A 57,671-nucleotide genomic window follows, 5' to 3' on the forward strand; every position below is an offset into this window, starting at 1 on the left:
CGGCTCTGTCTTCATGCGAATGAGTGGCAAATACCGCAATAAGTGGAAGACTATGTCTTTTCTGAATGGTATCCATCAAACTTTGATATTGGGTTTTCTGCCATGGAACATCAAATAAAACAACTCCTTTTTTGGTCACCAGATAAACGGCATTGGTAGAGTATTCTTTCCCTCCGAATACTCCGAAAGTTTTGTAAATATAAAAATTGGGCTGAATCTGAGGCTCAATGACAAAATCTCTTACCTGAGTATTCTGAGCGCTTGCCAATGGGCTTAACAGCATCGAAATAATAAAAAACGGAATGCTTTTTTTCATAATTTTTTTTGAGTAATAATTAATGTTTGTACTTGTCAGAAATGACAAAGTCTGCAGATTGTTTTGCAAACCTAACTAAAAATAAATCTCCGGGATTTATAGAAATAGAGTTTAACCGTTTTTTAACAGTTTAAGGAATAGGGTAAATAAAGATTGGTATGAATATCCAACCTAACAGGTTTTTAAAACCTGTTAGGTTTAAAAGTTTCGCTATAGCTTAAAATCAGAATGATTTATCTTAACTATACTTTATTTCTTAAATCTTCCTTAATGGTTTAAATTTTTTGATGAATTAAAGCAAACCTCACAGGTCTCAAAAGCCTGTAGGTTTATTTTTTCAGTTGTAATGATTTATTTCTTTACGAGTATTTTCTCAGCTGCTTTTTTGCTTAAAATTTCTGTCTTTCCCTCAATTTCTATCGTCATTGATTTATCAAAACTTTCTATTTTTACAATTTTCACCTTGGTGTTGAGCAGTAATTTTCTGTCATTCAGATAGGTAAGGAAAGCATCGTCGGAAAGGGTAACAGAAGCAAAAGTTACCGTTTCTCCTGGCTCACAAATGCTTAATTTTTGTAAATCCTGGGCGATAATATTACCATCTTTATCAGGAATAGGTTCTCCATGAGGATCGAATTTAGGATGATCCAGAATTTCATCCATTTTATCAAAAAAGATTTGAGAATGTACATGCTCAAGCTGTTCTGCAATCTCATGAACGTTTTCCCATCCGAAATTCATCTTTTTAACCAGAAACATTTCGGTAAGCCTGTGTTTACGAACCACCAGCGCAGCTTCACGTCTTCCGCTTTCTGTAACGATCAAGGGTTTGTAGGTCTCATAGACCACCCATTTTTTCTCGGCAAATTTCTTCATCATGTTATTGACGCTCGGCATTTTTACATTCAAAAATTTGCTGAGTTCATTAATCGTAACCTTTCCTTCATTGTCAACTAAATGAAACAAAGCTTTCAGGTAATTCTCTTCTGTTAGGGTTGTTCTCAAAATGTTAGATGATTTTCATTACAAATCTAACAAAATAAAATGAAAAGTTCGCTCTTGTTATTTTAACTTTTTTTACTTTTACTCTATGAAATTTTCATTCAAAAACGACTATTCTGAGGGTTGTCACCCTAATATCTTACAGGCACTTTTACAGCATAACCTTGTTCAGCAGGCCGGCTATGGCGAAGATGAATTTTCACTGAAGGCCAAAGCTTTGATTAAGGAAAAAATCAATAATCAGCATTCGGATATTTATTTTGTTTCCGGAGGAACACAGGCTAACTTAATTGTTATTTCTGCTGTTTTAAAACCTTATCAATGTGTTATTTCTGCCTCTTCAGGCCATATCCTGAATAACGAGACCGGAGCTATCGAAGCCACAGGTCATAAAGTACTGAGTATCGAAACGGCAGACGGAAAAATAAAACCATCAGATATTATTCCAATTTTAGAGGGACACAGTAATGTACCGCATCAGGTGGTGCCTAAACTGGTTTATATTTCCAATTCTACAGAGCTGGGAACAATCTATCAGGCAAAAGAACTGGAAGAGCTTTCTGTATTTTGTAAGGAAAATAAATTATACCTGTTTATGGATGGGGCAAGGCTTGGTCATGGACTGACTGCAGAAATCAGTGATCTTACCCTGGAAAAAGTAGCTGCTCTTACCGATATTTTTTATCTTGGAGGAACGAAAAACGGAGCATTAATAGGTGAGGCAATTGTAATCAATAATCCTTTGCTACAGGAAGATTTTGCTTTTAATATCAAACAGAAAGGAGCATTACTGGCAAAAGGAAGATTGTTGGGAATCCAGTTTTCAGAGCTGATGAAAGATAACCTGTATTTTGAGCTGGCACAACATGCCAATCAGCAGGCCATGAAGATTAAGAAAGCTTTGCAAAAAAAAGGAACTGCATTTCTTTCAGATACTTATACCAACCAAATTTTTCCTATTCTCAGTAACCAGCTTATAGAGATATTATCTGAAAAATTTGAATTCTATGTCTGGAAGAAAGTAGATGAAAATTTTTCAGCCATTCGTCTTATTACTTCGTGGAGTACAGGAGATGAAGCTGTGAACCGTTTTATTGAAATGATTGAACAGAATTAAGATAGAATGAAAAGGCTGTCTCAAAAGTCCACTAGTGGATTTTTGTCATTCTGACGAAGGAAGAATCTCTATGACAAACAACTCCATGAGATTCTTCACTAATTTATGAACTTCGTTCGCAGACTTTCAGTCTGTGTTCAGAATGACACTTTTGAGACAGCCTTTTTTTATTTTATAATGAATTATTTTTTCAAAGCTTCATTGACTACTTTACAGTCTGCAGGCGTTAGCTTCTGTCCGTCTTTATAACTGATTTTTTTCTCGTCAGCATATTTGGTTTGTCCGTCCTCTTCCTTATGATCACCAATACCCTCCGTTAAAATATTATCTTTCTGCAGGAAATAAATATCTCTTTTGCTCTTTTTCCCTTCAGAGCTGAATTCATAGGTTAGTTTCAGGGTGTCTCCCGATTTGAAACCTGTTACATCTCCTTTTGAGCTGTCTTTTTCACTGTTTTTATAGGATAATTTTCCGGTGATTGTTCCTAAATTGTCATCAATAGAAGCAAAAACACTGTCTTTTCCTGTAACCCCGATATAACAGAACGATTTTGGCCCAAGGGTATCAATTACCGGTTCTTCCACAGCAATGGTATCTGCTTCCACTTTGGGAGCCGGAGCTTCAGTTTTCTTATTACAGTTGATTAAAAAAGCTGATACAGCGCCCAATAAGATTAATTTTTTCATATCCTTCATTGTTAAAAATCAAATTTCTATTCTGCTAAAATAATAATAGTATTTGTATATTAAAAATAGGATATGAAGAGATAATGATTTTTTGGTTAAAATTAATATTTCATAAAATGGATTTTAAGGAAAAATATTAATTAAAAAAATACATTGAAATTACCAATACTTATGGCATGAATTGTTTTTAGGCACGGAAAATGATTTACTTTTTTAAATTGATTGTAATGAAAAAGATTACTAAAGTGCTGAGCTTGGGATTATTTATTTTAGGTATATGTTTTGTCGGGGGACAGGCTCCTAAGAATTATATTTACACTTCCTCGGGAGATCTGCAGGGAATTGAAAAAATGATTACCCGTAAAGATATCGGCGGTGTACAGATTGTCTACAACTGGAAGGCTTTGGAAACATCAAAAGATGTCTATGATTTTTCGGTTATTGAGAAAGATCTGAATTATCTGACGAACCTTAACAAAAAACTGTTTATTCAGCTTCAGGACAGATTTTTTGAGCCACAGGCGCGATATGTTCCTGATTATATATTGAAAGATAAAGAATATAACGGGGGATTGGTACCTCAATATGATAATCCGGGAGAGAATAAACCTGTTGGAAACGGCTGGGTTGCCCAGCAATGGAATCCGGCTGTCCGGATGAGATTTCAGAAGCTGATAGGAGAACTCGCAAAGAAATTTGACGGAAAAATCCAGGGGATTAATCTTCCGGAAACATCGATCGATATTGATATGAAGAAAGATAAGACAGGTTTCAGCTGCGACCGTTATTTTCAGGCCGAATTGGAAAATCTAAAGTTTGCAAGAAATGCTTTCCGTGAATCCTATGTTTTGCAGTATGTTAATTTCTTTCCGTGCGAATGGGAAAATGATCACCAGTATATGTCAAGACTTTTCGATTTTGCTTACCAAAATAATATAGGACTGGGCGGACCGGATATTGTTCCGGATAAGAAAGCCCAAATGAAAAATTCCTATCCTTTTTTTAATCAGTACAAAGGAAAACTTTCTCTGGTAGCAATGGCCGTTCAGGAGCCGACTTTGACGTATACAAATCCCAAAACTAAAAAGCCTTTCACCAAAGAAGAATTTACAGAATATGCCGAAAACTATCTTGGTGTAAAAATTATATTCTGGAGTGTGGAATCTCCCTGGTTGAGAGATCCCAGCTAAGAATTCTCCTTTATACTTTTAATAAACCTCGAAAGCCTCTTGCGGCATAATAAGAATCTGCACCATTGTGATACGTAAATACGGTATTGTATCGTCTGTCGCAGAAAACAGCACCTCCAAGTTCACGGATCTGTGGTGGTGTTTTGATCCAGCTTGAAGTCTTTTGGTCAAATTTTCCCAATTCCTGAAGATGACGGTATTGTTCTTCTGTCAAAAGTTCAATTCCCATTTCAGAAGCGGTATCGATGACATTGCTTTCCGGTTTGTTGGCTTTTCTGGCATCCCAGGCTTGATAATCATAACATAAGCTTCGGCGTTTTGGGCTTTCGGGAGAGCAGTCAACGAAAGAGTATTCGTTTGTTTTTTTATTATAATCTACCACGTCGGGTTCGCCATCTGTGGTTTCCATTTCATATAAAGAGCGGATTTTTTCGGGATGGGCTTCCAGTTTTTGCTGGATTTTTTCCCATTTCAGGTCTTTATGACGGTTCATATTCTTTTCGAAACGGGTTTTTAGTGTTTTTAAAAGCTCGTTGGTTTGTTCCGGGGTTAGTTTCTTTTTCATGTCAAATTTTGTTTTGTTGTGTTGTATTGTTGGAAATCGCAAAGGCGCAAGTTTTGTTATTGAGGAGTGTTTAAGGCGCAAGGATTTTATCTTCGATAAAATTTCTTTCTTTTTTAATCTTAAATGATTTTAATAAAAACTGTTTAAACCTATCAAAGAATGTTCAGTATATATTGAACCATTAAAAAGGATTTAATTGATAAATATTAAGATGAATTATTCTGACTTTAAGCTTAAAGCGAAGCTCATCTTAATATTCTAAATAGCTTAATACAATCTTAATGTTTCAAAATAAAAGTTTAAACAATTTTAATATCAAAATGATTAATCAATGATAGTAATTTTTCTTTCTGCAGGTCTGAAATACCAGGAAATAATGACCAATACCAATAATAATACTGCCGGAAAAGTCCTGCCGGCTGTATCGCCAACGATAAGGTGGGAAATAACAGCGCCTGACATCACAAAGAAAAATCCTGCGTAAGCCCATTCTTTTAAAAGTAAACGCTTAGGAATTAAAATAGCAATAACGCCAAGAATTTTACATACTCCGATGATCGTCATCAGATAAGATGGGTAGCCGAGATGGGTAAAATTGGCCAGTTCATCTTTGTTTTTCATCAGTTGGACAATAGCTGTTGAAACCATGCCCAGAGCCATCCATAGGGTGAATATCCAATAGATGATTTTTGTTCTTTTTTGTGAAGGTTGTGGTGTGTTCATGATCTGTTTTTTTTATGGTTAGTCATTTAATCCTATTCCGCCCATGATTTGTGGAATGCATTTTTCAATGCGGGCTTCACGGGTTTTAGACTGTTTGGCAGAAGAAAAGTGGAGCAAGTAAGCTCTTTGTCTTCCGGGGGTTAATGCTTTGAAAGCTTCCTGTAATGCAGGATTTTGATCCAGCTTCTCCTGAAACTCTTCAGCCATTTCAAACTCTTTTGTTTTCTTCATTTCCACTTTTGCGCCCGATTCTTCAATTTCAACGGCTTCAAACATATAAGCACGAAGAACATCTTCCAGATCATTGATTTGCCCTACCTCTGTAAAGCGGATCTGTCTGGCCGCCTGTACATTTTTAGACTGCTGAATCAGGATATGGTCCGGGTCTTTCATTAAAGCTCCTTTAAAAAAGAGAAGTGCGCAATATTCCTTAAAACCGTGGATCAGGAAAATATTTTTTCCTTCATAAGTATAACAGGGACAGCCCCATTTTAAATCTTCTGTAAGTTCTGTACTAAGAGCAATCGTTCTTAATTTCTCAAATTCTTCCTGCCATTGTCCGGCATTTTCGAAGAAAAAATTAACTTTTGGATTCATAGTTCTGGGTTTTTGGGTTAGAGGGTTTGAGAGTGGGAGAGTTTCGGGTTTCGGGATGCGAGATGTGGGTTGTTGTGGTTTGTGATTCGGGTTATTTATGTCGGAGGGTTTGAGAGTATTAGAGTGTGAGAGTATAAGGGTTCAAGGTTTAATGTTTAAAGTTGCTATCCTTCACTGATCATTGACGATTCACTTGCAAAGCAAAATTCACTATTGACATTGATGTTCACAATTTGAGCCGTGTTGCCCATTGTCTATCATCTCTTCGTCTATTATCTATTATCTATTATCTATTATCTATTATCTGCTACCTGCTACCTAATATCTCCTGCAAACGGTTGTGAGCCATATTAATGCCCTGTGCAAATGGCATTTTCAGGTGCTGATCTCTGAAGTCTACAGATTTATAAATGGTTTGGATGGAAATCTTGCTGGTGGCATCCGTTAATTTTTCAAATGTTAAAAACTCGATCTGAGCAGGAAAAGGCGTGTTCTCCATCTGAAAAGTTCTTATAATTTTCTCATTCTGAACAATATCATGAATGGTTCCGTTGGCACTGAAGACCACATCGCCCTGAGGATTTAAAGTTTCGAAGCGATAACTTCCGTGCGGTTTGTTTTCGAATTTGGTGACTTTCGTTCCCATCCATTGCTCGAAAAGTTCAGCTTCTGTATATGCCTTGAAAAGCAGTTCTACATGAAGGTCAAATTCTCTGATGATGAAGATTTCCTGTTTGCCGTCTTCTGCGTGGATTTTTGTTTTAAGTTCCATATTTTGAGTTGGGTGTTTAAGTTTGAGGGTTTGAGAGTGTTAGAGTGGGAGAGTATTAGAGGAAAGAGTTCAAGGTTTGCTGTTTAAAGTTCAAGGTTGTCATTCTTTCACTGGTGATTGACGATTCACTTGCGAAGCAAAATTGACTATTGACATTCGAGTTTAAGGTTTGAAGTTTAAAGTTCAAGGTTGTCATTCTTTCACTGGTGATTGACGATTCACTTGCGAAGCAAAATTGACTATTGACATCCACCAGTTAAATTTTGATGCCCTTGTCTATTATCTATCCGTCTATCATCTTTTATGTCTTATTATTCACATTCTGGTACGCTTTCATCACACTTTCCAGCTTGTTGAACTTCTCATCCCACATTTTGCGGAAAGGTTCTATAAAATCGGCTATTTCTTTCATTTTATTGGGATTTAGGTGATAGATAATTTCTCTGCCGTTTTGTTCAGATCTCAGCAGTTCGCATTCTGTAAGGATCTGGAGATGCTTTGAAACGGTAGGCCTTGCCGTATCAAAATTGGAAGCGATAGCTCCCGCCGTCATCGACTGTGCCGCCACCAACATCAATATAGACCGTCTCGTAGGATCCGCTATCGCCTGAAATACATCTCTTCTTAAATTCATTGTGTAGTTATTTGACTACAAATATATGTGTAGTTATTTAGCTACGCAAGTTTTTTTTTGAAAAAAAATGATTAAATAATTAAAAACCTTATTATTAAAAGAAAAATGGAGAACTTAATGCTCTCCATTTTAATAATTAATAAAATCTTATAAATTTATACTTTGATGATTTAAAGAACTATCTGAACTTTAGTAAACTCATAAATAATATTTTTTACTGATCATCAATTGGTAGCGTAACTACTTCGTTATCTATGTAAAGCTCACTTAAAAATTTTGATTTAATTCTGAATTGACTTCTTTTTTTGATTTTTGGTCTTGTTGAAACATTTTCCATTTTAATACCAGGATCATAATAAATGTTTCCTACTGCCATTTGTTGTAAAAATAATTGGAAATCTGTACCTGTGCCCAAAATAATCTTATTTCCATATTTATACTTTCTTTCATTTATTTTTTCTGAGAGCGAAGGTACATAACATGCTTGATTATGTTTTCTATTCCAATGCAAAAGCATTGACGAAAAACTCCATGAAGCAGCTTCATTTCCATCAATATCAACTAAGGCAATTCTCCCATTAGAATTTCGGATTTTTCCACTTTCAACATCAAAACCAATTAATTGCATTTCAAGATTTGTAGATGTATGACGTAATCCAGTTTTATGTATTCCTCCAAAATTTATACGATCTTCTCGGCCGGTTCTATCAGCATATCCATATTTTATTAAAAACTCTTCAGTTCCTTGCGTTTTATAAATTCCATCTGTCGGCTCAGGAGTCATTAAAGTGATAACTGAAGAATTAATACGCTCAAAATTTGAAACTCCAAATTGTTTTACTTCCCAACCTAAAAAATCAGGTTCAGAATAACCGTTTGGAGTAATTCCTAATTCAGCTTCTAATGTATAACCTCCACAATTTGAAGAAGTACAGGGTAAAATATTTCCGCTTCTGTCTAGTCGTTTTGAAATAATCCAATTAAGTTGATGGATACGATATAATTCATCAAGAAGTCGGGCTTTATTGTTTACTATTCGAGGTAAATTGATAACTTTAAAAATTCCAATTTCATTGTCTGGTTGTAATGCATTAAATTCAGTTGCAAGCTCTGAAGTTGGTGAAGTTACATACCCTAAAATTTTACCTTTATCTGAAATACTTAAAAACAAAAGTCTATCTGCCAATCTTTGGGTCATTAACTCGGAAGGTGGGTTTTCACATTTCTTTAAAAACCCAGAAAACCTCACCTCAGGATATTTTGGATATAAGATAAGTTGAGAATTTGGAGCTGGGTATATATTACCATCATCACCAATCCATGAAAAATTGATAGAAGCTTTAAATCGCTCCATGTTCCAATCTCCAGCTTCTTCTGTCTTTATTTCAGAAAGTGGAAAAATATTTAATATCTCAAAACTTCCTCCTAAATAAACCTGATTTTTCGAATTATCATTTGGTGAAAGTTTTTTTACATATAGTTTTTGACAGCCATTATCAATGAACAGCTTTTTGAGATTTTGCAGATTCATTGTTAGCTAATAAAGATTTTACTAATTGTTTTCCTACCGCTTGAATTAATGGTACAGTAACTGAGTTTCCAAATTGTCTGTATGCCTGATTATCTGAAACAGGAATTAAAAAATTATCAGGAAAACCTTGTAGTCTTGCACATTCCCTTGGAGTTAGTCTTCGGGGATTTATTCCGTTTTGAGGTATCAATATTTCTGATCCATCTTTATAATATCTTGCCGAAATTGTTCTCGATATTCCATTCAAGTCAGTTAAACCAAATCCAAATCCATTTCCTTTTGCCTTGTGTTTTTCCGCATAATTTTGGAGATAACTCCAGAGTTTGTCAGATAAGGTATATTTTGGGTCAATGTCTTCTTCCAGAATTTCTTTAATTTTTGAATTTGGTTCAGGAAGTTTTGGGAAACTGAAATTTTCGCTATGATTGAAAACATCATTTCTAAAGCCAACTATTAAAATCCGCTCACGATTTTGAGGTACGAAATGTTTACCATTCAATACTTGAAAATGTATTGAATATCCTAATTCTTCCAAAGTTTTCTTTATCACTTTAAAAGTGTTTCCTTTATCATGAGAAACAAGATTTTTAACATTTTCCAACATAAAAGCTTTTGGCTTTTTATATGCTATAATTCGTGCAATATCAAAAAATAAAGTTCCTTGTGTTTCATCTAAAAATCCATGTTTTCTTCCTAATGCATTTTTTTTTGAAACTCCAGCAATAGAAAATGGCTGACATGGAAAGCCTCCTAAAAGTATATCATGATCAGGAATTAATTTTTCATCAATTTGGGTTATATCCCCAAATGGAACTTCTCCAAAATTAGCTTCGTATGTTTTTTTTGCAAAATTGTTCCATTCACTTGAAAATACACATTTTCCTCCAAGATTTTGATATGCCAATCTAATCCCTCCAATTCCAGCAAATAAATCTATAAACTTAAATTTTGGTTTTGTATTTGGTGGGAATGGTATATCATATGCAAATGGTATATAAAGTTGTTCAGGTTCTTTAATTACAGATAAAATTTCGTTTTGCAAATATTCTTTTGCATGAGACTTAAAGTACTGAGAAACACCATTTTTGTGATTTTGCCAATAATGTGTTAAATGAGCAAAACCATCGTTTAAGTGCTTGTCAATCTTTATGTTTAATTGTTCTTTTATATCGCTGTAGGTTGTCATTACAGATGTCTTGTATCTTTTATTTCTAATCATCCAAAGTTACAAAATTGATTTGACTTGATTGCTTTTAATATACACTTGGATTTTAGAAAAAACTCTTATGAATACATTGTTTAAGATATTTACTGCTTAATTTCTTGTATTAATTGAAGAAATGTATTTTCTACCTTTGTTTTCTTTAATTGACATTCCCAGATCGTTAATACTTTCCAGCCATCGTTTTGTAATGCAATATCTGCTTTCTGATCATTTTCAATATTATGATTGATCTTATTCAACCACCATTCTGTTCTCGTTTTGGGAACTACGAAATACTTACATCCTTCGTGTCCATGCCAGAAACAACCGTGTACAAATATTACTGTTTTATATTTTGGCAGAACAATGTCAGGTTTACCTGGTAATTTTTTATCATGAAGACGATAGCGAAATCCATTGGCAAAAAGAAATTTACGCACGAGCATTTCAGGCCTGGTATTTTTGCCTTTTATTTTGCTCATATTGTAGCTTCTGGTTTCTTTACTATGGACGTCAGCCATTTTTTATTTTTTTTCTATTAACTTTTCCAACTTCTCAATCATCTCCCTCTGCTGCTCCAGCATACGCTCATAAAGCTCCACCATTTTATCAATAGGATTAAAAGTAGGTTGATAACTGTACAATGAATTACCTGTAGCATTATCATTGTTATTAACTGTATTCGAAATAATATTCACGGCTTGTTCCTCATCAAAATTCTCAATCGCTTCCGCAGGCACTTTCAAAATCTTTGCAACCTGCGCCAGAATATCAGATTCTACGGTTTCTTTTTGTTCCAGAAGGGAGATTTTCTTTTGGTTCCAGTCGTCGCCCAGCTCAAAAGCCAGAGCTTCCTGTTTGATGCCCAGCATTTCGCGGAAACGCTTTATATTTCTACCCTGATGTATTTTTTTATTTTGCATATCTGTGTAACTCATAATAACAAATATAAAGCTTTAGAACAAAAAAATAATGCTCTGTTTTAAAATAAATACTATTCTAAAATATCCGTCTTTAAGAATAAAATATCCTTTATCCGGATGGTTTATTCTTCTTATTATCCCTTCATTTGTTGAAAAATAACAAAGATGAAAAGAAAAAGAAGAATGAACAGCAGCAAATATAATGAACTGCATAATCGTAACCTTACGGTTTTCCTCAAATCGTTTTCAAGGGCGTATGGCAGAATCGTGTACTTTCCCGAAATAAGAATTACAGGAAAATGGGTACAGCAATGTGGCTTTCAGGCAGGAGATAAGATATTGGTTACCGTAAGCAGGAACCAGATTATTTTAGAAAGGGAAGTGAGCTATGAGTGAAAGTATTGGTTTTAAACCATCAGGAGGCTTAAATTTTTAAAATTAAAGTTTTTTTATTTTGAACCATTAAGATTGTAGGAAGAGGTTAAGAGAATTAAGATTCGTTTCAGCTTTCAATGAGAATGCTTTTGAAGAGAGCGGTAAGGCTTCATGAATGCCTTTGTGTTCTCTTCATATTCTTAACAGCTTACCGCTTTCTTAATGGTTTTTAAATTAAGTATAGTTTTATCTCATCAATTGTGTTATTTAGCTCTTATGAGCGGCATATATTCTTTTACAAAAATGCCGATATATTTTCCATTATATTCTACAACACAAGTGCTGATATTCATTCGGTTGCAAAAATCCTGATACGCGGAATTGTCTCCGATATCATCACTGATAAACACTCCGCCAGGTCTAAGCTTTTTATAGATCTGATGATACGCCCACATTCTTCCGTGGTAACTTTTATCGGAATCATAGTGGAAAACATCAAATGAGGTAGCCTGTTTGAAAATTTTAGGCAGAGATTCTCTATCGGCAAAACGGAATAACTTCCAGTATTTTTTAAGATGATCAGGAACAACACATCCTGCATACTGATCTCCATTCTGGGCAAGAAAAGGCATATCTGAACTATAAAGTGTGCCGTTTCTTTTTTGAAGCGAAAGCAATATCGCCAGTGAAGACCATCCATAAGCTACTCCGGTTTCAAGAACGTTTTGTGCTTTGGTGAATTCACATGCATAATAAATAAGCTCCAAGGCACCATGTTCACCCATTTTGACAGGGCATTCTTTTTCTTTTACACTGGCTTTTTGCAGGATATCGGCATAAGCAGATCTGAAATGATCAGCATTGCTGGAGAAAAGTCTGGAGATCACCTCTTCCTGAGAAACGGCTATGGATGCAGCCCAGAAATTTGCTCTGGCTTTTCCTTTGGATGGACTTCTTCTGTTGAATGTGTTTTTGATAATTTTCCTGCCCAGTTCAGGATAAAGAGGGGGCCTTTTAAGATAAGCTACAAATGTTTTGAGGACTGTTGACATTTCACAGATGTTGTATTATAGTTTCAAGGCAAATGTACTTTTTTTAAAGGCCATATTGCATTGAGACAACATTAATTTTAACATTAAATCTGTTAAGGTTTTGTAATAAATACAGTCCGGAAATTATCGGTGAGATCTCTTCTTGTTTTTAATTGAATAGATCAGTTTGGCTTTCAGTTTATTAAAGTAGAAATCGTTTTTTTATACGTGAGGAAGAATTTTTGTTTTTTCCTTTACAAAAATGCCTTTCCAAAAATATATGGAGTACGGTCATCAAAACGGTGATACTTTTCTGCTTTTTCACTGGGGTAGGTATTTTATTTAACACACTAAAAAGTGTGTTGTATGCAAATGTATAAAATAAATGGAAAAAATCAAAAGAAAATAAGACGAAATCATCCTGATCATATGGAATGGTCTGCTGCTGTAGAAAGTTATACTCAGAAAATTGCTTTATCTTTGGGGTCTCTATGTTTGCAGGCATTAAATAATAATATTTTAAGATGAAGTTTTTATTAGACCTTTTGTTTCGTATGATCCAGCTTTTTACAGAGCCTTATTTCTTAGTATTTCTCGCAGTGGTTATCATTGTACTTTTAAGAAGAAAAAACAAGCGTAAAAACCTACGGATAGGAATTGGCATTGTTGCCGTTTTAATGATCATTTTTATAGGGAACGGTTTTCTCGGAAAGTTCACCGCAGAATATCTGCAGAAAAGTTATGTGAATACTATTGCGAATAAAAACAGGACTTCTCAGAATCCTGTTATCGTTGTATTGGGTGGCGGCGTTGTAGATTTTAACCATACAGAAAAGCTGCATACTTTGTCTTACTCCAGACTGGTGACGGCTTATCAGCTGTATCATGAATACAGGAAAAATAATCTGCCTTGTAAAATAGTCATTTCAGGAAAGGGGAGAGGGCATACAAGTGAAGCAGAACTCTTCATCGAAAATTTTAAAAACATGGGGGTTCCGGATGCTGATATCATCAAAGAAGACAAAAGTATGAATACCTATGAAAATGCAAAATATTCCAGCAAGATCCTTAAACAGATGGCTCCTTCTGATGTCTACCTGGTGACTTCCGGGTTTCATATGAAAAGGTCTGTGGCTTTGTTTCAGACATTTGGAGTAAAACCTGTTCCGCAAGCTTCAGATTTTATAGATACGGAAATTACCTGGTTTCCTAACAGCTATAACGCAGCATTTACTTTTGTGATGCTTAAAGAACTACTGGGAATATGGCAGGTGCAGCTGTATAACAGTTTGGGATTGAACGGGTAATACATAAACTTATGATATAAACCGGACACTTAAAATTACTTAAGTGTCCGGTTTTGTTTTTATAGTAAACGTATGTAAGATGTACAAAAAACACAAAGTCATAAAAGCTATCATTTTTAAACACTTGAGTTCAGAAGTTTAAAATAAAACTTAAACCTTTAAATCATACAAAGTGTTAATTATTAGTCAATTATACAAAAAGCGATACAGCTACCCAAATAAGCCGTATTTATCAAGTCAGTAACTATGCTATCTGACTGAAAACAGAGGAGATATACGGGCAAATTGCATTTCAGCCTGATTATTTGGTTTTTGTAAGGGGTTACATAAAAAATACATTAAATTTATGTCCATCCGGATCTGCAAATACAAAACCGTAGTAATTGTCTCCAAAAGTCTCAGGCTCTGAAACAATGGTTCCGCCAGCTTTTTTAACTTCTTCAGCCCAATTGTCTACCTGAGTTTTATTTTCTGCAGAAAGGGTAAATATGATTTCGTTGGAGTGGTGGGGATCTCCAAACTTCATACTTTTCAGGTTGTTTTCAATAACAGTTTGTAAGAAAAAGTGAATAATAAATTCATTTCCAGCCATAAAAAAACTTACCAGTTCATTGGATGTATGTGGATTATTGGGCCTAAAACCCAGTTCAGTATAGAATTTCTGTGTGCGTTCAAGGTCGGTTACGGCCAGATTGGCCCAGATCATTTTAGGTTTCATATCGGTGATATTTTGGTTAGGATAAAGGTATTTTGTTTTTACAGAATAAAAACTGCCATGTGACAAGATTTCGTATTTTTAAGGGGTAAATGAACATTATGGAAACTTTACTTCAGGAATAAGATTCAAATATTAAGAGCGTAAGGGCTGACTTTTATGATGGGTTTCCTTCTAAATTTCCTGTTGGGTAATTTAACATAATATAAAAGGAGTTAAGTTATAATTAATGATCGAAGACCCCTTAAAGACCCTTGTCAAGGTTCAAAACCTTGACAAGGGTTGCGCTCTCTACAACTAATTTTTTCAAATAATTGAACCAGGAAAATTTTTCCTTTATCAATCAGAGAAAAAAGATTTAGGGGAAGTTGTAAAAAGTTCTGAAATAGAATTTTTCGTTTTGTTTTATCCTTACCAAAATTTCAAAGAATTGGATGACGATAAGCCGGAGATTTTCCGGATAGGTTTACGACAGAGAAGAGTTCCGAGAATTCGTTAAAAGCTATTGGGTAGAAAAAGTTTAAGAATACCGGATTCTCAGACAGTTAGTGCTCTATTTCTTTTTTATAATAAAAATCCTATAATTTATATTATGTTAAATTGTATATTATTCTGGTTTCAAAGATTCACAGAACATCTTAGGTTTCATTACTTTGCTCTCTTGGTTATTGTATCGGGTTTTTCAAGTAATACTCAACTCTATTCAAGGTTGTAATAATTAGAAATGGCGGATTAAAGAATTTTAACACCCTTAATCCGCCATATTATAAACTGCTGTGATCAGAAGTTTTTTCTATTGATTTAATTCTTTTTATTTAATTTTTCTAATTCAGGTAAATCTTTTTTGTACTTTTCAACGTCCCAAGCTAAATTCCAGTTTTTAACGTAGTCAGAGATTGAACCCAGGCCAACTTCTGTTCTTCTTTTATCTACATTATCCGGATCCAGTAAAGGTAAAACATAGTAAGTATTATTACTTTGATTGATTCCTATCTGGCTTCCGTATATTTGTTTTCTGCCTTCCCGGATTTCTATTCTATCAATTAACAACGCTAAAGAACCGGCACTGGCATTTCCTTTTGTGACAGCTTCTTTCATCATGGGCAAATATTTTTTCTGCGTTTCCAGATCTGAATGCTGAATCACAAGAAATAAGGCACTATTGGCCTGTGCGCCTACTTTGTCTTTACCCACCCAGCCTTTTTCATCTAATATTTTTTTTACTTTTAACAGGTTAAGAGAGTCTTTCTGCATTGTTATTTTCCAAAGGTCATTCATTTCCTTAGATTGCGGACCAAATTTTTTCTGGGTTTCATCCATTTGCATCCTGTATTTTTGGTCTTCCTCAAGAATTGCCAATAATTCAGCCTGCAATGGTTTGTCATAATGGGCTTCTATGACCGCTATTTTCTTTTCTAGCTTTTCAATTGTTTTTCCCCATTCTTTTTTTGAATGTAGATTATCCAAATCAGTATCAGATTTTAAGTGCTTGAGATTGGTCCAGCCTTTATCTATGGACAGGTTCAGCCATTTGAATGCTTGTTTTGTATTTCCTGCCAAGGAAGATGAACATGCGCCATTATATAAGTGACTTGGATTTTCGCTTTCGATTTTAAAAGCTTTACCATATACATCCGTAGACATTTTATAATCTTTTGCCCTATATAATTGATCAGCTTCAATGATTAATTTTGAGTATTCCTGAGCATTAGCGCCTGTGAATAAAAATAATAACAACAAAGCATAAATAGTGTTTCTCATTTTTTCTGTATTTAATTCTTAGATTTTAGATGGTTACGTTCGTTTACAGGCTCAGTTTAATTGATATAATTTTCCTAAAGCCATTTATGCTACGAATATAAAGTTTATTTTGATGATGGGATTGTTAAGAAATCACAAAAAAATCATCCTATGTTTTTTACTCTCTCAGATATTACATCGAATTTTTTAACCAATAATAGCTTAAAGAATTCTGTTACTTCGTTCCAGTCAATTGAATATCCGATATAATAAAAGTTGTATCGGATTCGTCAATAGTATCTTTCTTCGATTTCACCAATAAAAAGCTCCAAAATCTGCAGATTTTGGAGCAGGGTTTAAATAGCTAACCTTTCGGCTGTTCTACTATTGCTTGGTGATTTTATGGAAAAAAGTATCACCTTTAAAGATATAGTCTCCTGAAGGATATTCAGTCAGATCGATGGTATTTTTCCCTTTTCTGAACAATATATTTTTAATGAGGTTACCGTTATTGTCATATAAATACACATTTTCGTCTACTGAGGATTCTACGTTGACCACTCCTGTCGTCGGATTAGGATAAGCGGAAGTTTTTGTTTTTGGGGAAGCTTCTCTTGTTGACAGAAAACAACCTGAAATATAGGAATCTCCGATAATATTAAACCCTTTGCTGATCAGCTGGGCTCTGGCCAGCATCGCTTGCGGTGTAGAATAAACCAATCCTGTTGCATCTATAGTTCCGGACGTTATTGTGGAGTTTGCCCAGGTAGGATTATTATTCAGAGCGATGAGAAAATTGCTGTAATTCGTACAAGATAAGCCGGCATTTTTAAATCCGAAATAGATTGTATTCCAGTTGAAGTTTTGAAGCTTGATATTCCACGAAGAAATATCCTGGTCAAAATGTGAAGCACCAGCAAACATATTTAATCCGGCGAAATAATCCGCCTTACTTACATCCCAGTTTCCGATGGGCTGATTGAATGATACTGCATTTTCAAACATATGCTCAAAATCTGTCACTTTACCTGTATTCCAGTTATCAAGGGGCTGATTAAATGCTGCCGCATTATAGAATGTATAGCGGAAATTAGTCGCATTTTCTGTATTCCATGAATTTAATGGCTGGTTGAAAGCTGTTGCATCTGCAAACATGGAGGAAAAATCAGTTCCGGATACCGTATTCCAGCCAGAAATATCCTGATTGAAAGAAGATGCAGAAGAAAACATGCTGCTGAAATTCGTTACTTTTGCCGTATCCCAGTTTCCGATATTCTGATTAAACAGCGTCGCTCCGCTGAACATACCGCTCATGTCCGTAATACGGAATGGATTCCAGTAAGAAAATGAAGTATGGCCTGTCAAAGATGAACAGTTAAGGAACATTTGTGATAAACTGGTTATCTGTGTCAAATCAGGAGTATCTGCAGCTGTTACGTTAAGATTGGGACAGTTGGCGAATGCTCTGTCGAATTGCTGAAGCCATGTCGTATTTCCCCACTGGCTGAGTTCTATAAGTTCCTGATTTCCACCCGGAGGAATGATTTCGGTATTGGCCCTGAATCCGTAAAATGATCCGTTACCGCTGGATACTTTTAATTCGTAAGTGGCCTGCAGAGGATCTGGATGGAATGATGGCCCAAAATATATAAGTAAAGGCTCATTGCTGCTAGAGTTTACATTATCAAACATCCCGTTATGCTCAGGATATCCTACTTCGTGCCAGTAAATGGTGTAATCGGTTCCTGTGCCGCCGAATCTTATTGAATGATCAATGACGCCGTTTGCATTGGGTTTCCAGATGGTAGTGAATTCATTCTGCGCATAGGAAATGCAAAATAAAAGGAGAAAAATGATTATTAGTTGTTTTTTACACATAATTTAAAAAAGTTGTTTTAAGGTTAAAATTGGGTTGGGTAAGACAATTAATTTCCCGGGATTCTTTATCTTATCTCTGATACAAAAGTACTGGCGCACAGCGACAAAACTCGTCGTATTAAAATTTTTTCCTTCTTTTTTTTCTTTTTTTTTGATTAATTTTTGTATAAATAAACAGGGTAAAAACCACCAGAAATATTCTGCATCCTAAAAGGTGGTTTTACATGGATTACCTAAAAAAATCTGCAGCTATTAAGTAATAATAACTGCAGAAAACAGATTGATTTATATAGTGATTTTCACACCGGCGGAAATAGTAATTCCGGGAAGCGGACTGAGGAATTTTAACTGAGAGTTCTGAAGTCTGGCTTCAGCATTCAGCAGATTGTTTCCTATGATATAATATTCGAGATCACCTAAACCCAGACTACTGTCCTTATAGGAAATACGGGCATTCAGCAGTGAAAATGCAGGCATCGGAAGTTCAGGATTAATATTTTTACCTAAATATTTTTGCCGTAAGTAATGGTCTAAGCTGAGATTCACGCTGAAGTTGTGCAGGGTTCCTTCCAGATTGAATCCGAAACGGCTGGTAGGCATGTTGGGCATATAATCGCCATCACTCCATTTTCTTATGGAACTGTCGGCAACGCTTATATTTCTTACCAGATCATAATATCCGCCTATCTCCCACTTTCCTGCTTTTCCGAGATCTGCTTTATAAGCGGCTTCCGCTTCAATTCCATTGATTTCCGTATCATCGGAGCGCCATTCTTTTACCAGAAAAACCTCTCTGGAAATTCCGGTGTGGGCAAGATAAATATAGTTTTTATAAGAGGTATGGTACCAGCTGGCAGATACCCGCAGGTTCTTCAGATTAACTCCGGTCCCGATTTCAACGGTATTGGCTGTTTCCTTATCCAGTGTATCATCACCATTTTCTTCTGTCAGGATCGCAAAATGATTGTTTCCTGAATAAAGCTCATTCACCTCCGGTGCTCTTTCTGAATGGTTGTACTGTACTTTCAGATACCCTTTTTTAAAGAGAGTCCATTGTGCGGAACTATGAAATTGGTGAAGCGTGAAATCTCTGTCACTGAGTTTTCCTCCGGAAAGTCCGCGGCTTCTGACATATTTATTATCTGCTTCTGCCCTGCGTTGTACATGATCGTTTCTGTACCCAAGATCCAGTTGAAGAAAATTAAAATCAAGGTGCTGCATGGTAAAGATTCCAATTTCACGGCTTATATTATTGGGTAAGTATCTTTGGCCTCCGGTGCCTTCCATATCTCTGTATTGTATTTCAAGCCCCGTAGTTCCGGTAAGAAATTGTAATTTCTGCTGGTTGATTTCCAGGCGTCCATTGTGTTGATTCACAGCAAACTGATTGGCGCGGTACCGATCCAGAAGTTCAGCATTTTTTGAAAATACACCCATGTAATTCAGTTTGATGCTTGAAAACGGAGAATGGGTAAACTTGTAACCGGATTCAAACATGGCTTTATGAGATAGGCTTCTGATGTTGATGGGACTATATTCTATTTTGGGTTGTGGTTTTCCATGGCTATGTTTGGGGATTTTAGGGATTGCATATCCCGGGACCCCAAAATAGGAGTAAGAATTCTGATACGCGCCTCCTGCATACAATGATTTTCCGATATAACTGGTGCCTACATAAAATGAATTGCTTTCCGAATGACTGTTGGGGATCTCACCATCTTTTGTTTCCACATAATCTTTGATTCCGTTTACTTCACTTTTATATCGGTCTTTCACGGCATCCTGACCAGGAACGTACAAATCGTTTTTCGGGTTGGGATAATATTTACCGTCAGCAGGATTGTAATACGTGGAACTGAATGTATAAAGATCATCCTCAGACAGTTCATACTCTATCATATGATCTTTGGCAAACTGGCTGATATAAGGAAAAAGGCTCTTGTTCAGGACACGTCTCGAATCTACATTGATCTGGCAAAGTGACTGTAAAATACTGTTGAAACCTACAAGCTCAGGATCATAACATCTGTCGTCTTTTGATTTTCCCGGAATTCTGACTATTTCCTGCTTCTGATTGGATGCTCCAACCGTCCAGACCCAGTTTTTAGCAATAATTCCTCTGGCTGAAAAAGCCTGTTTCTGACCACTGTTACTGCCTCCTTCAAGGAGTCCTTTGAAATTTATCTTTTTTTCAGGAAGCTGTCTGGCAATATACTCTGTTTCAATATCTACAGCTCCTCCAATAGCTTTTCCACCATACAAAACCGATGCAGAATTTTTGTAAACAGTGATATTCTGAACACTGTTCATTTCGATATCCGTATTAAAATCCGGGCTTATTCCCGAAAGGTCATTCACGGCCATTCCGTTTTCCAGTATTTTTACCCGGTTTCCGCTTAAGCTTCTGATAACGGGAGCTCCGGAATTCGGTCCATATCCCGAATTTTGAATTCCGGGGATTTTACTCAATGTTTCTCCCAGTGTATTGGATTGAATGAAATCCAGTTTTTTTCTTGAAATATTGGCAGCGTTATAATTTGTTTTTCCCTGTACCTGAATGGACTCTATGTCTTTTACCGTTCTTTTTTCGGGGATAGTTTTCTGCGCTTTCAGAAGTGATGACGAACAAATAAGTGAACTGCCTGCCAAAAAATAAAAGGTCCTTTTCATATGCATATACTTTAATGATCCGGCAAAGCTAGAAAATTAAATTTATTAATGCAACATTGTTGCTTTATTGCGGTTTGTCAAAAGCCATTTAATAAATCTAAGTCACTGAAAAGGAATGATATGATAAGAAAAAAACCGCCCTGAAAAGAGCGGTCTGTTTTTTACATGTAATGCTTTCTGACTAGCAAGTTGATCCGCACTCAAGTAATTTGATGTGGATTACACCATTAACAACACATTGTGTCTGGCATAAAGCGTTAGTTACAACAGTGCTTACACCGCCAACTACTCCACCTACTGTAGATCCTACGCCTGTAACTACGCCACCAACGATAGTACCTACACCGCCTACTACTCCACCAACTACTCCTCCTAGTCCACCTAGAAGTCCGCCGATTGGATCTAGTAATCCGTTACCTGAAATAGCTTTTAATTCGTTTCTGTCCAATTTTTTTAAGTTTTTCATAACTATAATTTTATATGATTATTACATCACGAATATATGAATAATAATAATAAAATTGCAAATTATTTTAAATAAATTAATTATATGTTTATATTATTTAATATTTCATTAATATAAATACAAATAATTGATAATATTATTTTCACTTATATGTGATTGATTTTCTAAAAGTTAAAAAGCATAACTCAATTTGTGGAATTTAGAGTTATTATTTTTGCATTAAATGTTAATTATTGATATTTATTTTTCAATGTAACTAAAACAGTTTCCAATGGTGCTGTAACAGGTAAAATGGATGATCTGAAATACCTGGATTTCCTAATTTTAGATAAAAAATAAAAAAACATCAATGAAATTTGTATTCTTATCGGGTAAAACCCACTTGGATTGATTGATAAAGGAATCAAATTTTGTATTTTTGCTGACATACTTATATCAATGTCAGTTTTTTCAAATAATATACGCTTTTTAAGAGCCAGGAGAAAGCTCTCCCAGCAAAATGTAGCCGATGAACTCATGATTTCAAGAGTCCGGTATTCAAAATATGAAAACGGAATTTCGGAGCCTCCTATCGAACTGCTGGTAAAAATTTCAAAATATTTCCATGTGAGTATTGATCTTATGCTTTCTGTAGATATTGAAAAGCATCCGATAGATGAAATGCTAAAGCTTCCGGATAACAGAATCGTTCTTCCGGTAGCAGTGGATACTCATGGAAATGATACCATAGAAATTATTCCTCAGAAGGCATCAATGGGATATCTGGAAGGTTATAGCGATATAGAATACATTGAAAGTCTTCAGCGTATTGCTCTTCCTTTTCTTACCAATGGTAAATACAGGGCTTTTCCTGCGGATGGTGATTCTATGCCTCCTTTCAGAAGCGGATCTTATATTGTAGGAAAATATGTAGAAGGAATTAATGAACTGAAACCAGGCAAAACCTATGTTTTTGTTACTTTAAATGATGGAATTACCTACAAGCGTTTTAAAGAAAGAAAGGAAAATGCAATTTGCGTAAGTGCTGATAATTCATTTTATGAGCCTTATGATATCCCTTTTGAAGAAGTAGTGGAAATCTGGCAGTATGCTTCAGGAATTTTCCCGGAAGATTTCGAGCCGGGTGATTATGAAAGCTACAATTTTAAAGAGATGTTCCGTGAACTGAGACAGGATATCAGGGATCTTGACAAAAAGGTTTCAGGCCGCCGCCGCAAGCAATCTTAATAGTTAAAATAGATATCATATAAAGACTCCTGGTTTTATACCGGGAGTTTTTTATATATGGACTCTTCAGTTATCAGGGATGATCCGAAAGTTCAATCCAAACCGGAGCGTGATCGCTGCTTTTTTCCCAACCCCGTACATGTGTGTCTACTCCACCGGATGATAATCTCGGCTGAAGATAAGGACTTAATAAAATATGATCCAGCCTCATTCCTGCATTGCGGTCGTAGGCTTTGTATAAATAATCCCAGAATGTATAGATTTTCTCATCAGGATAAAGACTTCGCAGAGAATCCAGCCAGCCTTTTTTCTGAAGTTCTTTAAATGCTTTTCTTACTTCTGTTCTGTATAAGGCATCATTTTCCCAGCGCTCAGGTTTATAAACGTCGACAGGTTCCGGAATAATGTTGAAATCGCCGATAAGGATGGCGGGAAGTTCCATTTTGATGAGCTGGTTGGTTCGTCTCTTAAAACGTTTGAGCCAGGACAATTTATAATCAAATTTAGGTCCCGGATAAGGATTTCCATTGGGAAGATACAGGCAGCAGATGACCATTTGATCAATAATAGCTTCTATATATCGGCTTTGAACATCTTCTGCGTCACCAGGCAAAGATCTTTGTACTTCAGTTATTTCTTTATTTTTGGCAAGTATGGCTACTCCGTTCCAGCTTTTCTGGCCGTTCCAGATCGCCTCGTATCCTGCGTTATTGATATCCTGTAAAGGAAAACGTTCCTGAGGAGCTTTTAATTCCTGAAGACAGACAATATCCGGTGAAGCTTCCTTCAGCCATTTCAGTAAAACAGGAAGCCGGCCATTGATTCCGTTAACATTATAGGTTGCTATTTTCATGATAAAGGTTTTTAGAAAATCAATTATTTTCAATTACGACAATAATTATTCCATCATAAATATCTGTTATTTGATATTTTGTGGAAGAATAATCTTAAAAAGATAAGTTTTGGTGAATAATCTCTGGGCAGAGAGATAAAAGTTCAATATATTTGTGATAAAGATGTAGCTCATTAATAATAAACTTCGATGAAAAGATATCCGACCTTTTTATTAGCATTACTTTTTCCCATTACCATGTATAGCCAGCAGAATCTTACTGCTGATGAACTGTTTGTTAAAGCCCGCACCACCGCTTTTGAACAGAAAGATTATACTACATCTATTACCCTGGCAAAAGAGGCGTTGGCAAAAGCTCCCAATTATACCGATATTTCTGTTTTTTTGGGAAGGTTATATACCTGGAATAAAGATATTGAAGCGGCAAGAGCTGTGTTTGAAGATCTCGGAAAAAGAGAGGTTCAGGATGAAGATTATTTTCTGGCGTATGCTTCATTGGAATACTGGAATGATCAGAATACAAAAGCAATTGAAATTATAGATAAAGGACTTTCCTATCATTCAAAATCTGAGGCATTACTGCTGCTAAAGGCAAAAGTATATTTTGGAATGGATCATTATGAAGAAGCTGACAAAGCGGTAACCACTCTATTATCTATTAATCCCAAAAATACAGAAGCGAGGGCTCTTGCAGTAAGAATCAAGGATCTGTCTTCTAAAAATGCTATTGGAATTATTTACAACTATTCCCATTTTGACAAGCAGTTTGATGATGACTGGCATATTGTGGGAGTAAGTTACAAAAGAATTACATCTATTGGTTCTGTAATCCTTCGTGGCAATTATGCCAATAAGTTTGCACAAGGCGGAACACAGATTGAACTGGAAGCGTATCCAAGACTTTCCAAAATGTTCTATTTATATGTTGGCGGAGGATATTCTGATGATGTAGGTCTGTTTCCGAAATACCGTACCGGAGTTTCCCTGAATGCCAATCTTCCTCATAGTTTTGAGGCAGAGCTGGGTTACCGTCAGCTTCATTTCAGCAACAATATCTGGATGTATACTGCGGCTGTAGGAAAATATTATAAAAATTTCTGGTTCAACCTTCGTACTTATATCACACCTGACAGTAAAAATATTTCACATTCTTATACCGGAACGGTGAGATATTACACAAAAGGCGCTCAGGATTATGTTGCTTTTCAGATCGGAACCGGGATAAGCCCGGAAGAATACCGAAATAACCTTCTGGAAAATGAAACCTTTAAGCTTAAAACCTTTAAAATAGGTGCTGAGTATAATTTCTCTTACCGTTCTGTCAATCTTTTTTCTTTAGGAACCATGTATTATAACCAGGAATTCCGTCCTGGTGAGAAAGGAAATCAGTTTGACATTACTTTAGGCTACACCCGGAAGTTTTAAAACTTTGACCTTGCTTTTTTCTTAAAATTAACCATTACTGAATCCGGCATCAGTTTCTTTGTGGAATAAATCCGGGCATTCATGCTTTTATACTGATTGAACCGGGTATTGATCTTGTTCAGGGATGCTGCATCATTTGAAGTATCTTCCTCCATGTTCTTAAGGGTGAAAAGCTGCCCGTCATGGATATAATATTTCTCAGAAACAAAATCGATAAGCTGGTTTTTACTTTGCATCATAGGGATTCCGGCCTTGCTGATTTCAGAATCTGCAGAAAAGCCACGTCCTACCCATGTAACGGTAGAAGGTGTTTTGATTTGATAATTATTTCTGTAGTAAGCCAGAATCGAAGGCGCAATATCAAAATGACTTACCGTTTTATAGAATCGCTTTGATTCTTTTAATAACGGAGAATAGATTAATAATGGCACATGGAATCTGTCAATTTTAGACTGCAATGTAATTTCAGGCATACTGTGATCTCCTGTAATGATGAAAATGGTGTTTTTGAAGTCCGGTCGTTTGCTGTAACTTTCAAAAAAAACTTTAATAGCATCATCTGCATTCAATACCGAAATGAGCTGATTTTTGTGGGCAGATGCCCATTTTTTCTGTTCAGGAGTCAAAATTCCTGAATTAAGCCTTTGATTGTACAGCTTTTCATAATAATCTTTATTGTTGATTAAAAAAGGATTATGTGTGGAAAGTGTAAGAATCATATTGAAATAAGGCTGATTCTGGGGTTTTTGTTGCTGCAGCATTTTACTTAAAACAGCCTGGTCTTCATATCCCCAGCTCTCTCCGTTGTTGGCAGGAAGCTTACGGTAAGGGCTGCTGAAGGAAGCCTGGTCTATAATATGATCTGCACCGCTGTACTCAAGAAACTCACGGTAGCGGTCAAATGATGCATGACCTCCGTAATAAAATCCTGTTTCAAAACCGTTTGCTTTAAGGATATTATAAAGATTGAAATTCTCCGGTGTTTTTTCTATTTCAAGAAAGCCGTTCTTTCCGAAAGGAAGAGACCCTGTTAATGACGGTAATGCTCCGAATGTTCTTCCTGCTGAGCTTAAACTGTTTTCCCAATACAATCCTTTATGGGACAGTGAATCAAGATAAGGAGTGAAGTTTCCGATATATCCTTTTGGGGAAGTATACGCATGTCCGAAACCTTCCATCACAAGAAAAACAAGATTGGGAACTTTCTCAGATCGATTAAAGTAAGAACCTAAAAAATCCGGTGTGTTTTCTTTTCTCCAGAACGGATAGTTTTTATCAATCATTTCTGCATTGGCAGTAAAATCTTCATTTTCACCCAGCAATTCAGTGAGTTCCGGATGGTCGCTGATAAAATTGTCTTTATTGGATTTAAAAAAATAAGCCCATTTACTTTTTGCTGCATTTTGATTAAACTCACTTTCGGAACTCAAAATCTTTGCTCCCACTACATTGGAAGGAATAAAAAATGCTGTTAACCCGAAAATCAATAGTATTATTCCCGGATAGATTGATTTTAAAGCTCCTTTTCCTGCAATCCACAAAGGAATCAAGGATCCCACGATTAAAATTCCCAGCAATGCAAAGTTTTTGAAGTTCAGCATTCCGCTTGCCTGCAAAATCTGCTTCATCTCTTCTTTGCTGTAGTATAAAAGGTCGGCACCCAAAACATTGCGGGTTTCAGAAAAATACAGGAACAAAATATATTGAGTAACTGCTACAATAACCAGGGTGATTATTCCCAGAATTTTTGCCCATCCTTCTTTAACAAAATTAATAATCAGATATATAATTCCGACACAAAATGTCAGTTGAAGCGCAAATAAAATGTTTTCTAAGAAAAGATGACCAATAATGGCTGATGTTTCAAATTTTGGAAAAGTATATTTGTACCACAGTGATTCTGCGGTTATTCCTAATAAAAATAAGGCAAAGAAAGCCAATGCCAGCATTCCCCATTTTTTAAGTCCTGCCTGAAGAATGGCATATATCCTTTCTTTCAGCGGTAAATGCTGTGTGCTTTGATTGAAGCCCTGTCTTGTCATTTCACCCCAGCCATGGGATTTTTTGAAATAATCTATAAATCCGTTAACGCCTGCTTTTACGACAATAGGATGAAAATAAAAAGGTTCGGAAAAAGCGGTAAAAATTAGTCTAAGGAAGTCTTTCCTTTTGGTATAAACCTGATGGCTGACAAGATCCACCAATATCGCATAGATGGAATAGAGGAATCCCATTGAGATGACGAGGGCAAACAAGATCAGAAAGAAGGGCCAGTTGATAATCCCAAGCAATAAAAAGATGATAAAGATAATATACCCTGAAAATTCGATGAGCGGCCCCAGAAATTCAAAGAAGAACCAGTAAGGAAGACTGATCATTCCTAATTTTTTATATTTCGGATTGAACATGAGTTTTCTGTGTTTCCACAGAGTTTCCATGGTTCCGCGCATCCATCGGTTTCGTTGTTTTCTGAGAATATCTTTAGATTCCGGAACTTCTGTCCAGCATAGCGGATCCGGAATGGTAAGTACTTCGTAAGGCTCATTCTTTTCCTCCATATACTTTCTCATTCTTACCACCAGCTCCATGTCCTCTCCCACTGTGTTTTTATCATAGCCACCGCAGGCCAGTACAATTTTCCGGTCAAAGACTCCAAAAGCCCCGGAGATCAGGATCAGTCCTGATGCTCTGGACCATGCCATACGTCCCAGTACAAAAGCCCGGATATATTCCAATGCCTGTGTTCTTCCCAGTAGGGTTTTCGGCATATTGACACTTACTACTTTTCCGTTTTCAATGACACAGTTGTTGGCCAGACGAATCACTCCACCGCAGGCAATAAACTTTTTATCAGTCTGCTCCAGCATTGGTTTTGCGAGTTTTAAAATCGAATCCTGCTCGAGAATACAGTCAACATCAATACAGACCAGATAGTCTCCGGAAGAAATATTGACTCCAACATTTAAGGCATCGGCTTTTCCTCCGTTTTCTTTATCAACAACAATCAGTTTTTTGAAGGCCGGATTTTTACTTTTATAAACTCCTCTTACCGCATTGGTTTCAATTTTTCCCTGAATAAAATAAGCTACAGACTCAAGTTCGTAAGCCTCAATCAGCTTTTGCATGGAATCATCTTTACTTCCGTCATTTACAATGATAATTTCCAGATTATGATAGTAAAGGGATAACAGTGAACGTACATTTTCTACAATGGTCATTCCTTCATTATATGCCGGAGCTATAACGCTGAATACCGGAGCATTGGGATTGGCCGCAATAATGCTGTAGTCTGTAAATGTATTTTCTTTTTTATAACGTAATACAGCGCCAAGCGCATAAATTCCTATCCAGCCATAGATAAGGGCTACTGCTGTTCCGTAAATCAGAAACAGCCAGATAACAACTTCATAGATGATGTGTGAGAATTCTAACATGCTTTTTCCTGTAATGCGTATTTAATAATTTGAATGAGTTCTTCAGAAGAGGTTTCCTTTTGGGATATCTCTTTAAGGAATTCCTGTTTCTCCAATGCACATAAAGCTTCTGCTGCATATACTTTTATCCCTGAATCCGGATTTTCCAATAACTGATCTTTCAGAAAATCCGTACTGTACTGGTCTTTTGACTTTTTCATGACTTTGAGAATCTCTTTCTGTACTTCAGCTGGCTGATGGGGATAGATTTCCATAAGATCAGCGATTGTTGAAGAATTTTCCAGCGATAATAAAGTTTGCACTGCCTGAACCCGTACATCAGCAGATGGATGATTCAACAAATCAGTAACTGTTGGATAAAGTGATAATATCTGAAATTTTCTTAAGAGTTTAAGGGTAAAAATAACTACGGATTCATTAGAGCTTTCCATCCAGCTTTTAATGCTGTCTCGGGAATTCTCCGGAATATGTGTTACGGAAATAAGCAGACGAAGCTGCTGCCATTCTGATATTTTGGAGGAAATGCTGTTCAGGAAATGAAGACCTTCAAACCCCTTAAAGTTAACCATTGCATATTGCGCCTCCTGATACACCTGAGCTGAAGGATGGGTTAAAAATGTAGAAATTTTTGGCAACGCTTCCTGTACGTGCATGGCGGTAAGTTCCTGTATTCCTCCTGCAATAATATGTTCCTTCTTTTGATTGAGTTTTTTCAATGCTTCTTCCTGAAGGCCATATTCATGAAATAAATCTTTAAGTTTATTCTGTGCTGCTCCGGAAAATTTTTTCTCGGATTCTGCCAGTTTCTGAAGAAACAGATTTCTGAATGAAGGAGTACCAGATGCTGTTAAAAAATTAGTGTCTGCAGCCAATTCTTCTTCACCATATACAATCACTTCTGAGATCTTTTTATTGATCACCTCAGACCATCTGAAAACCCGGATAGATTCTCTGTACTGATAAAAGCTGTAGATCAGTACAACGATGATCAGTAAAAGTACTAAAGATAGCATTCCCAGAAAAACAAGAAAGAGAAAATGCACAGAAGTGGTGAGAAACATGGTTGTCGTTTATTTTGAAGAAAATCTTTTTATTCTTAGTATCAATTCATTGGGACTGAATGGTTTTACAATAAAATCGGCTGCACCCAAATCGAAGGCATTCAGTACTACTTCCTCCTGCCCCATACTGGAAAGCATGATTACCGGTATCTGCTTGCCCATGGTTTTAATGGCAGAAAGTATTTCAATTCCGGAAGCAAAAGGCATCATAATATCTGTTATGGCAAGATCTACTTCCCTGGTTTTAAGGGTTTCAATAGCGTCTTTCCCGTTGCGGGTCAGGATCACTTCGTGCCCTTCTTTTAATAATTTGTGTTCAATCGTTTTTAGAATCAGTTCGTCGTCTTCGGCGATTAGAATCAGCATAATTTTGGTTTTTTATTGTATTAAATTTTTAATTAATTGTAATCCTTTTGTTATTTCCCGGATCATTTCTTTTTCCATGGAGATAAAATCCATGTCGGGTTCCGCTTTACTCTCCCAGCTGGCCGTATTTTTTGTAAGTGTTACCAACCCCGCTGTTCCGGCTGTTCCTTTAAGCTTGTGAAGGATCAGTTTCAGATTAGTACTGTCTTTTTCAGCTGCGTGTTTTTTAATATCTTCTTCAGCCTGAGTAAGCTGTTGCATGACAAGATCCAGGAATATTTTTCTAAAATCTTCATCATCATCACCTATCTGTTCGTTCAGAAGATTTATATCGAGATCATTTTCTGTATCTGTGGTATTCTCGTCCGGAACATTATTCTCCTCTGGAACATTATTTTCACCAGGAATGTATTTTTTCAGTATTTCCAGCAGATCATTTTGTCTTAAAGGTTTAGGAAGGAAGTCATTCATCCCGGAATCCAGACACTTTTCCTTCTCTCCAAGTACATTACCGGCAGTGACGCCAATAATTGGGATATCAGAATATTCCGGAAGCAAACGGATTTGTTTTGTAGCTTCAATACCATCCATTACCGGCATCTGGACATCCATTAAAATGATATTGAATTTTTTTCCCTGACAAAGCTGCCATGCCTGGAGCCCATCCGTAGCTTCTGTAAGCTCCGCATCAGGAATCAATGAACCTATCATTTTATGGTTGAGAACCATGTTAACCGGATTATCGTCCACGAGTAAAACCTGTGGTGACTGCATCAAAAAGGAAGATTCGGTTTCCTGCTGTGAAATGCTGGTTACGTCTTTTTCCGTATTTTTCACAGCCCGGCTTAATGTTTTATAGAGTTCTTCTGATTTAATAGGTTTTAACAGGAAGTATGAATCGCTTTCCTGACGGAAATAATTAATCACATCATGTTCTTCAGATGAGGTATGAAGGATAATCAAAGGTGAGGATTCATTCTGCTGATTAAACAGGTCTTTGATTTTTTCTATGGTTTCCAGCCCGGAAATAATTGGCATATGGTAATCCATCAGGATAACATCAAAGCGTTCTCCCGCAAGTAAGATCTGAAGCGCCTCCATTCCATTGGCAGCCAGCTTTGAATCTATATTTTTATAAGCCAGCATGTGCTGAATAATAATCCTGTTGGCTTCATTGTCATCTACGATAAGAACCTTATTGATTGGCAGCTCTTCATCTTCATGACGGTCGGACATTTCATAAAGAACCTCTATATCAAAATAGAAGACAGAACCTTTATGAAGTTCGCTTACCAATGACAAGCTGCTTCCCATATATTTCAGAATATTATTGGAGATGGTCAATCCGAGACCTGTTCCTCCATAGCGTTTGCTGATTGAGCTGTTTTCCTGGGTAAAGGCATCGAAAATATGCTGCTGTTTTTCCTTAGGAATACCAATTCCGGTGTCTCTTACGGAAAATCTCAGGGTGATATTTTTGCTGTCCAGATTCAGTTTTTCTACTTTAAGTTCTATTTCTCCCTGTTCTGTAAATTTTACGGCATTTCCAAGAAGATTGATCAAAATCTGTTTCAGCCTTGATTCATCCAGCCAGATTGTTTCAGGAAGTCCCGGTTCTATATTCAGCAGCAATTCTATATTTTTTTTCTGCGACTGGTAAAGGATAACATTGATTACCTGACTTACCATGTCGTAAATATTGGCTTTTTCCACAATAAGATCCATTTTTCCGGATTCTACCTTAGAAAAATCAAGGATGTCATTGATGATATTCAACAGATTTTCTCCTGATTCATTAATATAGTGGAGATATTGAGTCTGTATCTCGTTCAATGGAGTTTTTAAAAGAAGGTCGGAAAAACCGATTACTCCGTTCAGCGGAGTCCGGATTTCATGGCTCATGTTGGCCAGGAATTCAGTTTTTGCTTTACTGGCAATATCTGCCATTTTCTTGGCATTTTTCAGTTCTCTGTTGATTCTTACTGAGGCTGTAATATTCTGGGCAGAAACAATAATTCCTCCTATAACATGATTGGAAAGATACCATGGTGTCACCTCTACGCTGTAATGCTGAATGATTTCTTTACCAGGAATTTCTATGGCCATGTCTTCATTCTTATAAGCCTTTCCGGCCAGTGCATCCTGATATATTTTTATTCTTTCATCCGGTACATTGGGCGATATCTTAAACATATTTTCACCAATAAGCCTGATGTCATTCATCTGAAACTCATCTTTCCAGCTTCTGCTTACAGAAACATAATTGAGATCTTTATCAAACATGGCTACCGTAGCAGGTACATATTTTACAAAAGATTGCAGCATAGCTTCTTTCCTGGCCAGTTCCAGGTAGATATTTTTGAAGGTATCAATATTCTGAATGATTCCGTAGACTCTGGTGCATACTCCATCCTCAAATTCCGGGATCCCTTTTACCCTTACCCAGATCATCACGCCGTCATTCTGTATAAGCTGTAATTCTTCATCGTAGGGAACGCCTTCTTTTACAGCCTTTTCGAATAAAAACTCCAGCTTTTCCCTGCTTTTTTCACTGTAAAATCCCAGTGCATTTTCAAAATCGGGCTGGAAATCTCTATCTATTTTATGGATTTCCCTGGTAGACTGTGACCAAAAAACGGTATTGTTTTTCAGGTTGACTTCCCATCCACCCACCTGTGCCACAGCACTTGTCTGTTCCAGCATCTTTTTGGTTTGAACAAGGTCTTTTTCCAAACTTACTCTTTCAGTAACATTCAGGGCAGTACTTACCACATAAGGATTTCCTTCTTTGTTGATTTCCACAAGATTGTGATACATCCAGATCATTTCTTCACCTCCTTTTGTTTTCAGGATCATGGTTCCGAAATCTTCCTCGTTTTTATTGATTCTTTCGAGATATTGCTCAAGAAGGTACCAGTTTTTTTGGGGAACAAGGTCTCTTAAATTCAATCTTTCTACTTCTTCAGAAGAATATTGCAGGGTTTCTCTTCCTTTTTCATTAACAGCAATGATATTACCTTCCATATCATGCATACTCATCAATCCTATGGCGTTTTCGAAGAAGCTTCTGAAGCGGCGTTCAGAGCTTTCCAGTTTATTCTTTTCTTCGATACGCTGGGTGATATTGATTCCGAAGCAAAAAATCTCCGAGTGGTTTTGATTGAGCTTTAAATACCATTCAATAATGATGGTTTGAGTATCATCTATCTTTGTTGAAGTCGTAAATGTAACTTCTTCATTGGTATCGGGAAGATTTTTGGAAAGCATTTGCAGCTGAGAATTGTGATTCCCTATCAGATCCATGAAATTCTGATTAATAACCTCTGCTTTATCTAATTGAAACACCTTCTCAAAAGTCGGGTTCACATCCTTCAGCACAAAATCCTTATCCAGAACACAGATCAGATTATTGGAAATGGTAAAAGTCTGCTGAAAATACTCAGCCTGGAGATTTTTCCTTTTTCCCATGAGAACTTTTGTGACTGCCTCCCCTATTTTTTTCAGGGTTGAAATCTGATCATCTGTAATTGTTTTAGGTTTGTAGTCGATAACACAGAGTGTTCCTAATACAAATCCCTCATCATCAATCAGGGGAACTCCCGCATAAAACCGGATTCCACCTGCCAGAATAATTGCGTTATCAGAAGATCTTTCGTCTAATAAAGTATCGTTGATAATAACAATATCACCACTGGCGATAGAGTATTGACATACAGTATTCTTCCTGTCTACAAAATCAAGAGCAAGCCCCACACAGCTTTGGATGGTCTGGGTTTCGCTTTCCATCATGGCAATAAGCCCTGCCGGGCAGTCTGTCACCAGACACGCTGTTTCTGCGAAAATATCTAACTGGGGGTCTTTTTCAAGATTTAAAAGACCAAAATACTCCAGTTTCTTCATTCGGCTTTCTTCATTCGCAGGAATTGGATACTTCTTCATATATTATATCAACAATTAGAGACTTTTCTTTTTTGATTATTAAAAAATGATAATCAAGGTCTTAAAGTTTATATTTTAAATATTTTTAAGCGCTTTAAATTATTATTTTAATAAGTAAGCCAAATTACAAAATAATTTTGTATTCTATTACAGTAAATATGTTAATAAAGCTATATGTGTATTTATTTTAAATTAGCTTACGTGAATTCTGTATTTATATTGAATTAACGAGCATTATGAAAATAAAAGCACCATAAGTGAATATGGTACTTAAAAGATGAATCGGGATGAATATAAGATGTTGATTATGTGTTTTCTTAAGGCCTGAGGATTGATTTAGAAAAAAGTCCATTCCCTGAAAATACGGAAATGGACTCACCACTTATCATCATCCAAATCACAACTATACTATGAACAGGGAAGCAATGGCTTGTGCATCGCTGCCGCTTAAAATTTCGTCGTAGGCTGCAGAACCTGCTGCGGCACCAAATAAAGTTCCGGTATTATAACCTGCCTGGTTGGTATTTTCTTCTCCTGCATAAACCGGATTGGTGGCGGAGGGCATACTTCCTCCGTTGGCAAGCTCAATCCATCCTTTGTTCGCTCGCATTCTTCTTACCTGTGAGGCATGTCTGGCTTCAACGGAGTGAATCTGTAACGCTGCCTGCAGAACCACTTTATTGGACATTACATTTCCTGCCTGCCCTTTGTAAGCTCTCACTCCGGTATCTTCAAAAGCCTGCGCAAGGATAAGAAACTGGTTATAATCCGTAAAAGGCATAAAGTTTCCGCCGGCTGTAAAATCAAAAATAGGTTTATTTCCGGGAGTTGTTCCTAAAGAAGTCAGTGTACTTTTCAGAAAACTTACATGAGCTGATTCATGCTTTGAAATCTGCATAAAGACGGTTCTGTCTCCATTGGGAATCAGTCCCGGGGTTGACAATCCTATGCTGTAATATTCATTTTCAAGATATTCCAGTACCAGCGCCAGTTGTAAAGCATCTGTAAGGGTACTTTTTAAAGCAGTACCTGTTAATGCTGTTTTGGTAGTTTCTGCTTTGGCAGGAGTGGCCATCATAGCACCCAAACCAAGGGGTACAGCTGCTGTAGCTGCTTTTTTCCCGAATAATGAAATATCAGTAATCGTTTCTAATCTTGATGCTTCCTTGGTGAAAAATTTATCATCAGAAAGTTTATCCAGTAATCTAAGAATATTCATAATGTGAGTTTTTAGGTTGATGTTTAGTTGATTCCTCTTTCTTTCCAGGTAAATGGTGTTTTGATAAATGCTCCGGCAGCCATTACGATATCTTTCGGCTCTTTGGCAAGATCAAGTCCGTTGGCATCGATCACATCATCTCCTGAAAAATCTGCAGATCCGGGATTGATTAAATTTCTGATAGCAGAAGCATGTCTGGCTTCCACAGAAACTATTTTACCGGCAATAACGAGATAAGCCGGATTGGAAATGTATTTTCCTGCTCCATTGTAAGCTGCAACACCGGTATCTTCCAGTGCCTTTGCTGTAGCCAGTACTGAATTTCTATCATTAAAATTCACATTCGGATACTGGAATTCAAGCTTGGGAAGCACATGATCTGTCGCACCACTAATGGCAACTTTGAAAAAATCCCTGTGAATCACCTCATGATGATAGAGGTCTGTAAAAATCTCTTTTTCAATACTTGAAATTCCTGTATAAAAATTGTTGACCACTTTCGTATAAAAATCTGCTTCAAGCTGTTCCAAAGCATAGGCATAATTTAATACTCCTACATCTCCGGTTCCAAGATCATACTTTGATTCTTCTATAATCTGGAAGTCATCATCATCATTACATCCGATGATGGTAAGGCCTGCAATAGCCAATCCTACTCCACTTAGTTTTAAAAAGCTTCTTCTGCTGGTATCAAGGGTTGCACCCTGATTAGAAACCTGAATTGTTTTTTTCATAGTATTTATTTTTAGTGTTGGATAAATAAGAGATAAAAACAGCACATTGGAATATGCTGTTTGAAATCTTGAAATTTGTTATGGCATCAATACTGTATCGATTACATGAATCACTCCATTAGACTGATTCACATCAGCAATCGTTACTTTGGCGCTGTTTCCTTTTGCGTCTTTTATGTAAAGATTTTTACCTTTTGTCCAGAATGTAAGATCTTCACCCTGTACAGTTTTCATCATGCTTTTTCCGTTTCCTGCTTTTACAGCGGCCCATATTTCTTTAGCGCTATATCTTCCTGGAAGAACATGATAGGTTAAAATAGAAGTAAGCATCGCTTTATTTTCAGGTTTTACAAGGTTTTCTACGGTACCTTTCGGAAGTTTGGCAAAGGCTGCATCCGTAGGTGCTAATACTGTAAAAGGTCCCGCACCCTGTAATGTTTCTACCAGGCCGGCAGCTTTTACTGCAGCGACAAGGGTTTTGTGATCCTTTGAGTTGACAGCGTTTTCAATAATGTTCTTAGAAGGATACATAGGAGCTCCCCCTACCATTACTGTTTTTTCTTTCATCGTTTGTGCAGTTACCTTCCCACTGAATGCAAATGATAGAGCTACCATTGCTAGAACTGTGATTTTTGATTGTGTGTTCATTGTAGTTATTTTTTTTGTTAATTATATTTAATTCGTGCTTTTAATGTCATTTACGAGGTTGGTTTTATTTTAGATTGAAAAAAAAATAAATTTATTTTAACATATTGATTTTCAGTTTATTAATTTTAAATCCATAGTGATTTTATAATACTTTCGATTTTTAAAAACCGTTTTTTAAACCAATTCTGAGGTACAATAATGATATTCTCAATAGGATTATTCTATAGCTTTATAGGTTAGAATTTCTGATATTGAATATTTTTCAATGATTTATATAAAATTGTGTACGAAATAAAAGATGTGTTAGATTTTATTGTCTATGTGTTTTATTTTATTACATTTGGAAAGAAAAAATAAAAGCTATTAAAACAACCTATTCTGAAGAGGAGCTTATCGTTTTATTGAAAGAGAAAAACGAAACTGGTTTTCATTATCTGTATGACCACTATTCCGGTGCGTTGTACGGGATTATTCTTCGTATCGTTCAGTCTAAGGAATATACCGAAGAAGTTATTCAGGATGTTTTTGTTAAAATATGGAATTCTATCCATCAGTATGATGCTTCCAAAGGGAGGTTTTATACCTGGATCATCAATATTGCCAGGAATACAGCCATTGATTATTTAAAATCAAAAGCTTTCCAGAATGAGCTTAAAAACCAAGCACTTCCGGATTTCGTATATAATACTGCAGAGCTTTCAACGACTAATCATTCTTCCGATTATATCGGATTTAACAACGTGCTGGAAGGTCTGGAAACAGATAAACAGGAGCTCATCGACCTTGCTTATTATCAGGGATATACCCAACATGAAATATCAGAAAAGCTGAAGATACCGCTGGGAACGGTAAAAACGAAAATGCGGAATGCGCTGATGAAATTAAAGGATTTGCTAAAAGATTATCAATAAATTGAACACTAAAGAATACATATCATCCGGAATTATAGAATCTTATATTCTTGGCCATGCTTCTCCTGAGGAAGCAGGGATTTTGGAGTGTGTGATGAAGAATAATGCTGAAGTAAAAGAAGCTTTTGAAGAAGCACAGAAAACTTTGGAACATCTTGCTACAGCTCAGGCTGTAACACCTCCAGATGATTTGAAATCGAAGATCTGGAACAAAATTCAGCAGGAACAGGTGGTTGAAGAAATAACTCCTGCTCTTTCACCAGATATTCCTGAAGTAGGAAGACAGGCCGAAAATAATACAGACAGAAAGGTGATTCAGAGAAGCACTCCCTGGAAAACCTATGCTATAGCAGCTTCGGTATTATTTCTGGTAAGTGTTGCCGGAAATGTATTCTGGATGAACAGCCAGTCTGCCAGCCAAAAAGAAATAGCTTTAATGATAGCTGATAAAAAGCAGAAGGATCAGGCTATGGAAAAAATGAACCGAAAGATGGATATGATTTCCAATCCCGATATGCAGATGGTGATGCTGAAGGGCGTAGAGAAGCACACAGACGCCAAAGCAATGGTTTTCTGGGATAAAAAAACAAAAGAAGTGTATCTGAATGCGGAAAAACTTCCTAAAGCTCCCGAAGGAATGCAGTATCAGCTTTGGGCCATAGAAGATGGAAAACCGATCAATGCAGGAATGTACACTGAAGATAAAGACAGCAAAATTGCTTTGGCCAATATTCCCAAAGCGCAGGCTTTTGCCATTACACTTGAAAAAGCAGGTGGAAGTAATGTTCCTACTATGGAAAATATGTTTGTAATGGGGGAAATCTAAACCCCTGTTGATACAAAACAAGGCGGACACAATCAATCCGCCTCGTATCTCCCAAATAATTAAATATGAAAAAATATGAATGTCTATACCAGACAGGCCTTCAGCATCAGATCGTGAAGGTCTGTATTTTTAATAAATGGCTGTAAAAGTTCATTTCCGGGGCCGTAAGCAGCGACTTCCACGTAATCTCCAGAATGATCCATGCTGATCCATCCTACGGAATTTCTGCTTTTCTGAATTTCTGAATACAGTTTAAAAGGCAGTTTCTTGTAATTATAAAGTCCCGCTTCCTCTTTTTCAAGACCATTGTAGAAACTTAGCATATGCCTGGCTTCATCGTCACTCAGAGTAATCTTGTTGCCTTCATAAATCCAGTCTTTAATATCTTTTACCGAATCATCTTTGTTAATCTTGTTCAGAATGTATTCATTGGTGTATTTGTATTCTGAAATGCTGTTAAAATGTGTAGTAGCCTCTGCTCCGTAAATAGTTCCCGGATTAGCATTTCCATGGTCTGTAGTGATGATGACTAAAGTATTTCCGTCTTTTTCGGCAAAATCCATGACTGTTTTCACCGCTTCATCAAATGCCAGCTGATCATAGATGAGTGCCGCTACATCATTGGCATGGGCAGACCAGTCTACTTTTCCGGCCTCGATCTGAAGGACAAAACCTTCGGGATGATCTTTCATCTGACGGATAGCCGTATTGGCCATTTCAGCAAGAGTGGGTGTGTTTTTATATTCTGGAAGATGCGTTCTGTCGATGCTGTAAGGCAATGCTCCTGTATTGAAAATACCTAGCAGCTTCTCTCCTTCTTTGATTTCTTTCAGGTCATTTTGTGTTTTCAGAATTCTGTATCCTTTTTTGCTGTAAACAGAATAGAGGTCTTTTTTGTCTTCTCTTTTGGAGGGATTAAAAAATTCGTCTCCACCACCTAAGAGCACATCGAGTTCAAGCTCGGCGTACATTTCAGCAATTTGGGGTTCAGCATTTCTTTTCGAAGAATTTACACAGAATCCGGCAGGAGTAGCATGAGTAATGGTTACAGTAGTCACGCAGCCTGCTTTCTTTCCTGCTTTTTTATATTGCTGCCATATCGGAAGATGTTTCTCTCCGTTAGCTCCGATGTTTAAAACTCCGTTTTTCACTCTGATTCCCCCTCCAAAGGCCGAACTTGCGGCAGCAGAATCTGTCACAACAGAACTTGCTGAAGCGGTGTCCATCAAAGCACGGGTTACCTTTTTATCATGATACAGATTAAGCCAGTTACTTCCCTTTCCTAAAATATTCCGTGAATACAGATCTGCCATTGAAAGCGTTCCAAGGCTCATCCCGTCACTGATCATAAAAATAATATTCTTAGCTTTTCCTTTCCTGTGCAGTTCGGTATTCTTCCCGAAGCTCCAGAGATCAGATGGCGATAAGGTTAATAATCCTGAAAGTATTGCAGATCCTTTTAGAAATTTTCTTCTGTCCATATTGTTTTTGAAATAATGCCGAAAGTTATTATATTTAATTCTTTATCGTAACTTTGTTGCATTAATTAAAAGTTAATTTTAAATATTCTTTGGGAACGGATCCTCGAAACTTAGTTTCTTATCGAATTGTTCCTCTTCTTTTTCATTAATAAGACATTGCTGAAGATCTGCCAGCATCTGATCTTTGTCCAGATTCTGCCCGATAAACACCAGTTCATTGATCCTGTCGCCCCAGTTTTTATCCCATCTGCTTTCTATAAACTTCTGATTATCTGAAAATGAAGAATACTGAACCCTGTGACTCATCGGCATGCTGCACCACCAGACTCCTGCTTTTTCAAGTCTGAAAGAACCTCCTGCCTGAGAAAAATTCAATGCATCATCAGGTCTTGAAGCCAGCCAGAACAGGCCTTTTGCTCTGATGGTTCCTTCCGGATAATGATGGTTCAGATATTCCCAGAGTCTTATGGGATGGAAGGGCTTTTTATCTCTGAAAACCAGTGAACTTATTCCATATTCTTCAGTTTCCGGGGTGTGATGATCAGCCTGTAATTCTTTTTGCCAGCCAGCGGATGACTGTGCTTTTTCGAAATCAAAAAGCTGTGTATTCAAAATCTTTTGAGGATCAATTTTTCCAAACTCTGATTGTAAAAGGGTTGCCTCCGGATTTAACTTCCTGATTGCTGCTTTTAAAAAGCCAAGTGTCTCAGTATTGATAAGATCTGTTTTGTTTAAAATAATCACGTTGGCAAATTCAATCTGATCGGTCAGAAGATTAACAATCGTTCTGTAGTCGCCTTCCATATCAGTAAGATCGCGGTCCATCAGTAGTTCATTAGATCCAAAATCTTTCATGAAATTGAAACAATCGACCACCGTTACCATTGTATCTACATAGCTGAAACGGGAAAGATCTATTCCGCTCTCTTCATCAATATAAGTAAAGGTCTGGGCTATAGGAATCGGTTCACTGATTCCCGTACTTTCAATAAGGAGGTAATCAAAACGGTTTTCACTGGCAAGACGTTCTACTTCTACCATAAGATCTTCACGAAGTGTACAGCAGATGCATCCGTTACTCATTTCTACCAGTTTTTCTTCAGTTCTTGAAAGCGTATTTTGATTTTCAACAAGGCGTGCGTCGATATTAATTTCGCTCATATCGTTCACTATCACAGCTACTTTTAAACCTTGTTTGTTATGCAGAATATGATTCAGTAGTGTCGTTTTACCCGCTCCCAGAAAGCCGCTGAGTACCGTTACAGGAAGTTTCTTAGTCATGTTTTAATGTTTATGATTTTTAAAATTGATGATATGACCTGTAATCAAACCGACAGCTCCGATATAGATCAGAGGAAGATGAACTTCAAACAGAAAATCTGTCAATATAGAAATGAAAATAAGGCTTAATGATATCCAGAACAGAAACTTCAGCCACCGGTTTTCCATTTTCTTTGTTATTCTGAATACCACAACGGCTCCTATAAAAAGGAAAACCAGATCAATATAAGGATTATGGGAGATTCCCAATGGAACAATTAATAACAGTGGAAAGACAATACAATGAATCAGGCATAAAACAGCAGCGGAGATTCCTACAGCATCAAGAATTTTTGATTTCATAATAGTATGGATTAATTTTCTTATCGTAACTTTGTTGCAAAAGTAGAAATAAAAATTCAAATAACGCAACTTTGTTGCATTAAAATATGAAACAGGTCAGAAATACTCACGCCAAAACTGAAATTTTAAACCTTATTAATAGTTCGGATGTTGCCCTTACCCATTCTGATATTCAGAAGAAACTTGGAGATCTGTGCAACAGAGTAACCATCTACAGGGTTCTGGAAAGGCTTGAAAATGAAGGTGCGATACACAAGATCGTCAATATTGATGGTGTAGTGAATTTTGCAAAGTGCAGTGGAAAATGTACCCATGAACAGCATTTTCATAATCATGTTCATTTCAACTGTAAGGAATGTCATTCCGTGACGTGTATTGAAAACGCTATTCCGGAAATCAGTCTGCCGGAGCATTTTATCGCACAGGAATATAATTTTATCATCAGCGGGATATGCCCGAAATGTGCCGATGCTTAAAAAGTAAAAAGGCAGAAAAGCGAATATGCTGATCTGCCTTTTATTGTATTGAAATATAAATTCTGTTATAAAGAAGAAATATAGACTTCTATCTTGGTACCATCATAATTGAAGGTTCCGTCAGAATTCTTTTTACCCAGTACCCATTTCATATCTACAGGTACATTCCATGCTGATCCTAATGAAAAACCGTTAACAGAACGGATTTCATTACCATTTCCCGTAGTAATAGCCGAATGAAAGAATGTTTTGTCGATAAGCCTGTAAAAACCAATGGCTTTTCCTGCCGGAATAGGGGTATATCCATCCCACTTTTCTCCCGCCGGATAATTGAACAAGGTTAACCATTTTTGTCCTGCCGATTCTGCAAGCTGAGCAGGACTTATGCTGGCACCACGCATATATAATGCATAAGCAACCACATCATGACATACTCCACTGTTGTATTTCGAAATGTTCTCTTTCCCAGAGAGAATAGCGTGAGCAACGGGTGCTCTTTCAGATAGGGATAGCTGAGCCTTCCTGGCTCCTTCCGGTGTTATAAATGACATATTGTAATATTTTGTTTGGTGACGTAAAGATACGTCTTTAAAATTTAATCACTTATGTTAGAAAATATTTTAAGTTTCGGCTAAAGCCAATGGAAGGATACTTTATAAAATAAGCGGGCTAAAGCCCGCCTCTATTGATATATAAATGTGGTTTTATAGCAGAGACAAATGTAAATATTCAATAGGAACGGGCTTTAGCCCGTTTTAACAATTAGATACAAATACCTTGGCTTCAGCCAAAACTTAATATTGGCTAAGTTTCAGCTGAAGCCGTTGATACATCATTAATCAATAAGCGGGCTAAAGCCCGCTTATTGATATATAAATCAGGGATTAGCCCGCCTCTATTGATAATATAATTTAAAAACTTCTAACAATAATACATGCATTCATAGCTGAAAAGTTTCCCCTCTTTAAAAGTAAAAATAAAGAGCCCGGCATCTCCATTCTGAATGTAATATTCGTGTGGAGAGGAAATCCAGCGTGTTGAGAGTAAATCTCCAAAATGGTTGACAAAATCCTTTTCATTATAATTAGAATCCATACGTTCATTTCCCAGAATCACAGCTTCGCCATTGTTGAAGGACATTTTGTAAATGCTTCCGGAAACTTTTCCTTTATATTCTTCAAAAGCAACCATCATATCAGAGGTTCTGTAAAAATATTGAGGTTCCCAGCCGCATTCAGGGGTATTGGGAATGTCTTTTACCTTCTGCATCTCCAGCTGTTTCATCTGTGCATCAGTGATTTTTCCGTCAAAAAGCTGGGTTTCTTTCCACACAAAATGCATATTTAAGGCTTTCAGTTTTTTTTCATAAGCTTCAGTTTCTGGTTTTTTTGCCAGTTGATCTGCCAGAAGAAGTTCAAAATCGATATCTACTTTTGGATTTTCTATGCCGGTATTGGATTCTTTCCAGTACTGTAATGCTTGTTTAAGGTTTTTATCTTCCTGCCATGCAATTTCACGTAATCTTCCCACCTGAGCCAGTTCTTTTTCCTTGTTTTTATCTTTAACTGCGAGATAATCTTTCAGAATCCTGTCGTAAGTAAGTCCGGTTCCCAGATATTTCATTTGAATATATTCCGGATTCTCATGAAAATGATCCCCGATATAAATCCAGCCGTCCTCATATAAAGGAACATAATCTATACAGACAAGTTCGTTTAAAGCAGCCCTGCGTATGGCTGTACTTTCTGTGGTAGGCGCTTTTCGTACACGCAGCTCAGATACCTGCACATAAAAATGCGGACATTGATGTCCTTCTGTTCCTCTATAAAAATACTGAGCGGGTTCGCCGGCAGACTTTTTCCCACGCATACTTTTTTGTAACGGCTGACGGTCTATAAATCCAATATCACCGTTGCTTACCTGTACTTTGTATTGCGTTTGGGTAGAATCCAGAACATAAACAGGTGCTTCGGTAGAAAATATTCCTAAAAGATCTTTATTTTTTCCACTTTCACGAAAGAGATGTCCCCATTCTGACGTATAAACAGGGCGTTGGCCAGGGCTTTGTGCCATGGTATTATAAAAGCAGCACTGAAAAATGCCGGCTGCCAATAGTATCTTATTCAACATATTGTAATGGGTATCCACAAAAACGATCCTGTTTTTTGCAGATGGTTCATAATGGTTTCTAAGGTTATTCCTTCAAAAATAATGAAAAATCAGGGTTTATGCCAAAGTTATTGTTATTCAGAATGGGTATAAATTCCATCCTATTCATCTGTTCCCATTGGGTAAAGTAAATAAAAATACTATTTTTATCGGCCAAAAAAGTAAAGACTCATTATGCCCACTGATGCTTCTCTTAAGCTGATTCCGATGACAACTTTCGTGCTGGAATATTATTCACACGAAGGATATGCCGATCTTCAGATTTTGAATCTGATGAATAATTATGCCAATTTCTTAAAGAAGCGTTTGACTCTTGGAATGTTTGTTCCTGTAGACCGTAAAGGAAATATTCTGAAAGAACCGAAAAATTATACCGCATGGAAATCTTTGGATCATAACGATGGAAGAAGAACGGATATTATGGGTTTCGAAGAATATGCAGAGTACCAGAAGGCTGAGCAGAACTGTATGTTTGAAGGCTTTAAGGTAGATTATAATGGATATTCAAAAGTGAGAATCATTGCTTCATACGACCCTTCTATTGAATTGTCTTTTAATAAAAATGACCTGATTCCTACAGGCTTCAATGATGTGGAATCACTGACGGTGTTTGATGATATCTTTTTAACATCCAGTGCGTTAAAAGCAATTGGGATAAAACGATAAATAATAGTTGTACTATATAAAAAACCTTTATCAGCACTGATAAAGGTTTTTTTGTTTTCTTATTCTATCTGACACATTCTCCCGAATGGCAGTGGTAGCCTGATGGACAAAGCCCGTTGATGCAAGGGCCGGCAGCATCAGGATAGCACCTTTCATCTGCACGACAATGAGAGTGAGGAGGACAAAGGGAAAGCAGATTGCCAAGGCAAACGCCTACAGGAAGAGGAAGATTCAGTTCTATTCCAATGGCTCCGATCATGTTTTTTAATGTTTTTCTGTTTAATTTTTTCATGGCTTTTGTTGTTAGGTGTTAGTGATTTTTTAATATACTTTCAAGTTCTGTAATAAAATCTTTCTGTGCCGGATTGATCCGTTTTTGTGCTTCCTCTGAAGCAAACCATTCCCATTGATCCACTTCAGGAATTTCAATTATTTTGCCGGATTTGGGCGGCCATTCTAGTGGAAAGCTGTTGCTGTAAAGGTCTGAAGTATCAATGTCTCCTTCCAGGGCCCATGCATAAACTGTTTTTCCTCCTTTTTGTCTGACGGGTGATAATTCTATGAATTGGCCTTCTGCTGTTGTACCTGTTTCTTCTTTAAATTCCGTTAATGCCCTCTCCAAGGGATCTTCATCGGGAAGAATCTCTCCTTTGGGGATAGACCATGCCCCAGAATCTTTATTTCTCCAGAAAGGGCCGCCGGGATGAACCAGAAAGTAATACAGACTGTCTTTTTCTTTTTTAAAGAGCAGAATCCCGGAACTCGTTTTCATGGGTTTAAAGATTTGATTATTAAAGATATAAAAAAATATAATCAGATGATCAATAAGATCAACCTTTTTTAAACTGAGAAGGTGACATTTGTTTGTACGTTTTGAATATTTTATTAAAATGGCTGGCATCATTGAAACCCAGCCTGTCGGCAATTTCACTGATATTATAATGGCTTTGCAGTAAAAGCTTTTCAGCAGTCTTCAGCTTATGCTGTATGATGTGCTGTTGTATGGAGAAACCTGTCTGTTTTTTAATATAAATGCTGATATAATTAGGAGAAAGCATAAATTCTTCAGCCAGGTTCTCAATTTTCATTTTATCAGCATCCAGAGCATTGACATTGATATAATACAGTATTTTTTCAATTCTGTTTAGATTTTGAGCGAGCCGGTTTTTTGCAGTAGCATTTTGCATCGTATTCCGGATAAGAATAGTCATAATACCCGAAAACAGATCAGTAGTTATCTCTTTGTTATAGGTATTTTTATGGCTGAATTCATACAGAAGAATGCGGGCAAGCTGTAAAAGATGCTCCCGGTCTGTTTTACTCTTAATCGCTGATTCATACACGAAGGAATGATCTTCCATCAGGAGCTGTACAGCCTTTTTAAGTTCATTCTTTTTGTTGGGCAGTAAGTTTTCCCAGATATACTGTTCTGTGAATTTTATATAAATGAATTTCGTTTTGTTTTTAATTGAAAATTCATGGCCGTCACTTGGTCTGAGTAGAAATACATCCCCCTTTTTATACGGGAAAGTAATGCTGTTGAGGTGATGAAATCCTTTTCCGCTTTCTATGATGATCAATTCATAAAAATTATGATTGTGATATTCAACATCCCAGTTTTCCTTTTCAATACTGAAAACATTGAAAGAGTTGAAATTAACGATTCGTTTCATAGAAGAATGGATTTTTACAAATTTACCATTAATTTTTACAATATATGCCAATGGAATATTGATGAATTTTGCCTTATCAATACATTCAAAATGAAATATATAAAACAATCAGCATTGCTGCTTGCCTCAGCAATTGTTTTGATGTCCTTTTCTGATCATGAAAGGGGTACAGCAGAAAAAAAGCAACAGCATGAAAAACAGGCCCGAACAAAAAAATACTGGCCGAATGGTGCTCAATTGGTTATTTCCGTTTCCATGCAGTTTGAAACGGGTGGACAACCGGAAGGCGCTGAAAGTCCTTTCAGTGGAACTCCTCTTCCCAAGGGACAGCCGGATCTTCCCGCAGAAAGCTGGTACCGCTACGGAGGAAATGAAGGAATTTACCGTATGCTGGATTTATGGAAAAAATATGACATTAAAGTTACCTCTCATGTCGTAGGAAGTGCTGCTGAAAAGTATCCTGAAGTCGCCAAAGCTATTGCCAACGGAGGTCATGAAATTGCCGCTCATGGTTTTACCTGGGATAACCAGTGGAATAAAAATTATGCTGACGAACTGAATTTCGTAAAGAAAGGTGTGGATGTTGTAGAAAAAATTACAGGGCAGAAAGCTGTTGGTTATAATGCTAACTGGTTGAGAAGAAGCCCGAATACACTTAAAGTATTACAGGAACTGGGTTTTCTGTATCATATTGATGACCTGAGCCATGATGAGCCTTTTATTACAAAGGTAAAAGGAAAAAACTTTGTAGTCGTTCCTTATACGCTTCGTAACAATGATATTGTCAATATTGAAGGGAAACACTGGAGCCCGGAGCAGTTTTTAGCCCAGCTGAAATTTGAATTTGACCGTTTGTATGAAGAAGGAGCTTCCAAAAGGAGAATGATGAGTATCAGTTTTCATGACAGAATCGGTGGAACTCCTGCAATGGTACATGCCATGGAGGAATTTATTCAATATACACAACAAAAACAGGGAGTTGTTTTTATGAGAAAAGATGATATTGCTAAAATGGTGATGAACGATCCCGATACTCCGGTTGACAACAGCGAAGAAAAGTTTAATAAGTAAGGAAGCGGGAAGCTGGAGGAAGGAAGTTATCGAAGTCTGTAAAAACAATTACAGAATAATTGAATAATGATGAACACAATAAAAGTGTATCCCAACAGATTTATATCTTCCAGCATCCGGCTTCCAGCTTCCATCCTAAAAAAAATACCTTTATGAATAACACAAAAACAGCCTATTTTTTCCTTCGTGTGTCGATGGGAATCAACTTTTTGGGACACGGATTGGTCCGACTGGTAAAATTACAGGACTTTGCATCAGGAATGATGAAGGGTTTTGAAACAAGCTGGCTTCCGCAGCCATTGGTCCATCTTTTTAGTATCACTCTCCCCTTTCTCGAATTTATAATCGGCCTTCTGCTGATCATTGGTTTTAAAACCCGTATTGCGGCGATGGCCGGAGCTTCTCTCATTATCCTGCTCCTTTTTGGAAGCAGTACTGTTGAGAACTGGGAAGCAATGGGAATTCAGATGATCTATGCAGGTCTGTTCTACATTCTGATCAGCAGAATTGAGGATAATTACCTGGCATTGGATCGAAAATAAAAACAGTAAGGCTGAAAAAAGTAAAGAATTACCTGATTATTATAAATTTTTTACTCTTTATCCAACCACAAAAGTCACAAAAGCTTTCATTTTAATACACTTAAGTTTATTTAGGTAAAATGATATCGCAGTAAAGTTCACATAAGATGAAAATCTTTGATTTTCACAAAACTTTGGTGTACTTATTACGCACAATGTTTGGCTCTGAAAAAATTGAAGTATTAAAAACTTTTGTGCCTTTTGTGGTTAAAAATGATTCAATGCTGTATTTTTGTTTTCTCAGCCTAATTATTATCTGTTTTTTTACATTGTTCAGAGATTATGTTACAACTTCCTTAGATTCAGTTACTCTGTTTTTATAGTTAAAGCTCGCCTTAAAGATTCCCGGAATTTAATGTAACTACCTACATACAGGGAATTGAACAAATTAAAAAAGAACAGCAATCTGTAAAATAATAAGTGCTATAAAAAACGCAAAGTTTTAATGGTTCAGATTTCTACTAAAATGAGTAATGGTAGTGCCCATAAGGTGCATCATTAATTTTCCCCCTGATGCCTCAAAATAAAGTAAACATTAAAATCTCTGCGTTTAATACTTTCTGATGTATATTTGTTCTTATGAGAAGATTGATTTTATAATCGTAATAAGGCTCATGGCAATAACCACCATTCCTACCACCACAAACATTTTCTTTGTTGGAAGTTTTGCCGTAAGCATCGCAGAAAACGGAGCGGTAAAAACACCACCCAATAAAAGTCCCAGAACAATATTCCAGTGGTGGATACCTATGGTAAAAATAAAGGTAATGGCACTGGTAATGGTTAGTAAAAACTTGGCAACAGTAGAACTTCCCACTACATATCGGGGAATCCTTCCCTCTTTGATCAGCGTTCCAGTTACCAAAGGTCCCCAGCCTCCGCCGACAAAAGAATCTATGAAGCCGCCTGCCAATCCTAATATTCTGAGATTGGTTCTGCGTTTGGCTTTCGCTTGTCCGGTTTTTTTATCTTTAAATGCATTGTTTAAGATATTAATTCCAAGATAGAGCGTGTAGCAGGCAATAATTGGTTTTACGATGTAAGCGTAATGTTCACCATAATGAGACAGTGTTAAAGCACCGATAACAGAGCCCACAATAGCCAATGGAAACAGCACCCAGACCATTTTTTTATTCACATTTCCCAGTTTATAATGACTGAAACTCCCGGCTGCTGTGGTAAAAGATTCCGCAGAGTGGATGCTGGCACTTACAACCGGCGGTGGAACATTCAGTAATAAAAGAATCGTAGTACATATCACTCCATAGCCCATTCCCATAGATCCGGCGACAATTTCTGCCATAAAGCCCGCAAACAGCATCCAGTAAAAAATATGACCATCTTTATTCAGAAAATACTGAATATCTCCGGAAAGATTGAACTGATACACCACAAGTCCAAACAGGCCGAAAAGAAGCAAAACTCCTATGATGCCCAGATAAATATTGGCTTTTCTCTGGGCTGTTTTGGTGATACTGATCAGCTTTTGAATTTCCATATCCGGTTTTGCAGCAGCTTTTCCTTCGGACAGATATTCTGTTGTAATCTTATTAAGTTCTTTTACTTTATAATCGAAATCGCCTGTCAGTTGATTACGGATATACTGCATATTGTCCAATACATGATCCATTTCGTCAGGAATCACTTCGGTAAAGGTTTCTCTTAATCTTTTAGCGATGGTTGGAGATTTTCCGTTGGTGGAAATAGCTATTTTAAGACTTCCCTTTTTAACAATGGATCCTAAATAAAAATCACAAAGATCAGGTTTATCCGCAATATTGACCAGTACACTTTTTTGCTGGGCTTTTTCTCTGATTTCCCCGGCCAGTTCAACATCATTTACCGCAATAATGGCCAGATCAGTATCGTTAAAATCGTGGTCATGATATGCTCTCTCATGAAGTGTTATATTGGAAAACTGGTTTTGTAAAGTTCTAACCTCCGGAATGATTTCTTTGGCTACCAGTTTGATGGAAGTTTCCGGAGAATTACCCAGAACAGATTCCAGTTTTTCAAGGGCAACCTTGCCGCCGCCAATGATCAGCAGCGACAGGTTTTCAAGTTTTAAAAATATGGGATATAAAGAATTGCTCATCCTGATTACAGTTTTAAGTCATACGTAAAAGCGAGATAATACAGTCCTCCGATTTCCGGACCTGCTGCATACTGGAAGTAACGGCGGTTCAGCAGATTGGTAGCACCTATTTTAATATTTGCACGGATTTCAGGAAGCTTCCATGTTGCCTGTGCATCAATGGTGTAATAAGCGGGAATTTCTCCGGATGCTAAAGGGCTTTCCCACATAAAACCGCTCTGCCATCTGGCCACAAGAGTAAATCCTATATTTTTAACAATCTCTCTGTTTCCCACGCTTATATTCACCATCCACTTCGGAGTGTTGAAAGCTGTAATAAACAGGTCTGAGTTATTATTGGAAGCCAGATCATTATAGGAAACATTGGTGTTGATATTATAATTTCCTGTGATATTATATCGGATTCCTAAAGATGTTCCGTAGCTTTTGTAGGTACTGTAGCTGTTGGTATAAACCCTGTATCGGTCCTGTTTACTTCTGTCTAGCATGGCAAGAACAGAGGTATTGCTTCCTACCTGGCTGTTTTTAGGAACAGCCACTTCTACCTGACCAAGGAATCCTTCGTAGATATTGTAATAAAAATCCCAGTCCAGCACCAGTTTATTATTGAAAAAAGTAGACTTATACCCTACTTCAAACGAATTGATTTTCTCCGGCTGTAACTTCTGCAGATTGGCTACCGTTAAAAGCTGTTTGTTATCCTGAGCTGCCTGATCCTGGGTTTTTCCTGCGTCAACATCAGCGTTTACTGCTGAGGTAAATTTATCGATGGATGCCAGCGTATAAGAGTTTTCCAGATAGCCTAATCCATCATTCACTTTTGAAAGTCCGCCTACTCTTCTTACATTTCCGTTATTCACGAATGAAAGGGCTTCAAATAAAGATGGAAAACGATAGCCGTTTTGAAAAGAGGCCCTGAAATTATGCTGTTTTACAGGGGAATACACTACACTTATTCTTGGATTTAGTTTGGCTTCAAATTCCGGGTTTCTGTCGATCCGTAAAGCGGCATTAATTTTTACTTTATCATCGAAGAAAAGCCTGGTAATCTGTGCAAAAGCCCCATATTTCTGATAGATAACATCTTTCCCGAAAGTACCATTCGCTAAAGGAATGTTTCTTTCATTCACGGGACGGTTAAAATCAACAAAGTTATTTCCATCCGGAGTAATGCTGTACAGTCGGTAATCTACACCAGCCAGAAGGCTGAATATCTTCACAAACCTGCTGAAATCATAGGTCAGTTCTCCCTGATAAAAGCGGGATTTCTGTTCCAGTTTTGCCCCTCCTGTTGCCGGAGCTCCTGCTACTCCTGCATTGGCCGAATCCCAGTTATTAATTCCGATAATGGTATTTTTTAGCTGTTCAAAAGCTACGGTTCCCGGTACAGCCCTGTTTTTATCAGCTTCCTGACGGGCGAGAATAAATGCTTCGTTAAGATTAGTTCCGGCATTCAGGCTGTTCTGAAGCGCAGTCTGGAATATATTTTTCCAGTTGGCATTGGAAAGATTAGTCAGATCAAGATTATCTGCCAAAGGTTTGAGATTATAGGAATTTCCTGTATTTTCTATCGATACATAAGCTCTGAAGGTTAATTCTCTTCCTGTGAGTTCTACTTTATGATTCTGAACCGTAGCATCCTGCAGACGGATTTTATTACCTCTCTGGAAAGTTCCGTCCAGCAAGCCGTAGCGATACACATAAGATGTTCTCCACTGATCTCCGAAACGATAATATAAACCTGCATCAAACTTGATATTTTTCACGTCAGGGCTTACCAGGTCTTTTTCCAGATATCCGGTTCTCGAAACGTTGAATGTGGTTGGTTTTCCGTTGTAATCTACTTTTACAGCTACACGGTTGTTTCTTTCGTCACCGTATTTATTCCAAAGATCTCCAGCCGGATTGTTGGCCAAAGCAAAATTAGGATTGGCTGTAACCAATGATCCCGGATTCTGATCTGTCAGATTATTCGATATCCAGTCTGTTCCACTGAAATAAGAGGCATTGACTTTCACGGCAAAGTTTTTATTGATCACTTTCGCAAAGCGGACAGCACTTTCTCCCAGAGAACTTATTTTATGGTTCACATTGTCTACATGATTTACTCCGCCACGGAAATAAACACTTATTCCTTCCGAGGTAAACGGATCTTTGGTCTGTAAACTTGCCAGTCCGTTGATGGCATTCATTCCGTACAATGCAGAAGCCGCTCCCGGAGTTACTTCCATAGATTGAATATCCAGTTCTGTAGGTCCTATCGCATTTCCCAGCGGCACTCCCAAGGTTGCCGACTGTACATCTACTCCATCTACCAGCTGCATAAAACGGAAATTATTGGGCGAATTAAAACCTCTTGAATTAGGAATTTTCAACGTAAGGCTTGATGTTAAAAGCTGAAGCCCTTTTACATTTTCCAGTGTTTCATAAAATGAAGCTGCCGGACTTTCTCTGATCGTTTTAATATCAATTTTTTCAATGGCAATCGGTGATCTTAATATTTTTTCCGGAACTCTGGAGGCAGAAATTACCACATCATCAATAATGGTATTCTGAGGGTTTAAGCCTATCGTTATTTTGTTGGAAGGCGAAAGGATTTCAACAGTTTGACTGCTAAAACCATCTTTCTGAACAACCACCCGGAATGGAATGGTAACTCTTGTTCTTATTTTAAAATTACCTGCCTGATCCGTTAATGCGGCATCCTGCGTGTTTTCGATCTGTACTTTTACGGAGTCAAGACCTTTGCTTGTTCCTGTGTTTTTGATGCTTCCGCTAAGCTCTATAAGCTGCTGCTGAGCTTCTGCCAGGTTAAAAAATAGAAATGTAAATGCAATAACACCTGCTTTTGGTAGAAAATTTCCCTGTTTTTTGTTTTTCATTTTTGCTTCATTTTTTAGGTTGAGAATGAAGCTGCCTGAAATTTTACATTGATTATTTTTACCACAAAAGGCACAAAAGTTTTCATTTTAAAACACTTTAGTTCAATTATGTAAGTTTAAAATGACACTGTAGAAAAGTTCACATTGGATGAAAATCAAAGATTTTACAAAACTTAGGTGTACTTATTATGCACATAGTTTGGCTCTTAAAAAGCTTAAAGGTTTAAAACTTTTGTGACTTTTGCGGTTTTGAATCGAAAAACTTCAAACAGCTTGTTTGTATTGTTATTTGAGAATCAACAACACATACACATTCGTCCGCTTAAATGAAGAGGTTGAGTTTTTTTGTTTTTTTTCAGATCATAATGAAAATCAGCCATATAATTAATTTAAGGTATGTAAGTAACGGTATGAAAAATCACCAAATGTTTCCTCTGCAAGTCTTTTCTGTACATAAATCCCGAAAAGTTCATCCAGAGTGGTCAGAATTTCTTCTTCACCAATATTTTCTTTAAATTTTGTATTCAGCCGCATTCCCAGGCGGTCTCCTCCAATGTGAAGATTGTATTTTCCATACGCGGTCCCCACAAATCCGATTTCAGCATTCGGAGATCTTCCGCAGCCGTTAGGACAACCGGTCATACGGATCGTGATATCTTCTTCCAGCAGGCCGTATTTTTCAAGAATTGGTTCTATTTTGGTGACCAGTGAAGGCAGATAACGCTGGGCTTCAGCCAGAGCCAGTGAACACGTATTCAAAGCGACACAGGCGACAGAGTTTTTACGCAAGGCACTGGCCCCATTGGTAGAATCTGAAATACCATATTCTTTTAAAATATGTTCAATTTCAGCTTTGTCTTTTTCATCAATATCAGCAAGGATAAGGTTCTGGTTGCAGGTAAAACGGAAATTGGCTTTTCCTGTCTGCGCAATTTTTAGTAACCCTGATTTTAAAGGATATTCTGCTGTATTAAGGATTCTTCCATGCTCTACAAATACGGTGTAAAACCACTTTTCTTCATGATTCTGTATCCAGCCGTAGCGGTCTTTTCTTTGTGTAAACTTAAATTCACGGGCCGGCTCAAAACTGAAGCCTGCTCTCTTTTCTACTTCAGCTCTGTACTGATCGATACCTAATTTATCAATGGTGTATTTTAATCTTGATAATTTCCGGTCGCTCCTGTTACCGAAATCTCTTTGTACCGTGATAATTTCGTAGACGGCTTTCAATACTTTTTCTTCGGTATCAACAAATCCAAGGATAGAAGCAAGACGGGCATACGTGGCTTCATTTCCGTGAGTGGCACCTAATCCCCCTCCGGCAGCAATATTGTAACCCACGATTTTATTATTTTCGATAATCGCAATTAAGGCAATATCATTGATGAATACATCCACATCGTTATTGGGAGGAACGGCTATTCCTATTTTCAGTTTTCTAGGAAGATATTTGTCCTGATACAAAGGATCTTCCTCTGCTTTACGGTCTACCAGAAGTTCATCATCAATCCAGATATCATAATAAGCTTTGGTTTTCGGAAGACACATTTCACTGATTTTACCTGCCAGTTCGTAGGCTTCCTGCTGTAAAGGGGATTCCGAAGGATTGGCTGTACAGGTTACGTTTCTGTTGACATCTCCACAAGCGGCAATTGAATCCAGATGCTGCAGATTGAAGCTCTGGATGGTAGGTCTTAAATGAGATTTTAAAATACCATGCAGCTGAATGGTTTGTCTGGTAGTCACTTTTATCGTTCCCGTAGAATGATCTTCAGCCGTTTCATTCAATCCTACCCATTGCTCCGGAGTTAAAAAACCGCCGGGAAGTCTTAATCTGATCATATAAGAATACAGCCATTCCAGTTTTTTGGAGACACGCTCTTCCCTTCTGTCTCTGTCGTCCTGCTGGTACATTCCGTGAAATTTGATCACAGTCTGGTCATCTTCTCTGATGGCTCCGGTGAAGTTATCTGCAAGACTTTCCTTTAAAGTTCCTCTGAGTCCGTTACTGCCGGTTTTAATTTTTTCTACCGGTGAAAGGTTCTCTTTATTGTTGTTCATAATCGTTTCCTTTAATTTTTACGGGTATTTCTTTTTAATACACATCTTTAGCATATCTGCCGCTCAGTTCCATTTCTTCCAGATAGGTTACAGCATCATCTTTGCTGCGTTTTCCTTCAGTCTGGATAATGGTGAGAAGCGTTTGTTCTACATCGTAGGCCATTGGTTCTTTAGCACCGCATACATACACCGATGCTCCGCCTTCCAGCCAGTAAAATACTTCCTGGGCTTTTTGTTCCAACCTGTGCTGAACATATACTTTTTCAGCTGTATCTCTTGAAAAAGCGAGGTCTAAATGCGTCAGACTGCCTGTTTTGAGAAAATCCTGCAACTCTGCCTGGTAAAGGAAATCGGATACAAAGTTCCTGTCCCCGAAAAACAGCCAGTTTCTTCCTTCTGCTCCTGTGGCATCACGTTCCCAAAGGAATGACCTGAAAGGCGCAATCCCTGTTCCCGGACCAATCATGATGATATCTTTATCCGCTTCCGGTAATTTGAAATGACCTGCTTCCTGAATAAAAAATTCCACCGCTTCCCCTTCTTTGAATTCACTCAGAAATCCACTGCATAACCCATTATGTTTCTGATGGTCAATAAAAAATTCTGATTTAGCAACCGTAATATGAATTTCCGTATCACCATGCGCTTCCACAGAGGAAGAAATGGAATACAGACGTGGTGCCTGAGCGGTTAATATCTGTAAGATTTCTTCAAATTCGTCTGCATTTTTTACAGGATAAATTCTAAGAAGATCAAGAAGACTTAATCTGACTTCCGGAATGGAATGTCCTGTTATTTTTGCATATTGAGCCACTACAGATTTAAGTAAATAGCTGATGTTAAGATGCTTGTGCAGGAGTTCTTCCACAGTGTCTGTAACTTTTGCTGTTTCAACCTGTTTTTTAGGATTAATTCCTGTGAGTGTAATAATCTCATCTACAACCTCTTTTGAATTGAAAGGGATCACTCCCAAAGCTGCACCGGGGCGGTAACTAAGCGCTTCTTCGGTTTCAATTTCAATATGATAGGTTTCTTTTTCTGAGGTAATATCGTTCAGATTGATAATGGCAGACACTTTCCCCTGATATCTTTTTCTTCCGGCGGAAACTTTTGGCGCTGAAATATTTTTTGTACTCTGCACCGCATTTTTATTGACTGTTTCAAATACATGCTCTATCCAATGGGAAGCTTCCTGTTCGTAATCAATGTCACACTTTTTCAATGGAATAATACGCTGGGCACCTAATATTTCAAAGCGTGAATCCACATCTTCTCCGGTTTGGCAGAACAGAGGATAACTGCTGTCTCCCAATGCCAGAACTCCGTATTTAAGTCCGCTGAGATCAATTTCATTTTCATGAATATAATCGTAGAATTTTTTAGCAAGAGCAGGCGGTTCACCTTCTCCCTGAGTGCTGATGACGACAAAAAAGAATTCCTCTTTTGCAAGATCTTTAGGCTTGTATTGGGAAAGGTCAGCCAGCTTTACCTGAAGCCCTTTTTTCTTCACTATACCGGCCAGTGCCGTAGCCAGTTTCTTACTGTTTCCGGTTTCTGTGCCGTAAGCCAGCGTTATTTTCTTTACAGCATTCTGTGTAGTGGTATTCGTTTCCAGTGGTGGCAGAACGGCTGTAATTGAGGACCCTCCGGCAATACCCGCAAGATATCCGCTTGCCCAGATGGCTTCGTCTCTGGAGAGGTCTCCGGAGATTTGTTTTAATACATTTAATTTAGATTCAGACAGCATATTCAAAGAAATTTTGAGTTGTAGGGATTAGAGTTCCGTTTTCCACTGATTTGAAATAAAGACCTTCCTGCTCGGCATTTTCAAGCCATGAAAATTCTTCATGGAGGTTTACAATTTTGCCCACTACCACCAATGAAGGGGAAGCAAAGTTTTTGTCTCCGAATTTTTCGTTAAAATCATCAAATGATGACGTATACACCTTCTGGAAAGGAGTCGTAGCCTGTTCAATGACTGCAATTTTTTTATCACCTGAAATCTGAAGTGCTTTCAGCTTTTCCACAAGAGGAGTAAGGTTTCCTTTAGACATATAGAAAACAAGGGTATCATTGGTGAGAGCAAGCTCTTGCCAATACTCTTCCGTCACGATTTCCGATTTATAATACGTCAGAAAACGGACAGATGTAGAATGTCCTCTTGCCGTTAAAGGCATCCCTGCAAAGGCTGCTGCTCCTAAAGCCGCTGTAATTCCCGGAATGATTTCGTAAGGAATATGATTTTCTTTTAAAGCCTGTAACTCATCAAGAATATTCGAGAATATGCAAACATCCCCTCCTTTGAGTCTTACAATCGTTTTATTCTGACGGGCATATTCCACCATCAAAGTATTGATATGAGACTGAGGGGTGGAAGCATTTTTGCTGCATTCTTTGCCTACATAAATGATTTCTGTGTTTTCATTAACGTAGGTTTCCAGAATTTCAGGACTTACAAGACGGTCGCATAAAACAACGTCTGCTTCTGCGATTGCTTTTACCGCTTTTACAGTGATTAGTTCAGGGTTGCCGGGCCCTGCACCGATAAGGAAGACCTTTGGTGATTTTATATTTGTTTTCATTGAAGTAGTTGTTAATTAAGGAATTAGAAAAGTCCTTCTACCGACAGATATCTCTCTCCGGTATCGTAATTAATCGTCAGGATTTTAGCGTTAGGCAGTATTTCCGGTAAATGTTTGGCGATGGCTGCTAAAGCGGCCCCTGTGGAAACTCCTACAAAAAGACCTTCTTTTTTAGCTGCATTAAGAGCATATTCATAAGCTTCTTCTTTGCCTACTGTAATCACTC

52 protein-coding genes (2 of these 52 running past the window's edge) are annotated in these 57,671 nt (G+C 37.2%); 12 read left to right on the forward strand and 40 right to left on the reverse strand.

The features are described 5' to 3' along the window. Window positions 1-316 carry the 5' portion of an IND family subclass B1 metallo-beta-lactamase gene (gene blaIND, locus FFS26_RS10020; protein ID WP_110011597.1) on the reverse strand. Its footprint begins 413 nt before the window's first position, so the window shows 316 of its 729 coding nt (coding positions 1-316); its start codon is at window positions 314-316; its stop codon lies off the left edge, out of view. Window positions 317-667: 351 nt separating this feature from the next. Further along, the gene (locus FFS26_RS10025) at window positions 668-1,321 is read right to left on the reverse strand and encodes a metal-dependent transcriptional regulator (protein WP_110011564.1); all 654 of its coding nucleotides are present in this window, start codon (window positions 1,319-1,321) and stop codon (window positions 668-670) included. 85 nt (window positions 1,322-1,406) lie between these two features. Between FFS26_RS10025 and FFS26_RS10030 the strand changes: the two genes are divergently transcribed. Next, a complete protein-coding gene (locus FFS26_RS10030; RefSeq protein WP_110011565.1) occupies window positions 1,407-2,435 on the forward strand; it encodes a threonine aldolase family protein in 1,029 nt (342 codons plus the stop codon). Window positions 2,436-2,617: 182 nt separating this feature from the next. Here FFS26_RS10030 and FFS26_RS10035 read toward each other — a convergent pair whose 3' ends face one another. Next, entirely contained in the window at window positions 2,618-3,121 is a 504-nt protein-coding gene (locus FFS26_RS10035) for a hypothetical protein (protein WP_110011598.1), read from the reverse strand. 227 nt (window positions 3,122-3,348) lie between these two features. On the opposite strand from FFS26_RS10035, the gene FFS26_RS10040 reads away from it, so the two are divergent. After that, on the forward strand, window positions 3,349-4,311 hold the full coding sequence (locus FFS26_RS10040; RefSeq protein ID WP_110011599.1) for a hypothetical protein: 963 nt from the start codon (window positions 3,349-3,351) through the stop codon (window positions 4,309-4,311). 10 nt (window positions 4,312-4,321) lie between these two features. Here FFS26_RS10040 and FFS26_RS10045 read toward each other — a convergent pair whose 3' ends face one another. The 9 genes from FFS26_RS10045 to FFS26_RS10085 form a co-directional block, all read right to left on the reverse strand. After that, window positions 4,322-4,876, reverse strand: coding sequence for a DUF4256 domain-containing protein (locus FFS26_RS10045; RefSeq protein ID WP_137904953.1), 555 nt, complete (start codon window positions 4,874-4,876; stop codon window positions 4,322-4,324). Window positions 4,877-5,200: 324 nt separating this feature from the next. Further along, entirely contained in the window at window positions 5,201-5,599 is a 399-nt protein-coding gene (locus FFS26_RS10050; RefSeq protein ID WP_110011567.1) for a DoxX family protein, read from the reverse strand. Window positions 5,600-5,617: 18 nt separating this feature from the next. After that, window positions 5,618-6,196, reverse strand: a complete 579-nt coding sequence (locus FFS26_RS10055; protein ID WP_137904954.1) for a YdeI/OmpD-associated family protein — start codon at window positions 6,194-6,196, stop codon at window positions 5,618-5,620. 307 nt (window positions 6,197-6,503) lie between these two features. Next, complete coding sequence (locus FFS26_RS10060; protein WP_137904955.1) at window positions 6,504-6,968, reverse strand: SRPBCC domain-containing protein; 465 nt, start codon at window positions 6,966-6,968, stop codon at window positions 6,504-6,506. Between the two features lie 301 nt (window positions 6,969-7,269). Then, entirely contained in the window at window positions 7,270-7,602 is a 333-nt protein-coding gene (locus FFS26_RS10065; RefSeq protein WP_002979291.1) for an ArsR/SmtB family transcription factor, read from the reverse strand. Between the two features lie 214 nt (window positions 7,603-7,816). Next, window positions 7,817-9,133: an MvaI/BcnI family restriction endonuclease gene (locus FFS26_RS10070; RefSeq protein ID WP_137904956.1), complete on the reverse strand. Its 1,317-nt coding sequence runs from the start codon at window positions 9,131-9,133 to the stop codon at window positions 7,817-7,819. Further along, window positions 9,099-10,319, reverse strand: coding sequence for a DNA (cytosine-5-)-methyltransferase (gene dcm / locus FFS26_RS10075; RefSeq protein WP_137904957.1), 1,221 nt, complete (start codon window positions 10,317-10,319; stop codon window positions 9,099-9,101). The genes FFS26_RS10070 and dcm overlap by 35 nt, the downstream gene beginning before the upstream one ends. A 122-nt stretch (window positions 10,320-10,441) precedes the next feature. Continuing rightward, entirely contained in the window at window positions 10,442-10,858 is a 417-nt protein-coding gene (locus FFS26_RS10080; RefSeq protein ID WP_137904958.1) for a very short patch repair endonuclease, read from the reverse strand. 3 nt (window positions 10,859-10,861) lie between these two features. Next, window positions 10,862-11,275 carry a helix-turn-helix transcriptional regulator gene (locus tag FFS26_RS10085; RefSeq protein WP_137904959.1) on the reverse strand — a complete coding sequence of 138 codons (414 nt, stop codon included), beginning with the start codon at window positions 11,273-11,275 and terminating at the stop codon, window positions 10,862-10,864. A gap of 150 nt (window positions 11,276-11,425) precedes the next feature. On the opposite strand from FFS26_RS10085, the gene FFS26_RS10090 reads away from it, so the two are divergent. Next, complete coding sequence (locus FFS26_RS10090) at window positions 11,426-11,656, forward strand: SymE family type I addiction module toxin (protein ID WP_228406585.1); 231 nt, start codon at window positions 11,426-11,428, stop codon at window positions 11,654-11,656. A gap of 242 nt (window positions 11,657-11,898) precedes the next feature. Here the strand turns inward: FFS26_RS10090 and FFS26_RS10095 are convergent, their stop codons facing one another. Then, window positions 11,899-12,687 (reverse strand): O-methyltransferase, encoded by a 789-nt coding sequence (locus tag FFS26_RS10095; RefSeq protein ID WP_137904960.1) that lies wholly within the window; start codon window positions 12,685-12,687, stop codon window positions 11,899-11,901. Window positions 12,688-13,190: 503 nt separating this feature from the next. On the opposite strand from FFS26_RS10095, the gene FFS26_RS10100 reads away from it, so the two are divergent. After that, a complete protein-coding gene (locus FFS26_RS10100; RefSeq protein ID WP_137904961.1) occupies window positions 13,191-13,973 on the forward strand; it encodes a YdcF family protein in 783 nt (260 codons plus the stop codon). Window positions 13,974-14,295: 322 nt separating this feature from the next. Here FFS26_RS10100 and FFS26_RS10105 read toward each other — a convergent pair whose 3' ends face one another. The 5 genes from FFS26_RS10105 to FFS26_RS22495 form a co-directional block, all read right to left on the reverse strand. Beyond that, window positions 14,296-14,757 (reverse strand): VOC family protein, encoded by a 462-nt coding sequence (locus tag FFS26_RS10105; RefSeq protein ID WP_228449425.1) that lies wholly within the window; start codon window positions 14,755-14,757, stop codon window positions 14,296-14,298. A gap of 732 nt (window positions 14,758-15,489) precedes the next feature. Beyond that, window positions 15,490-16,449: a DUF6624 domain-containing protein gene (locus FFS26_RS10110; protein WP_137904962.1), complete on the reverse strand. Its 960-nt coding sequence runs from the start codon at window positions 16,447-16,449 to the stop codon at window positions 15,490-15,492. Window positions 16,450-16,812: 363 nt separating this feature from the next. Further along, on the reverse strand, window positions 16,813-18,306 hold the full coding sequence (locus tag FFS26_RS10115) for a BspA family leucine-rich repeat surface protein (protein WP_137904963.1): 1,494 nt from the start codon (window positions 18,304-18,306) through the stop codon (window positions 16,813-16,815). A 285-nt stretch (window positions 18,307-18,591) separates the two neighbouring features. Continuing rightward, complete coding sequence (locus tag FFS26_RS10120) at window positions 18,592-20,976, reverse strand: TonB-dependent receptor (protein WP_137904964.1); 2,385 nt, start codon at window positions 20,974-20,976, stop codon at window positions 18,592-18,594. 181 nt (window positions 20,977-21,157) lie between these two features. Then, window positions 21,158-21,442, reverse strand: coding sequence for a bacteriocin-like protein (locus tag FFS26_RS22495; RefSeq protein WP_002979306.1), 285 nt, complete (start codon window positions 21,440-21,442; stop codon window positions 21,158-21,160). Window positions 21,443-21,880: 438 nt separating this feature from the next. On the opposite strand from FFS26_RS22495, the gene FFS26_RS10130 reads away from it, so the two are divergent. After that, window positions 21,881-22,669, forward strand: a complete 789-nt coding sequence (locus tag FFS26_RS10130; protein ID WP_110011579.1) for an XRE family transcriptional regulator — start codon at window positions 21,881-21,883, stop codon at window positions 22,667-22,669. 73 nt (window positions 22,670-22,742) lie between these two features. Here the strand turns inward: FFS26_RS10130 and xth are convergent, their stop codons facing one another. After that, a complete protein-coding gene (gene xth / locus FFS26_RS10135; RefSeq protein ID WP_137904965.1) occupies window positions 22,743-23,522 on the reverse strand; it encodes an exodeoxyribonuclease III in 780 nt (259 codons plus the stop codon). Between the two features lie 189 nt (window positions 23,523-23,711). Between xth and FFS26_RS10140 the strand changes: the two genes are divergently transcribed. Further along, window positions 23,712-24,947, forward strand: coding sequence for a YaiO family outer membrane beta-barrel protein (locus tag FFS26_RS10140; RefSeq protein ID WP_137904966.1), 1,236 nt, complete (start codon window positions 23,712-23,714; stop codon window positions 24,945-24,947). Here FFS26_RS10140 and FFS26_RS10145 read toward each other — a convergent pair. The 7 genes from FFS26_RS10145 to FFS26_RS10175 all read right to left on the reverse strand — a co-directional run bounded on the left by FFS26_RS10145 (window position 24,944) and on the right by FFS26_RS10175 (window position 36,348). Beyond that, the gene (locus FFS26_RS10145) at window positions 24,944-28,381 is read right to left on the reverse strand and encodes a sulfatase-like hydrolase/transferase (protein WP_137904967.1); all 3,438 of its coding nucleotides are present in this window, start codon (window positions 28,379-28,381) and stop codon (window positions 24,944-24,946) included. The genes FFS26_RS10140 and FFS26_RS10145 overlap by 4 nt on opposite strands. Next, window positions 28,375-29,442, reverse strand: a complete 1,068-nt coding sequence (locus FFS26_RS10150) for a HEAT repeat domain-containing protein (protein ID WP_137904968.1) — start codon at window positions 29,440-29,442, stop codon at window positions 28,375-28,377. Before FFS26_RS10150 ends, FFS26_RS10145 begins: the two co-directional genes overlap by 7 nt. A 9-nt stretch (window positions 29,443-29,451) precedes the next feature. Then, a complete protein-coding gene (locus tag FFS26_RS10155; protein WP_110011584.1) occupies window positions 29,452-29,808 on the reverse strand; it encodes a response regulator transcription factor in 357 nt (118 codons plus the stop codon). A gap of 12 nt (window positions 29,809-29,820) precedes the next feature. Next, window positions 29,821-33,747, reverse strand: a complete 3,927-nt coding sequence (locus FFS26_RS10160) for a response regulator (RefSeq protein WP_137904969.1) — start codon at window positions 33,745-33,747, stop codon at window positions 29,821-29,823. Between the two features lie 403 nt (window positions 33,748-34,150). Further along, on the reverse strand, window positions 34,151-34,966 hold the full coding sequence (locus tag FFS26_RS10165) for a ferritin-like domain-containing protein (protein WP_137904970.1): 816 nt from the start codon (window positions 34,964-34,966) through the stop codon (window positions 34,151-34,153). Window positions 34,967-34,989: 23 nt separating this feature from the next. After that, entirely contained in the window at window positions 34,990-35,700 is a 711-nt protein-coding gene (locus FFS26_RS10170; RefSeq protein WP_110011587.1) for a ferritin-like domain-containing protein, read from the reverse strand. A gap of 78 nt (window positions 35,701-35,778) precedes the next feature. Next, the gene (locus tag FFS26_RS10175) at window positions 35,779-36,348 is read right to left on the reverse strand and encodes a fasciclin domain-containing protein (protein WP_110011588.1); all 570 of its coding nucleotides are present in this window, start codon (window positions 36,346-36,348) and stop codon (window positions 35,779-35,781) included. 401 nt (window positions 36,349-36,749) lie between these two features. Between FFS26_RS10175 and FFS26_RS10180 the strand changes: the two genes are divergently transcribed. Then, window positions 36,750-37,259 carry an RNA polymerase sigma factor gene (locus FFS26_RS10180; protein ID WP_228406587.1) on the forward strand — a complete coding sequence of 170 codons (510 nt, stop codon included), beginning with the start codon at window positions 36,750-36,752 and terminating at the stop codon, window positions 37,257-37,259. Between the two features lies 1 nt (window position 37,260). Further along, the gene (locus FFS26_RS10185) at window positions 37,261-38,085 is read left to right on the forward strand and encodes an anti-sigma factor domain-containing protein (RefSeq protein ID WP_110011589.1); all 825 of its coding nucleotides are present in this window, start codon (window positions 37,261-37,263) and stop codon (window positions 38,083-38,085) included. 83 nt (window positions 38,086-38,168) lie between these two features. Here FFS26_RS10185 and FFS26_RS10190 read toward each other — a convergent pair whose 3' ends face one another. The 3 genes from FFS26_RS10190 to FFS26_RS10200 all read right to left on the reverse strand — a co-directional run bounded on the left by FFS26_RS10190 (window position 38,169) and on the right by FFS26_RS10200 (window position 41,189). Beyond that, window positions 38,169-39,566 (reverse strand): alkaline phosphatase, encoded by a 1,398-nt coding sequence (locus FFS26_RS10190; RefSeq protein WP_137904971.1) that lies wholly within the window; start codon window positions 39,564-39,566, stop codon window positions 38,169-38,171. A 78-nt stretch (window positions 39,567-39,644) separates the two neighbouring features. Beyond that, complete coding sequence (locus FFS26_RS10195) at window positions 39,645-40,847, reverse strand: GTP-binding protein (protein ID WP_137904972.1); 1,203 nt, start codon at window positions 40,845-40,847, stop codon at window positions 39,645-39,647. 3 nt (window positions 40,848-40,850) lie between these two features. Further along, window positions 40,851-41,189: a MerC domain-containing protein gene (locus FFS26_RS10200; RefSeq protein ID WP_110011592.1), complete on the reverse strand. Its 339-nt coding sequence runs from the start codon at window positions 41,187-41,189 to the stop codon at window positions 40,851-40,853. A gap of 86 nt (window positions 41,190-41,275) precedes the next feature. Between FFS26_RS10200 and FFS26_RS10205 the strand changes: the two genes are divergently transcribed. Further along, a complete protein-coding gene (locus FFS26_RS10205; protein ID WP_110011593.1) occupies window positions 41,276-41,665 on the forward strand; it encodes a Fur family transcriptional regulator in 390 nt (129 codons plus the stop codon). 65 nt (window positions 41,666-41,730) lie between these two features. Here the strand turns inward: FFS26_RS10205 and FFS26_RS10210 are convergent, their stop codons facing one another. Both FFS26_RS10210 and FFS26_RS10220 read right to left on the reverse strand, forming a co-directional pair. Beyond that, complete coding sequence (locus tag FFS26_RS10210) at window positions 41,731-42,216, reverse strand: hypothetical protein (protein ID WP_110011594.1); 486 nt, start codon at window positions 42,214-42,216, stop codon at window positions 41,731-41,733. Between the two features lie 370 nt (window positions 42,217-42,586). Then, complete coding sequence (locus FFS26_RS10220) at window positions 42,587-43,795, reverse strand: hypothetical protein (RefSeq protein WP_137904973.1); 1,209 nt, start codon at window positions 43,793-43,795, stop codon at window positions 42,587-42,589. Between the two features lie 213 nt (window positions 43,796-44,008). On the opposite strand from FFS26_RS10220, the gene FFS26_RS10225 reads away from it, so the two are divergent. Then, window positions 44,009-44,500, forward strand: coding sequence for a hypothetical protein (locus tag FFS26_RS10225; protein WP_110011768.1), 492 nt, complete (start codon window positions 44,009-44,011; stop codon window positions 44,498-44,500). Between the two features lie 64 nt (window positions 44,501-44,564). On the opposite strand, the gene FFS26_RS10230 is transcribed toward FFS26_RS10225, so the two are convergent. The 3 genes from FFS26_RS10230 to FFS26_RS10240 are packed head-to-tail and all read right to left on the reverse strand — an operon-like array spanning window position 44,565 to window position 46,173. Then, entirely contained in the window at window positions 44,565-44,792 is a 228-nt protein-coding gene (locus FFS26_RS10230; RefSeq protein WP_062669420.1) for a hypothetical protein, read from the reverse strand. An 18-nt stretch (window positions 44,793-44,810) separates the two neighbouring features. Beyond that, window positions 44,811-45,272 carry an NUDIX hydrolase gene (locus tag FFS26_RS10235; RefSeq protein WP_137904974.1) on the reverse strand — a complete coding sequence of 154 codons (462 nt, stop codon included), beginning with the start codon at window positions 45,270-45,272 and terminating at the stop codon, window positions 44,811-44,813. Window positions 45,273-45,330: 58 nt separating this feature from the next. After that, window positions 45,331-46,173, reverse strand: a complete 843-nt coding sequence (locus FFS26_RS10240) for an AraC family transcriptional regulator (protein WP_137904975.1) — start codon at window positions 46,171-46,173, stop codon at window positions 45,331-45,333. A 90-nt stretch (window positions 46,174-46,263) separates the two neighbouring features. On the opposite strand from FFS26_RS10240, the gene FFS26_RS10245 reads away from it, so the two are divergent. Together FFS26_RS10245 and FFS26_RS10250 are read left to right on the forward strand one after the other, a co-directional pair. Next, a complete protein-coding gene (locus FFS26_RS10245; RefSeq protein WP_110011771.1) occupies window positions 46,264-47,244 on the forward strand; it encodes a polysaccharide deacetylase family protein in 981 nt (326 codons plus the stop codon). A 152-nt stretch (window positions 47,245-47,396) separates the two neighbouring features. Further along, entirely contained in the window at window positions 47,397-47,786 is a 390-nt protein-coding gene (locus FFS26_RS10250) for a DoxX family protein (protein ID WP_137904976.1), read from the forward strand. 616 nt (window positions 47,787-48,402) lie between these two features. Here the strand turns inward: FFS26_RS10250 and FFS26_RS10255 are convergent. The 6 genes from FFS26_RS10255 to cysK all read right to left on the reverse strand — a co-directional run. Continuing rightward, on the reverse strand, window positions 48,403-49,920 hold the full coding sequence (locus FFS26_RS10255) for a TSUP family transporter (protein WP_110011764.1): 1,518 nt from the start codon (window positions 49,918-49,920) through the stop codon (window positions 48,403-48,405). Between the two features lie 5 nt (window positions 49,921-49,925). Then, window positions 49,926-52,802 carry a TonB-dependent receptor gene (locus tag FFS26_RS10260; protein WP_137904977.1) on the reverse strand — a complete coding sequence of 959 codons (2,877 nt, stop codon included), beginning with the start codon at window positions 52,800-52,802 and terminating at the stop codon, window positions 49,926-49,928. Between the two features lie 384 nt (window positions 52,803-53,186). Further along, window positions 53,187-54,863 carry an assimilatory sulfite reductase (NADPH) hemoprotein subunit gene (cysI, locus tag FFS26_RS10265; protein WP_137904978.1) on the reverse strand — a complete coding sequence of 559 codons (1,677 nt, stop codon included), beginning with the start codon at window positions 54,861-54,863 and terminating at the stop codon, window positions 53,187-53,189. A 34-nt stretch (window positions 54,864-54,897) separates the two neighbouring features. Further along, a complete protein-coding gene (locus FFS26_RS10270; protein WP_137904979.1) occupies window positions 54,898-56,610 on the reverse strand; it encodes a sulfite reductase flavoprotein subunit alpha in 1,713 nt (570 codons plus the stop codon). Then, on the reverse strand, window positions 56,600-57,445 hold the full coding sequence (gene cobA / locus FFS26_RS10275) for a uroporphyrinogen-III C-methyltransferase (RefSeq protein WP_137904980.1): 846 nt from the start codon (window positions 57,443-57,445) through the stop codon (window positions 56,600-56,602). The genes FFS26_RS10270 and cobA overlap by 11 nt, the downstream gene beginning before the upstream one ends. 23 nt (window positions 57,446-57,468) lie before the next feature. Beyond that, window positions 57,469-57,671: the 3' portion of a cysteine synthase A gene (gene cysK, locus FFS26_RS10280; RefSeq protein WP_137904981.1), read on the reverse strand. Its footprint extends 709 nt past the window's final position; the window shows 203 of its 912 coding nt (coding positions 710-912); its start codon lies off the right edge, out of view; it ends in the stop codon at window positions 57,469-57,471.

This window comes from Chryseobacterium sp. 2VB (assembly GCF_005503635.1).
In the GTDB taxonomy this organism is placed as follows: domain Bacteria; phylum Bacteroidota; class Bacteroidia; order Flavobacteriales; family Weeksellaceae; genus Chryseobacterium; species Chryseobacterium cupriresistens.

Excerpts from the sequence above, each read along its gene's own strand:
- FFS26_RS10030 (WP_110011565.1), top strand. The coding sequence starts at position 1,407 with ATGAAATTTTCATTCAAAAACGACTATTCTGAGGGTTGTCACCCTAAT.
- FFS26_RS10035 (WP_110011598.1), bottom strand. The coding sequence starts at position 3,121 with ATGAAAAAATTAATCTTATTGGGCGCTGTATCAGCTTTTTTAATCAAC.
- FFS26_RS10040 (WP_110011599.1), top strand. The coding sequence starts at position 3,349 with ATGAAAAAGATTACTAAAGTGCTGAGCTTGGGATTATTTATTTTAGGT.
- FFS26_RS10045 (WP_137904953.1), bottom strand. The coding sequence starts at position 4,876 with ATGAAAAAGAAACTAACCCCGGAACAAACCAACGAGCTTTTAAAAACA.
- FFS26_RS10050 (WP_110011567.1), bottom strand. The coding sequence starts at position 5,599 with ATGAACACACCACAACCTTCACAAAAAAGAACAAAAATCATCTATTGG.
- FFS26_RS10055 (WP_137904954.1), bottom strand. The coding sequence starts at position 6,196 with ATGAATCCAAAAGTTAATTTTTTCTTCGAAAATGCCGGACAATGGCAG.
- FFS26_RS10060 (WP_137904955.1), bottom strand. The coding sequence starts at position 6,968 with ATGGAACTTAAAACAAAAATCCACGCAGAAGACGGCAAACAGGAAATC.
- FFS26_RS10065 (WP_002979291.1), bottom strand. The coding sequence starts at position 7,602 with ATGAATTTAAGAAGAGATGTATTTCAGGCGATAGCGGATCCTACGAGA.
- FFS26_RS10070 (WP_137904956.1), bottom strand. The coding sequence starts at position 9,133 with ATGAATCTGCAAAATCTCAAAAAGCTGTTCATTGATAATGGCTGTCAA.
- dcm (WP_137904957.1), bottom strand. The coding sequence starts at position 10,319 with ATGACAACCTACAGCGATATAAAAGAACAATTAAACATAAAGATTGAC.
- FFS26_RS10080 (WP_137904958.1), bottom strand. The coding sequence starts at position 10,858 with ATGGCTGACGTCCATAGTAAAGAAACCAGAAGCTACAATATGAGCAAA.
- FFS26_RS10085 (WP_137904959.1), bottom strand. The coding sequence starts at position 11,275 with ATGAGTTACACAGATATGCAAAATAAAAAAATACATCAGGGTAGAAAT.
- FFS26_RS10090 (WP_228406585.1), top strand. The coding sequence starts at position 11,426 with ATGAAAAGAAAAAGAAGAATGAACAGCAGCAAATATAATGAACTGCAT.
- FFS26_RS10095 (WP_137904960.1), bottom strand. The coding sequence starts at position 12,687 with ATGTCAACAGTCCTCAAAACATTTGTAGCTTATCTTAAAAGGCCCCCT.
- FFS26_RS10100 (WP_137904961.1), top strand. The coding sequence starts at position 13,191 with ATGAAGTTTTTATTAGACCTTTTGTTTCGTATGATCCAGCTTTTTACA.
- FFS26_RS10110 (WP_137904962.1), bottom strand. The coding sequence starts at position 16,449 with ATGAGAAACACTATTTATGCTTTGTTGTTATTATTTTTATTCACAGGC.
- FFS26_RS10115 (WP_137904963.1), bottom strand. The coding sequence starts at position 18,306 with ATGTGTAAAAAACAACTAATAATCATTTTTCTCCTTTTATTTTGCATT.
- FFS26_RS10120 (WP_137904964.1), bottom strand. The coding sequence starts at position 20,976 with ATGAAAAGGACCTTTTATTTTTTGGCAGGCAGTTCACTTATTTGTTCG.
- FFS26_RS22495 (WP_002979306.1), bottom strand. The coding sequence starts at position 21,442 with ATGAAAAACTTAAAAAAATTGGACAGAAACGAATTAAAAGCTATTTCA.
- FFS26_RS10130 (WP_110011579.1), top strand. The coding sequence starts at position 21,881 with ATGTCAGTTTTTTCAAATAATATACGCTTTTTAAGAGCCAGGAGAAAG.
- xth (WP_137904965.1), bottom strand. The coding sequence starts at position 23,522 with ATGAAAATAGCAACCTATAATGTTAACGGAATCAATGGCCGGCTTCCT.
- FFS26_RS10140 (WP_137904966.1), top strand. The coding sequence starts at position 23,712 with ATGAAAAGATATCCGACCTTTTTATTAGCATTACTTTTTCCCATTACC.
- FFS26_RS10145 (WP_137904967.1), bottom strand. The coding sequence starts at position 28,381 with ATGTTAGAATTCTCACACATCATCTATGAAGTTGTTATCTGGCTGTTT.
- FFS26_RS10150 (WP_137904968.1), bottom strand. The coding sequence starts at position 29,442 with ATGTTTCTCACCACTTCTGTGCATTTTCTCTTTCTTGTTTTTCTGGGA.
- FFS26_RS10155 (WP_110011584.1), bottom strand. The coding sequence starts at position 29,808 with ATGCTGATTCTAATCGCCGAAGACGACGAACTGATTCTAAAAACGATT.
- FFS26_RS10160 (WP_137904969.1), bottom strand. The coding sequence starts at position 33,747 with ATGAAGAAGTATCCAATTCCTGCGAATGAAGAAAGCCGAATGAAGAAA.
- FFS26_RS10165 (WP_137904970.1), bottom strand. The coding sequence starts at position 34,966 with ATGAATATTCTTAGATTACTGGATAAACTTTCTGATGATAAATTTTTC.
- FFS26_RS10170 (WP_110011587.1), bottom strand. The coding sequence starts at position 35,700 with ATGAAAAAAACAATTCAGGTTTCTAATCAGGGTGCAACCCTTGATACC.
- FFS26_RS10175 (WP_110011588.1), bottom strand. The coding sequence starts at position 36,348 with ATGAACACACAATCAAAAATCACAGTTCTAGCAATGGTAGCTCTATCA.
- FFS26_RS10190 (WP_137904971.1), bottom strand. The coding sequence starts at position 39,566 with ATGGACAGAAGAAAATTTCTAAAAGGATCTGCAATACTTTCAGGATTA.
- FFS26_RS10195 (WP_137904972.1), bottom strand. The coding sequence starts at position 40,847 with ATGACTAAGAAACTTCCTGTAACGGTACTCAGCGGCTTTCTGGGAGCG.
- FFS26_RS10200 (WP_110011592.1), bottom strand. The coding sequence starts at position 41,189 with ATGAAATCAAAAATTCTTGATGCTGTAGGAATCTCCGCTGCTGTTTTA.
- FFS26_RS10205 (WP_110011593.1), top strand. The coding sequence starts at position 41,276 with ATGAAACAGGTCAGAAATACTCACGCCAAAACTGAAATTTTAAACCTT.
- FFS26_RS10210 (WP_110011594.1), bottom strand. The coding sequence starts at position 42,216 with ATGTCATTTATAACACCGGAAGGAGCCAGGAAGGCTCAGCTATCCCTA.
- FFS26_RS10220 (WP_137904973.1), bottom strand. The coding sequence starts at position 43,795 with ATGTTGAATAAGATACTATTGGCAGCCGGCATTTTTCAGTGCTGCTTT.
- FFS26_RS10225 (WP_110011768.1), top strand. The coding sequence starts at position 44,009 with ATGCCCACTGATGCTTCTCTTAAGCTGATTCCGATGACAACTTTCGTG.
- FFS26_RS10230 (WP_062669420.1), bottom strand. The coding sequence starts at position 44,792 with ATGAAAAAATTAAACAGAAAAACATTAAAAAACATGATCGGAGCCATT.
- FFS26_RS10235 (WP_137904974.1), bottom strand. The coding sequence starts at position 45,272 with ATGAAAACGAGTTCCGGGATTCTGCTCTTTAAAAAAGAAAAAGACAGT.
- FFS26_RS10240 (WP_137904975.1), bottom strand. The coding sequence starts at position 46,173 with ATGAAACGAATCGTTAATTTCAACTCTTTCAATGTTTTCAGTATTGAA.
- FFS26_RS10245 (WP_110011771.1), top strand. The coding sequence starts at position 46,264 with ATGAAATATATAAAACAATCAGCATTGCTGCTTGCCTCAGCAATTGTT.
- FFS26_RS10250 (WP_137904976.1), top strand. The coding sequence starts at position 47,397 with ATGAATAACACAAAAACAGCCTATTTTTTCCTTCGTGTGTCGATGGGA.
- FFS26_RS10255 (WP_110011764.1), bottom strand. The coding sequence starts at position 49,920 with ATGAGCAATTCTTTATATCCCATATTTTTAAAACTTGAAAACCTGTCG.
- FFS26_RS10260 (WP_137904977.1), bottom strand. The coding sequence starts at position 52,802 with ATGAAAAACAAAAAACAGGGAAATTTTCTACCAAAAGCAGGTGTTATT.
- cysI (WP_137904978.1), bottom strand. The coding sequence starts at position 54,863 with ATGAACAACAATAAAGAGAACCTTTCACCGGTAGAAAAAATTAAAACC.
- FFS26_RS10270 (WP_137904979.1), bottom strand. The coding sequence starts at position 56,610 with ATGCTGTCTGAATCTAAATTAAATGTATTAAAACAAATCTCCGGAGAC.
- cobA (WP_137904980.1), bottom strand. The coding sequence starts at position 57,445 with ATGAAAACAAATATAAAATCACCAAAGGTCTTCCTTATCGGTGCAGGG.